Source organism: Collinsella sp. i06-0019-1H4, assembly GCF_042849575.1.
Taxonomy (GTDB): Bacteria; Actinomycetota; Coriobacteriia; order Coriobacteriales; family Coriobacteriaceae; genus Collinsella.
Genome location: NZ_BAABYB010000001.1, coordinates 1,440,587 through 1,498,257 on the forward strand (window position 1 = coordinate 1,440,587; position 57,671 = coordinate 1,498,257).

The 57,671-nt window shown below is 59.4% G+C and carries 55 protein-coding genes, 2 tRNA genes and 1 pseudogene (2 of these 58 running past the window's edge); 15 read left to right on the forward strand and 43 right to left on the reverse strand.

The features are described 5' to 3' along the window. From ACGHEN_RS06310 to ACGHEN_RS06355, 10 genes and pseudogenes are all read right to left on the reverse strand, one after another. On the reverse strand, window positions 1–653 hold the 5' portion of the coding sequence (locus ACGHEN_RS06310; protein WP_271744488.1) for a DNA-processing protein DprA. Its footprint begins 280 nt before the window's first position; the window shows 653 of its 933 coding nt (coding positions 1–653); its start codon is at window positions 651–653; its stop codon lies beyond the left edge, outside the window. Then, a complete protein-coding gene (locus ACGHEN_RS06315; RefSeq protein WP_390398172.1) occupies window positions 653–2,176 on the reverse strand; it encodes a YifB family Mg chelatase-like AAA ATPase in 1,524 nt (507 codons plus the stop codon). The genes ACGHEN_RS06310 and ACGHEN_RS06315 overlap by 1 nt, the downstream gene beginning before the upstream one ends. Then, window positions 2,176–2,661, reverse strand: coding sequence for a YraN family protein (locus ACGHEN_RS06320; protein WP_035138570.1), 486 nt, complete (start codon window positions 2,659–2,661; stop codon window positions 2,176–2,178). Before ACGHEN_RS06320 ends, ACGHEN_RS06315 begins: the two co-directional genes overlap by 1 nt. 189 nt (window positions 2,662–2,850) lie before the next feature. Next, complete coding sequence (locus tag ACGHEN_RS06325) at window positions 2,851–3,639, reverse strand: ribonuclease HII (RefSeq protein ID WP_117639929.1); 789 nt, start codon at window positions 3,637–3,639, stop codon at window positions 2,851–2,853. A 93-nt stretch (window positions 3,640–3,732) separates the two neighbouring features. After that, window positions 3,733–4,074 (reverse strand): 50S ribosomal protein L19, encoded by a 342-nt coding sequence (rplS, locus tag ACGHEN_RS06330; protein ID WP_006236098.1) that lies wholly within the window; start codon window positions 4,072–4,074, stop codon window positions 3,733–3,735. Window positions 4,075–4,283: 209 nt separating this feature from the next. After that, window positions 4,284–7,034 carry a pyruvate, phosphate dikinase gene (ppdK, locus tag ACGHEN_RS06335; RefSeq protein WP_390398176.1) on the reverse strand — a complete coding sequence of 917 codons (2,751 nt, stop codon included), beginning with the start codon at window positions 7,032–7,034 and terminating at the stop codon, window positions 4,284–4,286. A 746-nt stretch (window positions 7,035–7,780) separates the two neighbouring features. Continuing rightward, complete coding sequence (locus ACGHEN_RS06340; protein ID WP_390398178.1) at window positions 7,781–8,116, reverse strand: hypothetical protein; 336 nt, start codon at window positions 8,114–8,116, stop codon at window positions 7,781–7,783. Between the two features lie 32 nt (window positions 8,117–8,148). Beyond that, window positions 8,149–8,364, reverse strand: a pseudogene (locus tag ACGHEN_RS06345) (hypothetical protein); the annotation flags it as partial. Window positions 8,365–8,468: 104 nt separating this feature from the next. Continuing rightward, window positions 8,469–10,073 (reverse strand): ATP-binding cassette domain-containing protein, encoded by a 1,605-nt coding sequence (locus ACGHEN_RS06350; protein WP_390398181.1) that lies wholly within the window; start codon window positions 10,071–10,073, stop codon window positions 8,469–8,471. Between the two features lie 96 nt (window positions 10,074–10,169). Further along, a complete protein-coding gene (locus ACGHEN_RS06355) occupies window positions 10,170–10,529 on the reverse strand; it encodes a hypothetical protein (RefSeq protein WP_390398183.1) in 360 nt (119 codons plus the stop codon). 171 nt (window positions 10,530–10,700) lie between these two features. Here ACGHEN_RS06355 and ACGHEN_RS06360 point away from each other — a divergent pair, with 171 nt between their 5' ends. Genes ACGHEN_RS06360 through ACGHEN_RS06370 form a run of 3 tightly spaced genes read left to right on the forward strand, consistent with a single transcriptional unit; the run spans window position 10,701 to window position 12,835 of the window. Beyond that, the gene (locus ACGHEN_RS06360; protein WP_390398185.1) at window positions 10,701–11,594 is read left to right on the forward strand and encodes a PqqD family protein; all 894 of its coding nucleotides are present in this window, start codon (window positions 10,701–10,703) and stop codon (window positions 11,592–11,594) included. Next, window positions 11,594–12,640, forward strand: coding sequence for a radical SAM/SPASM domain-containing protein (locus ACGHEN_RS06365; RefSeq protein ID WP_390398186.1), 1,047 nt, complete (start codon window positions 11,594–11,596; stop codon window positions 12,638–12,640). Before ACGHEN_RS06360 ends, ACGHEN_RS06365 begins: the two co-directional genes overlap by 1 nt. Before the next feature lie 12 nt (window positions 12,641–12,652). Then, on the forward strand, window positions 12,653–12,835 hold the full coding sequence (locus tag ACGHEN_RS06370; RefSeq protein WP_152078497.1) for a hypothetical protein: 183 nt from the start codon (window positions 12,653–12,655) through the stop codon (window positions 12,833–12,835). 580 nt (window positions 12,836–13,415) lie between these two features. Here the strand turns inward: ACGHEN_RS06370 and ACGHEN_RS06375 are convergent. Together ACGHEN_RS06375 and ACGHEN_RS06380 are read right to left on the reverse strand one after the other, a co-directional pair. Beyond that, window positions 13,416–13,748, reverse strand: coding sequence for a hypothetical protein (locus tag ACGHEN_RS06375; protein WP_390398189.1), 333 nt, complete (start codon window positions 13,746–13,748; stop codon window positions 13,416–13,418). 500 nt (window positions 13,749–14,248) lie between these two features. Beyond that, complete coding sequence (locus ACGHEN_RS06380; protein ID WP_390398191.1) at window positions 14,249–14,902, reverse strand: DUF1648 domain-containing protein; 654 nt, start codon at window positions 14,900–14,902, stop codon at window positions 14,249–14,251. Between the two features lie 310 nt (window positions 14,903–15,212). Between ACGHEN_RS06380 and ACGHEN_RS06385 the strand changes: the two genes are divergently transcribed. Genes ACGHEN_RS06385 through ACGHEN_RS06395 form a run of 3 tightly spaced genes read left to right on the forward strand, consistent with a single transcriptional unit; the run spans window position 15,213 to window position 18,008 of the window. Continuing rightward, window positions 15,213–15,797, forward strand: a complete 585-nt coding sequence (locus ACGHEN_RS06385) for a DUF5969 family protein (RefSeq protein ID WP_390398194.1) — start codon at window positions 15,213–15,215, stop codon at window positions 15,795–15,797. A gap of 41 nt (window positions 15,798–15,838) precedes the next feature. Next, window positions 15,839–16,873, forward strand: a complete 1,035-nt coding sequence (locus ACGHEN_RS06390) for a radical SAM protein (RefSeq protein WP_390399391.1) — start codon at window positions 15,839–15,841, stop codon at window positions 16,871–16,873. Next, window positions 16,866–18,008, forward strand: a complete 1,143-nt coding sequence (locus ACGHEN_RS06395) for a methyltransferase (RefSeq protein ID WP_390398195.1) — start codon at window positions 16,866–16,868, stop codon at window positions 18,006–18,008. The genes ACGHEN_RS06390 and ACGHEN_RS06395 overlap by 8 nt, the downstream gene beginning before the upstream one ends. 616 nt (window positions 18,009–18,624) lie before the next feature. Here ACGHEN_RS06395 and ACGHEN_RS06400 read toward each other — a convergent pair. The 8 genes from ACGHEN_RS06400 to rpsP are packed head-to-tail and all read right to left on the reverse strand — an operon-like array spanning window position 18,625 to window position 25,096. Beyond that, complete coding sequence (locus ACGHEN_RS06400) at window positions 18,625–19,500, reverse strand: pyruvate, water dikinase regulatory protein (RefSeq protein ID WP_390398197.1); 876 nt, start codon at window positions 19,498–19,500, stop codon at window positions 18,625–18,627. Between the two features lie 34 nt (window positions 19,501–19,534). Beyond that, complete coding sequence (gene glyS, locus ACGHEN_RS06405) at window positions 19,535–21,631, reverse strand: glycine--tRNA ligase subunit beta (protein WP_390398200.1); 2,097 nt, start codon at window positions 21,629–21,631, stop codon at window positions 19,535–19,537. A 3-nt stretch (window positions 21,632–21,634) separates the two neighbouring features. Further along, complete coding sequence (locus ACGHEN_RS06410) at window positions 21,635–22,546, reverse strand: glycine--tRNA ligase subunit alpha (RefSeq protein WP_117820562.1); 912 nt, start codon at window positions 22,544–22,546, stop codon at window positions 21,635–21,637. Between the two features lie 59 nt (window positions 22,547–22,605). Further along, a complete protein-coding gene (gene lepB / locus ACGHEN_RS06415; protein WP_390398203.1) occupies window positions 22,606–23,169 on the reverse strand; it encodes a signal peptidase I in 564 nt (187 codons plus the stop codon). Window positions 23,170–23,171: 2 nt separating this feature from the next. Continuing rightward, window positions 23,172–23,930, reverse strand: a complete 759-nt coding sequence (trmD, locus tag ACGHEN_RS06420; protein ID WP_390398205.1) for a tRNA (guanosine(37)-N1)-methyltransferase TrmD — start codon at window positions 23,928–23,930, stop codon at window positions 23,172–23,174. Window positions 23,931–23,940: 10 nt separating this feature from the next. Then, window positions 23,941–24,462, reverse strand: coding sequence for a ribosome maturation factor RimM (rimM, locus tag ACGHEN_RS06425; RefSeq protein WP_390398208.1), 522 nt, complete (start codon window positions 24,460–24,462; stop codon window positions 23,941–23,943). A gap of 4 nt (window positions 24,463–24,466) precedes the next feature. Continuing rightward, on the reverse strand, window positions 24,467–24,712 hold the full coding sequence (locus ACGHEN_RS06430; protein WP_171021534.1) for a KH domain-containing protein: 246 nt from the start codon (window positions 24,710–24,712) through the stop codon (window positions 24,467–24,469). 42 nt (window positions 24,713–24,754) lie between these two features. Then, window positions 24,755–25,096 (reverse strand): 30S ribosomal protein S16, encoded by a 342-nt coding sequence (gene rpsP, locus ACGHEN_RS06435; protein ID WP_022094749.1) that lies wholly within the window; start codon window positions 25,094–25,096, stop codon window positions 24,755–24,757. A gap of 201 nt (window positions 25,097–25,297) precedes the next feature. Between rpsP and dinB the strand changes: the two genes are divergently transcribed. Next, window positions 25,298–26,551, forward strand: coding sequence for a DNA polymerase IV (dinB, locus tag ACGHEN_RS06440; protein ID WP_390398211.1), 1,254 nt, complete (start codon window positions 25,298–25,300; stop codon window positions 26,549–26,551). Between the two features lie 72 nt (window positions 26,552–26,623). On the opposite strand, the gene ACGHEN_RS06445 is transcribed toward dinB, so the two are convergent. From ACGHEN_RS06445 to ACGHEN_RS06540, 20 genes are all read right to left on the reverse strand, one after another. Further along, entirely contained in the window at window positions 26,624–27,364 is a 741-nt protein-coding gene (locus tag ACGHEN_RS06445) for a transposase (protein WP_040359946.1), read from the reverse strand. Between the two features lie 137 nt (window positions 27,365–27,501). Next, window positions 27,502–27,957, reverse strand: a complete 456-nt coding sequence (gene rsfS, locus ACGHEN_RS06450) for a ribosome silencing factor (protein ID WP_006236081.1) — start codon at window positions 27,955–27,957, stop codon at window positions 27,502–27,504. 27 nt (window positions 27,958–27,984) lie between these two features. Further along, window positions 27,985–28,518 carry a bis(5'-nucleosyl)-tetraphosphatase (symmetrical) YqeK gene (yqeK, locus tag ACGHEN_RS06455; RefSeq protein ID WP_390399394.1) on the reverse strand — a complete coding sequence of 178 codons (534 nt, stop codon included), beginning with the start codon at window positions 28,516–28,518 and terminating at the stop codon, window positions 27,985–27,987. 87 nt (window positions 28,519–28,605) lie between these two features. Next, window positions 28,606–29,283 (reverse strand): nicotinate-nucleotide adenylyltransferase, encoded by a 678-nt coding sequence (gene nadD, locus ACGHEN_RS06460; protein ID WP_089573445.1) that lies wholly within the window; start codon window positions 29,281–29,283, stop codon window positions 28,606–28,608. Between the two features lie 3 nt (window positions 29,284–29,286). Further along, the gene (gene obgE / locus ACGHEN_RS06465) at window positions 29,287–30,753 is read right to left on the reverse strand and encodes a GTPase ObgE (RefSeq protein ID WP_390398214.1); all 1,467 of its coding nucleotides are present in this window, start codon (window positions 30,751–30,753) and stop codon (window positions 29,287–29,289) included. An 85-nt stretch (window positions 30,754–30,838) separates the two neighbouring features. Continuing rightward, window positions 30,839–31,096 (reverse strand): 50S ribosomal protein L27, encoded by a 258-nt coding sequence (gene rpmA, locus ACGHEN_RS06470; protein WP_006236075.1) that lies wholly within the window; start codon window positions 31,094–31,096, stop codon window positions 30,839–30,841. 33 nt (window positions 31,097–31,129) lie between these two features. After that, window positions 31,130–31,504, reverse strand: coding sequence for a 50S ribosomal protein L21 (gene rplU / locus ACGHEN_RS06475; RefSeq protein ID WP_035138585.1), 375 nt, complete (start codon window positions 31,502–31,504; stop codon window positions 31,130–31,132). 67 nt (window positions 31,505–31,571) lie between these two features. Beyond that, window positions 31,572–32,384 (reverse strand): TIGR03936 family radical SAM-associated protein, encoded by an 813-nt coding sequence (locus tag ACGHEN_RS06480; RefSeq protein ID WP_055285117.1) that lies wholly within the window; start codon window positions 32,382–32,384, stop codon window positions 31,572–31,574. Then, window positions 32,381–34,258: a TIGR03960 family B12-binding radical SAM protein gene (locus tag ACGHEN_RS06485; RefSeq protein WP_390398217.1), complete on the reverse strand. Its 1,878-nt coding sequence runs from the start codon at window positions 34,256–34,258 to the stop codon at window positions 32,381–32,383. The genes ACGHEN_RS06480 and ACGHEN_RS06485 overlap by 4 nt, the downstream gene beginning before the upstream one ends. Window positions 34,259–34,268: 10 nt before the next feature. Beyond that, window positions 34,269–35,198: a YcjF family protein gene (locus tag ACGHEN_RS06490; protein WP_390398218.1), complete on the reverse strand. Its 930-nt coding sequence runs from the start codon at window positions 35,196–35,198 to the stop codon at window positions 34,269–34,271. An 18-nt stretch (window positions 35,199–35,216) separates the two neighbouring features. After that, window positions 35,217–36,443 carry an FtsW/RodA/SpoVE family cell cycle protein gene (locus tag ACGHEN_RS06495; protein WP_006236069.1) on the reverse strand — a complete coding sequence of 409 codons (1,227 nt, stop codon included), beginning with the start codon at window positions 36,441–36,443 and terminating at the stop codon, window positions 35,217–35,219. Window positions 36,444–36,452: 9 nt separating this feature from the next. Next, window positions 36,453–38,522 carry a penicillin-binding protein 2 gene (mrdA, locus tag ACGHEN_RS06500; protein WP_390398221.1) on the reverse strand — a complete coding sequence of 690 codons (2,070 nt, stop codon included), beginning with the start codon at window positions 38,520–38,522 and terminating at the stop codon, window positions 36,453–36,455. A 13-nt stretch (window positions 38,523–38,535) separates the two neighbouring features. After that, window positions 38,536–39,102, reverse strand: coding sequence for a rod shape-determining protein MreD (locus ACGHEN_RS06505; RefSeq protein WP_022094761.1), 567 nt, complete (start codon window positions 39,100–39,102; stop codon window positions 38,536–38,538). An 11-nt stretch (window positions 39,103–39,113) separates the two neighbouring features. Then, window positions 39,114–40,055 carry a rod shape-determining protein MreC gene (mreC, locus tag ACGHEN_RS06510; RefSeq protein WP_161144678.1) on the reverse strand — a complete coding sequence of 314 codons (942 nt, stop codon included), beginning with the start codon at window positions 40,053–40,055 and terminating at the stop codon, window positions 39,114–39,116. A gap of 78 nt (window positions 40,056–40,133) precedes the next feature. Further along, window positions 40,134–41,165, reverse strand: coding sequence for a rod shape-determining protein (locus ACGHEN_RS06515; RefSeq protein WP_006236061.1), 1,032 nt, complete (start codon window positions 41,163–41,165; stop codon window positions 40,134–40,136). A 127-nt stretch (window positions 41,166–41,292) separates the two neighbouring features. After that, complete coding sequence (locus ACGHEN_RS06520) at window positions 41,293–42,597, reverse strand: tetratricopeptide repeat protein (protein WP_390398226.1); 1,305 nt, start codon at window positions 42,595–42,597, stop codon at window positions 41,293–41,295. Between the two features lie 11 nt (window positions 42,598–42,608). Next, complete coding sequence (locus ACGHEN_RS06525) at window positions 42,609–43,151, reverse strand: peptidylprolyl isomerase (protein WP_006236059.1); 543 nt, start codon at window positions 43,149–43,151, stop codon at window positions 42,609–42,611. Between the two features lie 107 nt (window positions 43,152–43,258). After that, window positions 43,259–44,401: a zinc ribbon domain-containing protein gene (locus ACGHEN_RS06530; protein ID WP_390398228.1), complete on the reverse strand. Its 1,143-nt coding sequence runs from the start codon at window positions 44,399–44,401 to the stop codon at window positions 43,259–43,261. Between the two features lie 103 nt (window positions 44,402–44,504). Further along, a complete protein-coding gene (locus tag ACGHEN_RS06535) occupies window positions 44,505–47,228 on the reverse strand; it encodes an HAD-IC family P-type ATPase (protein ID WP_390398230.1) in 2,724 nt (907 codons plus the stop codon). Between the two features lie 76 nt (window positions 47,229–47,304). Further along, window positions 47,305–47,381, reverse strand: a tRNA-Arg gene (locus ACGHEN_RS06540). A 202-nt stretch (window positions 47,382–47,583) separates the two neighbouring features. Here ACGHEN_RS06540 and aroF point away from each other — a divergent pair. The 8 genes from aroF to aroQ all read left to right on the forward strand — a co-directional run bounded on the left by aroF (window position 47,584) and on the right by aroQ (window position 56,111). After that, the gene (aroF, locus tag ACGHEN_RS06545) at window positions 47,584–48,606 is read left to right on the forward strand and encodes a 3-deoxy-7-phosphoheptulonate synthase (RefSeq protein ID WP_022094767.1); all 1,023 of its coding nucleotides are present in this window, start codon (window positions 47,584–47,586) and stop codon (window positions 48,604–48,606) included. Window positions 48,607–48,609: 3 nt separating this feature from the next. Further along, window positions 48,610–49,524, forward strand: coding sequence for a prephenate dehydrogenase (locus ACGHEN_RS06550; RefSeq protein WP_390398232.1), 915 nt, complete (start codon window positions 48,610–48,612; stop codon window positions 49,522–49,524). A 36-nt stretch (window positions 49,525–49,560) separates the two neighbouring features. Beyond that, window positions 49,561–50,667: a 3-dehydroquinate synthase gene (aroB, locus tag ACGHEN_RS06555; protein WP_390398234.1), complete on the forward strand. Its 1,107-nt coding sequence runs from the start codon at window positions 49,561–49,563 to the stop codon at window positions 50,665–50,667. Beyond that, window positions 50,661–51,980: a 3-phosphoshikimate 1-carboxyvinyltransferase gene (aroA, locus tag ACGHEN_RS06560; protein WP_390398235.1), complete on the forward strand. Its 1,320-nt coding sequence runs from the start codon at window positions 50,661–50,663 to the stop codon at window positions 51,978–51,980. The genes aroB and aroA overlap by 7 nt, the downstream gene beginning before the upstream one ends. Window position 51,981: 1 nt before the next feature. Further along, on the forward strand, window positions 51,982–53,079 hold the full coding sequence (gene aroC / locus ACGHEN_RS06565; protein WP_390398237.1) for a chorismate synthase: 1,098 nt from the start codon (window positions 51,982–51,984) through the stop codon (window positions 53,077–53,079). A gap of 136 nt (window positions 53,080–53,215) precedes the next feature. After that, entirely contained in the window at window positions 53,216–54,361 is a 1,146-nt protein-coding gene (gene pheA, locus ACGHEN_RS06570; protein ID WP_390398239.1) for a prephenate dehydratase, read from the forward strand. Continuing rightward, entirely contained in the window at window positions 54,362–55,612 is a 1,251-nt protein-coding gene (locus ACGHEN_RS06575; protein WP_138374971.1) for a shikimate kinase, read from the forward strand. Window positions 55,613–55,676: 64 nt separating this feature from the next. Beyond that, window positions 55,677–56,111: a type II 3-dehydroquinate dehydratase gene (gene aroQ / locus ACGHEN_RS06580; protein ID WP_390398241.1), complete on the forward strand. Its 435-nt coding sequence runs from the start codon at window positions 55,677–55,679 to the stop codon at window positions 56,109–56,111. A gap of 66 nt (window positions 56,112–56,177) precedes the next feature. Here the strand turns inward: aroQ and ACGHEN_RS06585 are convergent, their stop codons facing one another. The 3 genes from ACGHEN_RS06585 to ACGHEN_RS06595 form a co-directional block, all read right to left on the reverse strand. After that, window positions 56,178–57,164: an acyltransferase family protein gene (locus ACGHEN_RS06585; RefSeq protein WP_390398244.1), complete on the reverse strand. Its 987-nt coding sequence runs from the start codon at window positions 57,162–57,164 to the stop codon at window positions 56,178–56,180. A 71-nt stretch (window positions 57,165–57,235) separates the two neighbouring features. Then, window positions 57,236–57,312 (reverse strand) — tRNA-Arg (locus ACGHEN_RS06590). A gap of 52 nt (window positions 57,313–57,364) precedes the next feature. After that, window positions 57,365–57,671, reverse strand: the end of a protein-coding gene (locus tag ACGHEN_RS06595) for an ABC transporter ATP-binding protein (RefSeq protein WP_118289078.1). It continues 461 nt past the right edge of the window; 307 of the gene's 768 nt are visible here — the last part of the coding sequence; the start codon falls outside the window, past its right edge; its stop codon occupies window positions 57,365–57,367.

Below are 57,671 nucleotides of genomic sequence, written 5' to 3' on the forward strand. Positions count from 1 at the left end.
CGTGAAATAGCCATCTCGATAGATTCCTCGTCGATGATGCAGCAGGCACCGTTCGCAATGAGGTAATTCGTGCCACGCGACTCGGGCGATAGGATCGACCCTGGCACGGCAAGAAGTTCTCGCCCCAAATCCATAGCAGCCTCGGCTGTAGAAAACGTCCCGGAAGGCATACCCGCCTCGGATACAAAGAGGGCTTGCGACAGGGCCGCGATTACGCGATTGCGGCGCGGAAAGGCAAACTTGCGCGGACCCATGCCCCACGGAGAGATCGACACGACCGCGCCACCCGTATCGAGCGTGCGCGTAATAAGCCCCGCGCTCGAACGCGGGTAGACCACGTCGGCGCCCGTCCCCAGCACCACGACGTGTTTGCCGCCGGCATTGACCGCAGCCCAACCCGAGGCCTGGTCACAACCGACCGCGCCGCCCGAAACTACCGTCACGCCCGCCTCGACCGCAACCTTTGCCGCAAGCTCTGCCACGGCAAGACCATACGGAGAGGCCTTGCGCGCGCCGATGATGGAGAGCGCGGGCGTCGAAAGCACCTCGGGGTTGCCGCGCACATAGAGCGTCTGGGGTACATCAGAAAGCTCCAAAACGGTCTCGGGATACAACGCATCACCTGGATGCAGCTCGTAGGTCCCCTCGGCCATCATTGGTCCCTCCTTCCCTGGTACATCGCTGCCTCGAGCACGTGGTCCTGCGTCACCTGCTCGCTCTCGGCGACGTCGGCGATTGTACGCGCGATACGCACCAGTCGCACGATGCCGCGACCCGTGAGATGTGTGCGCTTCGACAGGCCGAGCACACACTTCTCCGCCGCATCATCGAGCTTAAAGGTCGAAACGACGCCGTCAATGGACCGTGTCTCGTCATCCTCGGCCTCGGCATCCGCATCGTCCATACGGGATTCGCGCCAGGCGCGAAAAGCGCGACCGCGCACAACGTAGTCACGTAACTCGGCAGACGACATACCCTCCGCACCCTCGATAATCACTTGGGGGTCGGGACGGGTCACATCGATCATCATGTCGATACGGTCGGCCAAAGGACCGCGCAGTTTAGACCGATAGCGCTCGACCATCGCCGCCGAGCAGCGACACGGTACCTCGCGATCGCCCAAAAAACCGCAGGGGCAGGGATTGCTCGCAGCCAGCAGCTGAAAGCGCGACGGGAAGGTAAAGGCCCCGTCGACGCGCACGATCCTCACATAGCCGCGTTCGATGGGCTGACGCAGCGTCTGCAGCACACCCGTGGGAAACTCGGTAAGCTCGTCCAAAAATAGCACGCCGCCATGAGCAAGGCTGATCTCACCCGGGTGCACCGGGCGCCCACCGCCGATAAGACCTGCGGTCGAAATACTGTGATGGGGGCTGCGGAAGGGCCGGTGCCCCGCCAACAAGCCATCAATGTTCTCACCCAAAACCGAATGGATGCACAGCGCCTCCTGTTGATCCTCAACGGAAAGCTCGGGCAGGATGCCGGTCATACGACGCGCGAGCATCGTCTTGCCCGATCCCGGGGACCCGATCATAAGCAAACCGAGTTCTCCTGCCGCCGCAAGCGCCATGCCGCGTTTGGCAACCTCCTGCCCTAGCACGTCGGCATAGTCGAGCTCGGGCTCAAAGGTCGCCTCGAGCACTTCAGAATCCAAGTAGTGCCGCGCGGCATCGCCCATGCCATGGGCAAGCTGAGACAAATGATCGATAAATCCGCAATCCACGCCCGCAAGCGGAACATGCTGATCGGACCTGCCGGCGATAAAGGACAGCCCCATATCACGTGCCAATAGCTGAAACGCCACCTCGCCCTTGACGGGAAGCACCGTACCGTCCAAGCCGAGCTCGCCGGCGATAAGGCAGCGATCGAGGTTGTCACGGGGAATCTGCCCATCGGCCGCCAGAACCGCGATGGCGATGGGCAGATCAAAGCCGCTACCGGTCTTGCGAATATCGCCGGGCGCTAGGTTGACCGTAATGCCCGAGCGTGGGATCTCGAACCCGGCGGAGCGCATCGCGCAGCGAATACGACCGCGTGACTCCATCACCTCCATACTCGGAATGCCGAGCATTTGGATGCCCGGAACACCACCGGCAAGCGAGACCTCGACCGTGACGTGAATCGCCTCGACGCCACGGATGCAGGCCGCGTGAACGGCAAACGTCTCGAACGCCATCACGACACCTGCCAATCGAACGCGTTGTACTGATGCTCGATCTCGGCGATATGCCCGCCACGAATGGTGACGCCCACGGCATCGAAGCGAATCGCCTTGAGCGGATAATGCTCCATGAGATAGCAACTTGCGATGCGGCGGTAGCGGCGTTGCTTTTGGGCGTCCACGGCCTCCTCGGGAAAGACCCGCGTGCTGCAATCCAGTGCGACGCGTCTGGTCTTGACCTCGGCCATCACCACGACATCGTCGAGCTCATCGAGCAGCACCAGATCGGCCTCGCCCTCGGTGCAACGATAACCCTGCTCCAGCAAGGTGTAGCCGCGCTCGTTAAAGTAGTCGATGGTGATCAGCTCGCCCAGCATGCCCAGCTCGCGGGGACTGAGTCCCTTGATAAACTCGGGCGTCATCGCCCCGCAGTCGAGCTCGCCGTTTTCCCAACGCTCCTTGAGCTGCTGCGTCTTGCTCTTTTTGCTTGCGGCACTCATGGGGTCTCCTTTCCCGCACACTGCATTGCCCCGATGATGAGGGCACCTTTCATGCGGGTAAGTACCGGAAGCAAACCAAAAGCTGACCAAATGCCGTCAAAAAACGGGCCGTACGCAGCAATGCTGTTGCATACGGCCCGCTGCCAGCAGGTTTATAAAACCCCTGAGGTCCCTGTCTCCACAATTGACCTAGAAAAGGCGCTCAGTCTGCAGAAAGTTTCCGCAAAAGCTCACGCGGTGCAGTGGACAAAGTCCATGTTTGCGAATGGCCTCGATGTGCTCGGGGCTTGCGTAGCCTTTCGATTCGGCCAAATGGTACTCGGGATACTCGGCATCGTACTCGACCATCATCTCATCACGCGTGACCTTGGCCATGATGGACGCCGCGGCGATACAGGCGATCTTGGCATCGCCCTTCACCACGTCGCGCTCGTTGGGAACGGCGCCCAAGGGGTTACCGTCCATAAGCACGCAATCGGGCTCGAGCCCCGTATCGGCCACGGCGCCCGCGACAGCGGCTCGAATGGCGCGGGCCATGCCCATCTCATCGATATCCTTAGGCGCGATATGGCAAAAACCAATTGCCGTCGCCACCTCGGCAATCTTCACTGAGAGCAACTCGCGGCGCGCCGGCGTGAGCTTTTTGGAATCGTTGATGCCCCAGACGCGCGGCTCCATAGGAAGGCAGACGGCGCATACCGTCAAAGGACCGGCCACCGATCCGCGACCCACCTCGTCGACACCAACGACTACCCCATCGCCGCCAAGCTCATGCATAAGCTCGTACATGTCATTGACGCGCTCGCGCTCGGCAAGTTCCTTGGCATGGCGCTTAAGAGCACGCTCGCAAGCCTTGATCACCTGCTGGCGCGGGTCCTCGCGATAATGCTCCACGAGGGCGGGGATCTCCTCAAACGTAGCGCTCGCCAACTCACCGGCAACCTGCGATGCCGAAACCGAGCTCGTCATATTGGCCATACCAGGCCCTCCTTGCATGCAAATCAGATAAAAAGAAGGGCCACCCGAAGGTGACCCTTGTGTCCAAACGAGTGGACAGACGCTGCGATCTTCTTAGCGCTTCTCGGGGATGCGAGCAGCCTTGCCCACCTTGTCGCGGAGGTAGTACAGCTTGGCGCGACGGACGCGACCATGACGAACGACCTCGAGCTTGGCGATCTTGGGGCTGTGAAGCGGGAAGGTACGCTCAACACCGACACCGAAGGACATCTTGCGGACGGTGAAGGTCTCGCGGGCACCGGCGCCGGCCATGCGGATGACGTCGCCCTGGAAGACCTGAATGCGCTCGCGGTCGCCTTCCTTAATGCGGTAGTGAACCTTGACGTTGTCGGCGACGCGAACCTGAGGAATGTCCTCGCGGATCTGCTGACGCTCGATTGCGCGGATGTAATCCATGTGCAATTCCTTACTCTTCTAGAGGTGCCGTACCACCTTGGCCGGCACGTAGTTGAACAAACGTATTCGAGTATACACGCGCGGGTTTCTGCTGCAAGAACATTTTTTCACGCAGACAAAAAGACAAAACCCGCACATGATAACCGCCCGTCTCACGAATGAGACGGGCGGCATGAAGGGGGCTACGCTAGGCGTCTAAACCCAAAACGTTAGGCGGAACGCTTGGCCTCGAGCTTGGCCTGAGCGGCAGCCAGGCGCGCGAGGGGCACGCGATAGGGCGAGCAGGACACGTAGTCCACGTCGGCCACGTTAAACAGGCCCTTGATGGACTTGGGGTCGCCGCCGTGCTCGCCGCACACGCCAAAGTGCATGTCGGGATTGGTGGCGCGGCCCTTCTCGACGGCCAAGCGCACGAGCTCCAGCACCGCCGCGTCGATGGTCTCGAAGGGGTTGTCTTTCAGGATCTTTTTATGCATGTACAGCGGGATGAACTTGGCCTCGGCGTCATCGCGCGAGAAGCCAAAGGTCGTCTGGGTGAGGTCGTTGGTGCCAAAGCAGAAGAAGTCGGCATGATGGGCGATCTCGTCAGCGACCATGCAGGCACGCGGCAGCTCGAGCATCGTGCCCACGGGAATATTGAGCTCGACGCCTTCCTCGGCGGAAACCTCGGCGATCACGCGCTCGATAACCTCGCGGGTCTGGACATGCTCGGCCGTGATGGAAACGAGCGGAACCATGATCTCGGGGCGCGGGTCGACACCCTCCTTGACAAGGCGGGCAGCGGCCGTGGCGACGGCGCGAACCTGCATGAGCGGCAGATCGCCAAAGACGACGGACAGGCGCACGCCGCGCAAGCCCAGCATGGGGTTGGACTCGACCATGCCGTCAATGCGACGCAGGCGGGCGCGCAGGGCAGTGAGCTCCTCCTCGGGAGCGCCGGCGGCCTCCTTCTTGGTGATGGCGACCTCGAGCTCGCGAGGATTATCCAGGAACTCATGAAGCGGCGGATCGAGCAGGCGGACGACCACATCGCGACCGGACATGGTCTTGAACATCGCCAGGAAGTCCTCGGTCTGAACCTTGAGCAGGTCGGCCAGGGCCTGCTGCTTCACGGCCTCATCGTCAGACAGGATAAAGCTCTGGATGATGTTCTTGCGATCGCCCAGGAACATGTGCTCGGTGCGGCACAGACCGATGGCCTCGGCGCCAAACTCGAGCGCGAGCTCGGCATCCTCGGGGTTGTCGGCATTAACGCGCACGTGGTTGGCGTGGCCACCGGTCTCGTCCAAACGGATCTCATCGGCCCAAGACAGGATGGTGTCCAGGTCGCCGGTGAGCTCTGCAGAGACCAGGTCGACCGCGCCGTCGACGACGATACCCTGGGTGCCGTCGATGGAGATGACATCGCCCTCGCGCAGCACGCGGTCGCTGCCCTCGATGCGCACGACCTTCTCTGCCGCGTCAATGTGGAAGCGCTCAACGCCGCAAACGCAGGGCGTACCCATGCCGCGGGCGATAACGGCGGCATGGCTCGTCTTGCCACCGTGGCTGGTCAGGATGCCCTCGGCGGCGACCATGCCCTTCAGGTCGTCGGGGTTGGTCTCCCAGCGGACCAGAATGACCTTGTGGCCCTCGTTGGCGCGCGCGACGGCGTCATCACTCGAGAACACGACCTCGCCCACGGCGGCACCAGGGCTGGCGTTAAGGCCGCTGGCCAGGGCCTCGTACTTCTTGGAGGCGTCGAACTGCGGGTGCAGGAGCTGGTCGAGCTGCGCGGGATCGATGCGGCTCACAGCCTCCTCGCGGGTGACGAGGCCCTCCTCGACCATCTCGATGGCGATGCGCAGGGCGGCGGTGGCGGTGCGCTTGCCCACGCGGGTCTGGAGCATCCAGAGCTTGCCCTGCTCGATGGTAAACTCGATATCGCACATATCGCGGTAATGATCCTCGAGCGTCAGGAACACGCGCTCGAGCTCCTCGCCTGCGGACTCGAGGCCCGAGGTGGTCTTGAGGTCGGCGATGGGCTCGGTGTTTCGGATGCCGGCGACAACGTCCTCGCCCTGGGCGTTCACCAGAAAGTCCCCGTAGAACTCCTTGGTGCCGTCAGCCGGGTTGCGCGTAAAGGCGACGCCGGTCGCAGAGGTCTCCCCCTTGTTGCCAAAGGCCATGGCCTGGACGTTGACGGCGGTGCCGAGCTCGTCGGAAATGCCATGCTGCTTGCGGTAGATGCAGGCACGCTCGTTCATCCAGCTGCCAAAGACGGCCTGGATAGCAAGGCGCAGCTGGAGCTCCGGATCGTGCGGGAAGACGGGCTTGCCGTCGGCGACCTCAAGCTCGGGGTACAGGGCGGCCTCGACGTTGTCGGAGAAGATGCCCTTGAAAGTCTCGACGAGCTCCTGCAGGTCCTCGGCCGAAAGCTCGGAATCGACGCTGACGCCGGCGACCAGACGCGCCTGGGTCAGGGCGTTCTCGAACAGATCGGCATCGACGCCCATGACGACGTTGGAAAACATCTGGATAAAGCGACGGTAGCTGTCCCAGGCAAAGCGCGGGTTCTGCGTCTGCGCGATGAGGCCCTGAACGGAATCGTCGTTGAGGCCCAGGTTGAGGACCGTGTCCATCATGCCGGGCATGGAGAACGGAGCGCCCGAGCGAACCGATACGAGCAGCGGGTCAGAGGCGTCGCCGAGCTTCTTACCGCAGCGAGCCTCGAGGTCTGCCTCGGCGGCAACGATCTCATCGAGTGCGCCTTCGGGCCAGACGTTGCCGGCACCGGAGTACTCGACACAGGTCTGGCAGGTAATGGTAAAGCCACCGGGAACCGGCAGGCCAATGCGGCTCATCTCGGCAAGGTTAGCGCCTTTGCCGCCAAGCACGAAGTTCATCGACTTGTCGCCCTCAGTGACACAAGTGCCCTGGGCATCGGTTCCAAAACGGTAAACCCTCTTGCAATCGCTCACGATACTTCCCCTTCCATGCGCTCTCGCGCACGACCGTGGTAACGAATCAACCCGCCGGATGCGGGCCGTGAGGGAACTATACGGCGGGATTTGAACGGGCCTGAGCAGAGAATACGCGGTTTGGTAAACGTGCTAAAACTGGCGGTAAACGGTAGGTAAAGGTGGTTACCTTATGAAGATACCAGCGCAACGTAATTGCAGGTCAAATGTGGTAGAAACAGCTAAAACGCTTTAGCAAAAAGCTGTAATTATTGGAATGGAATCTCCTAAACTACGCAATAGCCAAGAAAGACAAAATCTATCAGAAGTATTTGTCCCAGGGATTTTGGTCAGAGTAGCTAATTTGGGACGGGGCTATTTTAGCTACCCCGGCAGATAGCGCGAATGCTTTGGCGGAGTAACGGCCGGGGTAGCAAAAAAAGCCCCATTGCAGTTTGAGTCGTCCGAAAGGGCGGCTCCTTACTAGTTCTGGTAATACGATTGAGCCGTACCGATGGTCGCTGGCCGACCGCGACCGCGATGCGGCCTCCACCCGAGACCCCCATCTCGACACATAGCCCGTCATCCGACGAAAGCGCGCAGGTCGTCCTGTATAGGCGCATGGTGTCCCCCTCCGCCGCAAGAGGGAAACGAAAAAGCCCCTCTTTGCCACTACGGACAAAAGGGGCCTCCCAGGGGAAACGTGTTACAAAGCCTTCTTTGCAGGACGATGAAGATCAGAAACCCAACGTCGTACGCGTAGGGACTTACCCAACACCCACGCCATTTCGATCTTCTGGGCCTTCAACGCCACGTCCCGATAAGCATCCGGGCATCGGAATGACCTCGTCGCAAGCCGCAAGCATCTCTTTGTCATGAGTGACAACAATTACAATATGGTCTCTCTTAACCTCATGAAGCAATTTAATTAGCGCGCTCCGGCTCTTCGCATCAAGCGCTGAAGTTGACTCAAGAAACAACATGACGTCCGGCGATTTCAACATCTGCCGCACAATTGCGATGTTCTGCTTCTCCCCGCCGGACACCCCTCCTTTCTTGCTGCCAAGCATCGCTGCCGCCCCGTTCTCCGCAGCGGCAATCATTTTGTCTAACCCCAATATGGCAAGCATCCGATTCAGTTTGTCGGCCTCGAAATCATCAGAAAGCAGCGTAAGATTATCGAGGATCGTCCCCCCCCAACAATAGGGGGCTCTTGCTCCGTAATGCCAACTCGGCACCGCCGCAATGCGTATCGGTCGATGCGACGCTGTGATACCCCGTTGTAGAGGACGGCCCCTTCCGTGTTATCTGGATATAGACCCAATATCACTGACAGCAGCGAGCTCTTCCCCGAGCCATTTCTTCTTGCTTACTGTTTTTCTTATATTGTAACGATTTTCGATAAGAGGAAAGATTACTCCATGACGCGCAAGCCCGAACTCTAAGCGTTTCCCATCAGCATTGCCCATTTTTCGGATCGAAATCCAAATCCAGCTTCCTATCGCATGCTGAAATCAAATCCTGATCATGGCTTACAACAAGAATTAGCTGATCGAAGGGATTTCGATGAATATACCCCGTGAACTCCCGACGGCTTTCTTCATCTAAATCGTTCGTTGGTTCATCGAACACAAGCACTTCCGGCTGCCTGCGAAGTGCTGCGAATATCCTTAGCTTTCGATACTCTCCACCAGAAAGGTCTCTACAATTCTTGCCTTTTAACGATTCGACGGTTCGATAGAAACTCGGCACAAGCTCTCGGAGGTTTTCGTTCGATCCCCGAATCGACGTCCTCTCAAGGTAATTCTCCACCGTTTCGTTCGGAATAAAGAGCTTTTGCGGGCACACCGCAAACAGGTCCCGTCGGATCGTCTCCATATCGAGCTCTTCATATGGCACCGACCCCAAAGCCCGATGTCCCCCAGCAGAATATAGTCCAAGGAGCACCTTCAGAAACGTGCTTTTTCCGCATCCGTTCGGCCCGGTAATGGCATAGGTTTTTCCTTCCTCCACCTCCACGGAGAGGTCGCGGTATAAGTAGGGCTTTCCCGCGTATCGGTACGCGATGTTGGACAAAGATATGCTCTCCACGTGCCCAACCGTGAGGGTGCCGCGGTCCTCGGCGTCCTCCGTCAGAGCCCCCAATCGGTCGAACGAGGCCCTTGCGTCCTGATACGATTTGAAATAATTCAAAAAATACTTGAAGCATCCGAACGCCATCGAGTAATACGAGTTCACCATTGTGAACTCGCCTAAGCTCATTCTTCCGCTCAATATTTCCATCCCGGAGATCACGAGCAGTGCCCCCCGAAACACAGACGAGATCAGGCCGTCGCTTGATGTGGCCAGATTCGAGACCCTACTTGCTTTCATGTAAATCGGGTAGTACCCCTCGAATACCCCTTTGAGCGTCCGAGCGCTCTGGTTATATGCGCCATCGCACTTAATGTCAAACAACTGCGACAGCTCGCCGCTCACGGACGCGAAAAGCTTACTCAAACCCTCCTTGTTCGCAAGCGAGCTGTTGTACAACGGCTTTTTCAACGCCCTGAATAAAATGAAGTACGCAACAAGCGAACATGCACTTAACACCAGGAACACCGGATTAATCGAAAACAGGATGATGCATATCAACACAACCAGAACGACGTTAAGCCCGATCGTCAGGAAGTTGTTCACGACAAACGATGACACCGCATTCGAATCCGCATACACCCTCTGCGTTGTATAGGATGGATCCGCCTGCTCCCCCTTTTCCAGGGGCCCCCGTTCAAACGACTCACACGTGGTCCCCATCAGTCTCGTCGTCATCTCCAAGATGACGCGCGATACGTTCACACCCATCGCATACGACATGAAGGAGGCCGATATCCCTATGCCCGCAACAAAGGCCGCAAACCACACGACGCGAGATGGATCCCTATTCGTCACGAGAAAGTCTACAAACCCACCGTTTAAGGCGGGCATGACGCACGAGAGAGCAAAATTCACCAGCATGAGAATCACGAAAAGCCGTGACCCTTTACACCGAAACAACTCGTGAACCGTCTTCTTAAACATGCCAGCTCCCATCAAGCGGCCTTTTATCCAAAACTGAATTTGTTCGCCGCTTAATCGCTCCCATATATCCCTTGTTGTTAATCCTTGCTCAAGACATTATCTCGGGTTGCGGTGCCCAGGATTCCATTTCACCTTTATATACATACGAATAAGCCCCCTATTTGCATAGGCAAGCGCGGCGATTATAACGGCAGCCACCATCAGACCGAGAATAGCCCTTTTGTCCGGAAAAAGGGACGAGAGAAAAAGGCATATTGCGGAGAAAACTATAGACGCCCCCACCGCTCGGTTTGCGCCTAGAGACTCGGCCGTCCGCTTTGCCTCCTCTAAACGCTCTCCCGATAGCAATGACATTCCGGCAAGCAATCCCGTGAGCTTGCCTCGATATATCATTATTCCGAACACCAGCAGCAGGCATGACCCCACCATTGAAACCACAACGTCCGACATCGCCATCACTCCAGTCCACTCCTTCAATACCAGCCCTATCGACAAACATCAAAACTTTTTTTTAACCTAATATTGTATATCGATATAAATATATTCTTTTATATATCGTTTCGATTTGTGATATTTTATCGAATGAGTTGCTATTCGAGGAAGATAGGCCACAACCAAAGGAGATCAATGGAATCCGTGAATGTTTGGAGCGCGCAAATCTCATCATTGCCTGGAGTCATCCCTATCCCCCTCGACCCAAGCTACCTTCGCAGTGAACCAAATAACCGCCTGAGCGTCCTAAGCTCAGATGGGAAACAAATCTATACGATCCTCAACAGGGTCGCTAAAGAGATTCTTGACTTATGCGACGGCACCTGCGATTTGCCCAAAATTCTCCGTCTGTTCCAAGAAAAATACCCAGATCAACCGCGCGAGACGCTAGCGCATGACCTGGCCCAAACCCTGCATAGCCTGACCGTAAACTGTCTTATCGTTTGGAAGAAAGAAGGGAGATATATGAACGACCCTTTCGGCTCCGATTACCTAACATCGGTGGATCCCGACGAGCTGCTTATTCTCGCGGACGCGAGCAGGTTTGCTGAAATCGAAGAGGCGGCTGCAAAATCCCTCTCTGCAAAACAGTCCAAAAATGGCAATAGGATCTATTTCTCTGAGTTCGACGTTGAGCCCGAATTGGAGAACTTTCTGGTTCTTCGCCAAAGGCTCTTTTCCTTTACCCATGATTATTTTCTACTCACGAGCCAGTCCGGAGAAATTAATGGATTGATAATATGCGAGCCGGCCACTAATCCCGCCGGCCGCAGCGTCATCATCAAATTTATCTCATGCAGCTCCACGCTGCTTGCCGGTGTGCTCGACCGCCTTGCGGAATACTACGGATCTTCCGCTCCCAAAGCCTACCGCGCGCTCAGAATTGACGCGCCTGATTCCACCCCAATCGCCGAACAACTTGACCATTCCGACCAGCGCCTTGGCTTTTCCTTAGTCGGCACCCTGCCCAATGAGCTCGACTCGGGCGACGTCAAGCTGTTTGTTCGCCCGCTCGATAAGAAGCAATAATGAGCATGCCGGCAATAATCGGAGCGCCCCACAGCGTTGCGCTCGACATTACAAACAAATGCAACCTTCGTTGTCTACACTGCTTCAACAACAGTGGAGAAAACGATGTCGTCGCGAACGAATTATCCGACAACGAAGTCCTCGAACTCGTCGACTCGATTTGTCAAATGCACCCCTTTAGCTTCTGCTTCTGCGGAGGCGAGACCCTCCTGCGCAAGGATCTTGTCATCGAATCCTTGCGGCGGCTCAGCGCATCTAGCGTCAAATGCAACCTCGTGTCAAACGGTCTGCTTGCAAACTCAAATACTTTGCATGAGCTCGAACGCGCCGGTTTAAACGGCATACAGTTTAGCCTCGATGGCCTACGCGATTCTCACGAACATATGCGAGGACTCTCGGGATTATACGACCGGGTGCTCGACGCCATCGATATCACGCTGAACGAAACCTCACTGCACCTTTCAATTGCCTTTTGTCCGACATCGTTCAATGTCGACGATTTCAAACCAGTTTGCACGATGCTTCGAGACAAGCTGAAATCGTCGGGTAGAACTGACCGAATTGACCTTAGAGTTCAGCCGCTCATGCTCCTCGGTAGAGCCCGAAGAAACCGCACGATTCGCCCTTCGAATAATCAATACCGTCGGCTAGTCAACACGATCAATGACCTTCGATACGATCCGGACTATCGAGGCTACTTCATGCTTGAGTGGGGCGACCCCATCGACCACTTGGTCAGATTCCCTCAACTGCAAATGCAATTTGACCAAGTGGCCATCCACGCCAATGGCGATATCGTCGCATCCCCCTATATACCTCTCATCATCGGAAACGTTCGCAAACACAGCCTTCAGGAATACTACGATGCCGGAATGGCAACCGTTTGGGATAAGCCCGTTGTTACCGCGTTGGCCAATCGTATGCACTCGATTGACGAGATGGAAGAGATCTCATCGTTGATTGCAGACATCAATATGGACGGCGACCTCTATATCGACCTGATCGACGATGATCTAGGCGACCTGAGCGTCCTGTCACAATTCTAAGGAGATGTTCCCATGTATGAGACCCCAGAAGTAGAGAAGATGGATTCCAAAACCGGCCCCGTTCCCGTTGTGGTCAACTTTGCAGCCGTCGTGGATAACGTAGTCGCAGCCGTCTATGATGCCGTCGTTGCGGCCTACGCATTCTGGTACTCGGCAGACAACGACGGCACCGGGACGAGTACAGCACAGAACTAGTCGCCGGCTCATCGAGCAATCGCCTCGCCTATCACTGCATGCGATTGACTGCGCAGCCCCAGCCAACGTCCAAAGCGCCTTGAAGAGCTGCTTGTAACATTCGTTCATTCAACAGCGAGATCTCTTCACCATTCTCGGCCGGCCCGACAGATCGACACATCAGTCGGGCCGGCCAGACTTATACAACGCGGCGACTCCGCTCACGCCACCCCCCCCCGAAACTCACGCTGTCATCACACGGGCAATCAACACTGAATCCTGTTATGCAACATGGGCAAACGGCCACGTGCGCGATTAAAACGAATTCACTTAACAGACTTCAAGAATGCTTTAGCACCGCAGGATGGCCATACGCGGAGCGCGGCACGCATAAGCCAAAAGCGGCATTAAAAGCCATCCCCTTCCCTGCTGAATGCGCGTCCTAGCCCATCAACCGGTCGGACCATCGCGAAGATGATCCGTGCTTCCATACTGCAATGCGATATCAAGCATCACGAATAGTCCCCGCCCAACGGGGTTCTCCCCTCCGCAGGCGTTTCGGAACCCGCCCCCATCCCAAATTCCCACGCAGCGGCCGCGTTCACCGCCGCCGCGGGGGCCCTAGCTCCCCCGCGGCGCGGCAGACCCTCGGCTGCCCCTCGTAAAGGATGCAGAAGACACTGTCGAGGTCCGACGGTTCGACCAGGCTGTACCGGCAGTCCGCGTACAGTGCGCAGCCCCTCCCGCGCGGGTCGCCGTCCGAGTCCTCATCCGGCTCATGATGGCGCACCTCGACCCAAAGGCCCTCCAACACATCGTCGAACCCGAAATCGAGCTCCGCCTGGACGCTCTCGCCGAACGCATCGCCCAGGGCGAGCTCCGGCACCTTCGTCACACGGCCGTCCAGCCACTCAATCTCTGTCATCGCGCGCACGGTGCAAGCCCCTTCCGACACGGGATTGTCAGCTCAACCCGACCCTTACCCATACGGACGAACATAACTCGCCAGGGGAAGCCCCTGAAGGCCGTGCGCCACAACATGAGGCCGAATCCGCCCCCGGCTGGACAGGCCAACAACAAAGGAGCACACGGAACCGGCGCGGCGTTACAACCGTCCCGGCAAGCGTGTCACTTGGCCAAGTCATGATGCCGACAAACCCGGAAATGCTCCAACGGAGCGCCGAACGAGCGTAACAATATAAAGCCGTGCAACACGCGTTGGACGACCAGAACAACCCAAACAAAGGCCTGCCGGTCCCACCTTCAAGCCCAATAGCAAAATGTGCATCAGCGGATTTGCAGCGATACAAGTCTCAACCTTCACCATCACACCGCAGCGCGCCTAGTCCCACTCATCCTACTGCAAATGTCCCAGAACGAGAAAACGACCAGTTTAACATGCCACCCTTTATATCCGCACGCGCGTAATTCAACTCATAAGGACCGGCTATCCCTTACCTGTGACACAATCTCAAACGCACAGAACAGAATCATCAGTCCAATCATCGCATAAGAGGCAGCCGAACCTTCAAGCACTATTCCACAAAGAACAATCTCCGCGCCGCCAATAAGAACTGTTATCAGGCGCTCTGCCTTTTTGCTCCCGCCGCTCGCATAAAAAGGCGGCAAGGCGCACAAGATCACATATAGCCCGGGAAGGGAATACAGGATCGATAGTCCAAGCCCCCCATCAACCGCAGTGTTTTGCGTAAGAATCAACTGAACCCAAACGGCAATTATCACTGAGCAGGTTGTCGATAAAAGAAGGCTAGAAATATAGCACGCAACAAAGTCCCGTCGCATTCGAACAGAGAAAGCCGCGAACTCTCTTCGCCGCGTGGAAACAATAAGGTACACAGAAATTGCAATAGAGCCAATCAGAGAAAACAGCGGAACAACCAGCAATTCAAGCTTATTACCCCATCGATCAGCCACGCCCCCACTCCAATGAGCGGGAATTGTATCAGGGAGGACTGACCAAGCCGCCCATAGAATCAGAAATGGAAGAATAGAGAGGATGAAAGATGATAACACTGCGGTAATTTTTTTTGAGGCTCTCATCGATTCCGCATCTCCTTGCGCGCTCACATTCCACTCCGCCTTAAATCAAGTATAAATAAAAAGTTGAATGCAAATTTGTTTTGATTAGTATGGAAACTATATCCATTTAGTTCTAATTTGTTCGTAGTATCAAATCGATACCGACACTAGCATGACGTAGTCTTTCAAGACAGCTATTCAACATTGGAGGTCACCGCTATGGACAATGTGAACCACCTAAACGAACTCTCAATACAGTCCCAGCTTAGCACCCTTGAAAAACTGGTCGCGGACGCGGAACAATCTACCGACGCAAGACGCGATTTCGAAGCTCAGCCTCGTGCCGTATTCCAGAAATATGGAATTACAGACCTCCAAATCAAAGCGGGAAATCGAAAAGTCTCTGTACGAACTGGTGGAGTCAACCGAAAAGGAGGCGCGTGTCCCCGTTGCACGCGCAGTATATCGTCGTATCCAGCTTGCATATTATGACGAGGACACCGAAGCTGATCCGCAAACGATACCTCTCGTAAACGTTGTACTTAATGCAAACGCAGTAACGAACGCAAACATCATTCTGAACGCAAACGCAATGGCAAACGCAAACGCGAATGCTCAAAACAACGCCAACCTTAAGTACGACGTCAACACAATGGGCTATGGATCAGCTATTTTTATGAACAAACCTGATGTTGTTGAACTATCGGAATCGTACAAACAAACTTCTGTTTTCAGGAAATTTGATCAAGAGGGCTTGAGTGCGGCGAGGCAAGCAGCCGTGCTTAAAACAGCAATCAAGAATTCCAGCTCCAATACCATCAACCCCGAAGGGGCTTCCAATGGGGTCGCCCGCGGGTCTTATCGCTCCGTCGAATTCGAAGTTACTTACTCCGAGAACGAAGGCACCTTGGTAATCACCGACGCCCGTTTGCTCGCGGCATGATTTCCGAAAGCTCGCAGCACGTGCTGTTCCGCAGACCTCGAATGCTGACATTTATAACAACATATAGATGTGGCGCTGTGTGTGATCATTGTCTGATGAGCTGCACTCCGAACAACAGTGACAGGCTTACTCTTCCCCAAATGCAGCAATTCATCGATAGCTTCGCCGAAGTATGCGTCGGAAGTGGTGTTGTTGTGTTTACGGGCGGAGAATGCACCCTTCTTGGCGATGACCTTCTCGAGGCCATCGCATATGCGAATTCTTTAGGACTCTTTACTCGAATTGTAACGAATGCGTGGTGGGCGAAAAGCGAAAGAGACGCAGAAACGCTCCTCAACGAATTGAAGTCATGTGGCCTTGACGAAATCAATATCAGCTGCGACGACTTTCATGCGGAATATATACCCCTCGAGAATGTGCGCAACCTTTGGAACTCAGCAAAAACAATGGGCTTTCAAACTCTCGGCATTGCGGTCTGCAGAGATAACAACAGTACAATCAGCCCGGCATACCTGTGCAAGTACCTTAATGAAGACATTCCACTCCTGCATCAGTTCGACGATAATACCCAGACTCCCCGCGCGCCAGCCCGCTTCATCACGGATTCAGGCATCACGCGAATTGGGCGCGCACGAAATCTCAGTCTCAACCAAAATGCGCGACCGCAGGCACGTCTCTTAGCGTCACACTGTTCCGACTGCGGCCAAGACTTCGTTATTTCCCCAAACTGCCATCTTTCACCCTGCTGCGGAATAAATGCAGAGGGAACTTGGCTTTTCGATCTTGGCAAAATCAATCTGACGGATGACATTAATGAACTGCAGCTGCTCCTACTTAATTACATACAATACATAGGACCAGGAGGACTGCTGAAGCACTTGCGCACGAGCGGAGGCCTTTCTTCATTTGGGCGCTCAAGCTACCTCTCTCAATGCGAGATTTGCGAAGACATCGCCCTCTCGAAAGAGGCACAGACCTGTCTTGCAAAGCTGGCTCCTAAACTGGCAGCCGACTTGATTGTCGAGACTAAATTCGAGACTACCTTTATCGGAAATGGGTCTGATATACATGATTGAAGTGCTACCCTCTTTAAATTCGCTCTCGAGTAATCCACTCCGTAGATTGGACACTCTTGGAGTAACAGATTTTTTAGACACACTTGACATATCTATAGATCCTTTTAAATGCGCGCATCGCATCTGGGATCAACTTGACAGGGAGCATCAAGAGCTCGTCTCCTTCCTGATGCTAGGTGGAGAGATTGATCTCGATTCAGAAGTGGCAAAAAGAAGACTGCTGAAAGGCACTGTCGAAACCATAGCCTCACTCGGGCTGCTAAGCGAGCACAGTGGCAATGCCTCCCTTTCCGGTTTATCTCTAATCCGATATCATGGCATCTGGCTTTTTGCCGATGCGCCATCACCCTCGCCTTTACTATATTTTGGCTCTGATTCAATTGGGCTCGCTCGTCGGCTAAGCCCATCCCCCGGAAAGAATGCCTTAGACCTCTGCTCTGGACCAGGCATCCAGGCACTCATACTGGCAAAATCTGGAATGCAAGTCACAGCGATAGATATCAATCCAATCGCCTCAGAAATCTGCCAACTAAACGCACTGGTCAATGGTATTAGCGAAGATTTAACTATTCTAACCGGAAGTCTCTACAACGCACTAAACAATATCGAAAGCTCTTGCAGCTATGAGCTCATTACGGTGAATCCTCCTTTGCTGCCAATCCCAGAAGACGTACCGTACCCCTTCGTTGGCGATGGCGGTCCAGATGGCCTCATCATCACAAGCAAGGTTATTCGAGGTGCAGGAGATAAACTCACTGATAGCGGATATCTCTCTGCAATTGGAATGATTGGCCTTGGAACCAACAATCAATCAGCATTTGAACGAATACAGAACGATTTGTTGCAAGCTGGCCTCAATGGTGTCTTGACAATAATCTCGAGCTTTAACCTCGGACCCCAATCTGGCTGGATCGACGGTATCGCATGCACATCTGTTGCACATGCTCCAGGAAAATATTCCAGCAAAGAGGAGGCTGTAAAAGAGATATCGCGCGCATACAAAAAAATCCACTACGACCGCGTCTGCACCTATCACTTGAAGGCGTGGAGGGAGAGACAGCCCTTTCAAAATCCTATCCTAACGATTCAAGACTGCTCCGCAGATGGCAACCCACTTGGCCCCTGGATCCTCTAAAGCATCCGTCATACGAAAGCAGGTCAATAGGCTGCGCGCCACTCTCTGATGACGCGCAGCCTATCTCATTTCCCCCGCGCTTTACCGAGCCCGACTCACACCTCATAGTTGGCACCGGTTTTCAAAATGCAAGATTCCGCATACAAAATCACTTCTTCTGTCTAGGTGGCAGACCTACGATTTTTGTAGTATAAAGTTCCTCTCAATGCCTTCAATCTATTTCGAGATTGAGAAGAACTTGCATCGGGTTTCATAGAAGCGATATAGATGATACGTTTTGTCCTATCTATATTCCGACATACATCAGGATGCCTCGTCTTTATCGTCATTTCAATAGTCGGCTTGGCCCTTTCCCACATTGCCCCCTTTTTGAACGGTAAATTAATTGACTTCCCGCACGTGGACCTCGTGGACAGGCCCCCTTGTGTAGCTGCACCCGAGGCGCCTCCCCGTCGCCCTCCAGCGCCGGGGTTCCCCTCCATCACGAAGAGGTAATCCCCGTCCGGCCTCGCCGTCTCTGCAACGCCGAGCCTCCCGAGCGACTCGAGGAGGGCGGGCTCGTCCCATGAGAGTTGACAATACTATAGAGACACGTCCCAAATTAACTGCTCAGTAGTTACTGCTGCTGGGCGCGGCGGGCGGCTCGGCGGGCCCTTGCTTCCTGGATCTCATCGAGGTGAGCGATGATCTCGGAGGCGCTCTCCTCGATCGCCTTGCCGTCGGTACGCACTACAAAGCAGCCCAGGCGCTTCATAAGGGCGCGACCCTCCTCGAGCTCGCTTCGCACGCTCTCGGGCTCGGCATAGGAACCGGCGACGGCGCGGGCGTAGTCATCGCCCAGGCGGCTATCGCGAATTTCGGAAATCACATCGACGGTCGAAATCAGGCCGAACAGACGCATCGGATCGACCTCGTAAATCGACTTGGGCGGCTCCACACCGTGCGCCAGCGGAACGTTGGCGACCTTGTAGCCCTGATAGGCCAGATACATCGACAGCGGCGTCTTAGACGTGCGCGATATGCCCAGCAGCACGATATCGGCGCCAGACAGATCGTCGCAGCCGCGCCCGTCATCGTGCTCGACAAAGTACTCCATGGCCTCGATTCGATGGAAATACCGGTCGTCTGTCTTATGGATTACACCGGCCACACCTTTGGGCGCAACACCAATAAGCGACGACAGCACCGCAAGCGTCGGTCCGATCAAATCGACCGAGCGAATATGCAGCATGCCCAAGTAGTCGAGCACGCGGGTACGAAGCGCCGGGTCGACGATGGTGTGAAACACGGCGATATCGCGATGATCAGCATCGACGCGCGGACCGACAAACGACTTGACCTGCTCCACTGAGTTCACCTTGGGCAGACGCAAAACACAAAAAGCCCCTTCATCAAATTGCCCGGACGCCGCAAGCACCACCTCGCAAGCGGTATCTCCGAGCGAGTCGGAGATAACGATAACGGTGGGACGAGCGGCGACCGGGCAATCCATGCGGGGCTCCTTTTGCGCTTACGCGCAGGCTAGCTTACTTTTTACGGGCAAGCTCACCGATGTTGGCAATGCCGGAGAAAACGGCCTCAAAGCGGTTGAGCAGCTTAAGGCGATTATCGCGGAGCTGCTCGTCCTTGTCCATGACCATAACCTCGTCGAAGAAACGGTCGATGGGCGCGCGCAGGGCTGCCAGAGCGGCAAACGCGGCCGGGTAATCCTCGGCGGCGAGAGCGGCGTCGACGGCGGTCTGAGCGGCCTCGGAGGCGTCGGCAAGCGCAAGCTCGACCTCGCCCATCAGGCTGCGGTCATACTCCGCGCCCAGCTCGGGCTTGGAGATATGCGCGGCGCGGGCATAGGCGGTCGCCAGGTTGTCGAAGGTCTCGGCGTCGTTCTTGCGGGCCTCGTCGAGGGCGGCGCAGCGGGCGAAGAAGACGGACGGGGCAATGATGTGCACCGCGGAGACGGCGGCAACGGTATCGGCCGGGATCTTCTCGTCGCGGGCCATGCTCACCAGGCGGCCGTGGAAGAAGTCGCAAACCTGCTGGGCGACCTCGGCGGCGTCAAACGCAATGCCCTGCTCGGTATAGAGCTCGAGCGCAAAGTCGATGAGCGAAGTGGGGTCGATCGGCAGACGGTCGCGCAGGATGTTGATGATGCCGATGGCGGCACGACGCAGCGCATACGGGTCGGAAGAGCCGGTCGGGGGCTCGCCGATGGCAAAGATACCGGCGATGGTATCGAGCTTATCGGCGCAGGCCACGATGCAGCCAGCGGTGCCCTCGGGCAGCTCGTCGCCGGCAAAGCGAGGACGATAGTGATCGCGGATAGCGTGGGCGACCTCGTCGTTCTCCCCCATCGCGGTGGCGTAGTAACCGCCCATCACGCCCTGCTGGCTCGTGAACTCGACGACGGCGTTGGACACCAAGTCGGCCTTGCACAGGTGCGCGGCGCGGCCGGCGTCGGCAGCCAGGTGGGCACCCAGGTGGGCCTCACGGGCAATAGCGAGCGCGAGCTGCTCAATGCGCTCGGACTTGGCGAGCACGCTGCCGAGCTTCTCCTGGAAGGCAACCTTGGCCAGACGCTCACGGAACTCGTCGAGGGAGATCTTCAGGTCCTCCTCGTAGAAGAACTTGGCGTCGTCCAGACGGGCGCGCACGACGCGCTCGTTGCCGTCGATCACGCGCTCGGCGTTCTCGGGCTTGCTGTTGGAGACGATCACGAACTCACGCGTCAGCTTGCCCTCGCAGTCATAGATCGGGAAGTAGCGCTGGTTGGTGAGCATGGACTCGCAGATAATCTCGTGCGGAACCTTGAGGAACTCCTCATCGAAGGTACCGACAAGGACCGTCGGCCACTCGCAGAGGTTGATGACCTCCTCGAAGACCTTCTTGGGCGTATCGACGTGGCAGCCGGGACGGGCGGCCTCGACCTCGGCGATACCGGCGAGGATGGCTTCACGGCGGCGCTCGGCGGAGAGCACACCGGCGTTCTCGAGCACCTGCTCGTAGACGGCGGGGCTGGCGACCACATGGTCACCGGGACCCAGGACGCGATGGCCGCGCGTGGTATTGCCGCTCGTCACGTCGGCAAACGACACGGGCACGACGTCCTCGCCCAGAAGGCAGCAGATCCAGCGGACCGGACGAACAAAGGTCGCATGCTCGTGACCCCAGCGCTGAGAGCGGTAGTTGGGCCACTGCAGGCCAGCGATAGTCTTCTCGCACAGGGCCGTCAGGATCGGGGTGGCCGGGGCGGAAGGGATGTTCTTCTCGGCAAAGACGTACTCACGGCCGTCGGTGTCCTCGCGACGGACCAGATCCTCGGCAGCCACACCGCACTTGCGGGCGAAGCCCTGGGCGGCCTTGGTGGCGTTACCGTCGGCATCGAAGGCGATGTTGGCCGCGGGGCCGCGCTTGACCTCGTGAACCTCGTCGGTCGCGGTGGCGACGTCGGCAACGAGCGCGGCCAGACGACGCGGGCTCGAGATCACGCGGACCTCGCCGTGGGCCAAGCCGGCCTCGTCGAGACCCTTGGCGATCATGGTGCCAAGCTGCTTGACGGCATTGTTCAGCGGTGCGGAGGGCATTTCCTCCGTACCGATCTCAAACAGGAAATCCTTAGCGTCTGCCATGGCTTACGCCACCTCGCCTTCCTGGTCGGCATTCTCGTTGATTCCGGCGACCTCGGCCATGTAGGCCTCGCAGCACGCCTTGGCGACGGCGCGGACGCGCAGGATGTAGTTTGCGCGCTCAACCGCGGAGAGCGCACCGCGGGCATCGAGCAGGTTGAAGGCGTGGCTGCACTTCATGACGCAGTCATATGCCGGCAGCGGAAGCTTGCGCTCCAGGCAGGAGTGGCACTCGGCCTCGTAGTCATCAAACTTCTGACGCATCATCTCGACGTTGGCGACCTCAAAGTTATAAGCGCTGAACTCGCGCTCGTTCTCCAGGAACACGTCGCCGTAGGTCATGGGCGTGCCGTCGGGCAGGTAGCTCCACACCAGGTCGTAGACCGAGTTGACGCCCTGGGCGTACATGGCGATGCGCTCCAGGCCATAGGTGATCTCGACAGGCACGGGGTCGACCTCGATGCCGCCCACCTGCTGGAAGTACGTAAACTGCGTGACCTCCATGCCATTGAGCCAGACCTCCCAGCCAAGGCCCCAGGCGCCGAGCGTCGGGCTCTCCCAGTCGTCCTCAACAAAGCGGACGTCATGGTCATTGGGGTCCAGGCCAATGGCGGCCAGCGAACCCAGGTAGAGCTCCTGAGCGTTGACCGGCGAGGGCTTGATGAGCACCTGGAACTGATAGTAGTGCTGCATGCGGTTGGGGTTCTCGCCGTAGCGGCCGTCGGCGGGACGGCGGCAGGGCTGCGCATAGCAGGTGCGCCACTCGGCGGGACCGAGCGAGCGCAGCGTGGTCGCGGTATGGAAGGTACCGGCACCGACCTCGGAGTCATAGGGCTGCATAATTACGCAGCCCTGCTCGCCCCAGTACTGCTGGAGGCGCAGGATGATGTCTTGGAAGGAAAGCGATGAAGCGTTCATGCCTCTTATATCCCCTCGTCGAAACGATTACACGGTTAGGTACTGTACTATAGCGGTTTTTAATCGATAGCGCCGATACGGTTGAGCGGCCAGTAGCGCACAAGCGCCACGGCAATCAAGTCGGAGCGGTCGACCGGGCCAAAGTAGCGGGAGTCAGCAGAGTTCTCGCGGTTGTCGCCCATCACCCACACACAGTCGTCAGGGACGGTGTAGGGATAGCTCACCTGAGCGCCGGGGGCTTGGACCGAAAGCGGCCAGCTCATGCCAGTCGTATAGTCCTCGTCGAGCGCCTGGCCATCGACGACGACCTTGCCGTCCTGCAGGTCGACCGTCTGGCCGGCCGTGGCAATAACGCGCTTTACCAGCACGTCATGCTCGGACGTGGCATCGGGGTTGTGGAACACCACGATATCGCCTTGCTTGACGGGCTGTCCGAGTTCGAGCGTCACCTTCTGCGCCAGAATCTGGTCTCCGATCTCGATCGTGGACTCCATGGAACCGGTAGGCACCACAAAGGGTTCGACCACAAACGAGCGAATCAAGAAGGTGGCGACCAGCGCGATTGCGACAACCACGACCCACTCAAACGCACCCTTTAGCACGGAATGCTGCGATGGAACCATTCTCACTCCTCGCTCTGCGAAAACGAAGCGTCCAGGATCTCCTGCGCGTACGCGCGCTCATTGGGCGTAAGACGTGCCGTCTCGATAAGATCGGGACGCCAGCGACAGGTACGCTCGATGGCGTTTTTGCGACGCCAGGCATCGACCTTGGCGTGGTCGCCGCTTACGAGCACCGGCGGCACGCCCTCGCCATTGAACTCGGCGGGGCGGGTGTACTGCGCGTACTCGAGCAGGCCACCGTCCTCAGCGGTCGAGAAGGACTCGTCCACGTTGCTCATCTCGTCGCCCAAGGCTCCGGGAATGAGCCGTACGACGGCATCGGCTACGACCATAGCGGGCAGCTCGCCGCCCGTGAGCACGTAGTCGCCGATCGATAGACGCTCATCGGCATACGCATATGCGCGCTCATCGACGCCCTCGTAACGGCTGCACACAAACAGCAAGCGCTCGCTTTTGAGCAGGCGCTCGGCCACATGCTGCGTAAAGGGCTCGCCGCAGGGGGTGAAGAACACCACGGTGGGCTTGGGACCCTCGGAGCTGATGGCCTCGATGGCCTCGGCGATGGGCTCGACCTTCATGAGCATGCCCTGCCCGCCGCCATACGGCTCGTCATCAACGGTACGATGGCGGTCGTGCGTCCAGTCACGCAGGTTATAGGCCTTAAAATCAAAAAGGCCGGCCTTGCGGGCGCGACCCAAGATCGATGTGGACATGACGGGCTCAAACATCTCGGGAAAGACCGAAAGGGTCTCGATCAGCATGTTTTCCTCCCTACTTGTCCATATTGATCAAACCGTCCATAACGCGGACGGAAATTGTCCCCTGATCGGGAAGATCGAGCACAACCTGCTCGATCACGGGAATCAGCACCTCGCCGTACCGATCGCCCTCGACAACCCAAACATCGTTGGCGGGCGTCGACATGATCTCGACGATCGTGCCGAGCGAGCCAAAGCGCTCGTCGACCACCTCGCGACCCATCAGGTCGGTATAGGCGGCGTCGAGCGAATCGAGCTCAAAATCGTCACGGTCTGCCAGCACGTAGCATCCGGTGATGCCCTCGGCGGCCGTCAAGTCGTCAATGCCCTCAAACGAGACCAGATCGCCATCGCCCGTATCGTTGACGGATACGACCGTGCAAAAACGGTCGCGCTTGAGCGCCGGCGGCGTCAAGGCGACGCGCATACCCGGCGTCAATACAGAAGGAAGCCCCCGCAGCGGCTGCGCGAGGACCTCCCCCTTCCTTCCGTGCGGCTTGACCACACGGGCGATGTTTTTGTACTGGGACCTCAAGGTCCTAGCCCAGAACCTCTACCTCGACTGCAGTGTCGAGGCGAGCGGCCAGTGCACGGGCGAGCGTGCGAATGGCCTTGATGGTACGGCCACGACGGCCGATGACCTTAGCGACGTCATCCTCGGCAACCGAAACCTCAATCGTGGAGGCGTCGTCACCGTCGATGACCTCAAGGCTCACGGAATCCGGGTCGTCGACGATCTGAACAACGAGATATTCGACGAGATCGGCGATGCGATCTGAGAGCATTGCCTCACCCTCGAGCTGTGCAGCGTCAACCTCAGGCACGATTTACTCCTCGGCGCCCTCAGCGGCCTCAGCGGCAGCCTTAGCGGCCTCGGCCTCTTTGGCGAGCTGCTTCTTGGACTTCTTGACGACGGTCTCGGTCTTCTCGCCCTCGTTGGCGGCCTTGACCAGAGCAGCGACAGCGTCGGTGAGCTGAGCGCCCTTGGACTGCCAGTCGGCGATCTTCTCGAGATCGAGGTTGATGGTCTTGGGGGCGGTCATCGGGTTGTAGCGGCCGACCTCCTCGATGATACGACCGTCACGCGGGGCGCGGGAATCGGCGACGACGACACGGTAGTACGGACGCTTCTTAGCGCCGTGACGAGCAAGGCGAATCTTGACTGCCAAAGGAAACTCCTCCAACCAAGCAGCTTTAGGCTGCAACTACAAACAAACAGTTGAACATAATACGCCATCGACGCGGGCAGGTGAAGTCCGTGAGACCAACTTCTTCGGTATAGTCGAAGGCAAATCCATATCTTAGACAAGAATTCTCGATTTGCAAGCACATACACGCACCCCACATGAGCTGCGCGGTATACTCATGCCATGAAAAGACGCGAACATACATACGGTTATGAAGATGCTGCGGGCGTCACGCCGCCTCCCTGGACGGGTCCGGCGGTGGGCCTCATGGATCTCGATGCGTTTTTTGCGAGCGTGGAGATGCTCGATCATCCCGAGTGGCGCGGCAAGCCGCTCATCGTGGGCGGAGACGCCGATTCGCGCGGCGTCGTGTCCACGTGTTCGTATGAAGCACGTCGCTTTGGCGTGCACTCCGCCATGCCCTCGGCCGAGGCACGGCGCCTCTGTCCGCAGGCCATTTGGACGCATGGGCATTTCGATCGCTACCACGAGGTCAGCGCACAGGTCATGGCGATTCTCGCCGACGAGACCCCGCGCGTAGAGCGCGTATCCATCGACGAGGCCTTTATCGATATCACGCCAGGTCGCTTTGCACCCGAGGACCCGTTGCTGATTGCGCGGCGTATAAGCGACCGCGTGGCGGCGCTGGGGGTAACCTGCTCCATTGGCGTGGGCTGCAACAAGACGGTCGCAAAGATCGCAAGCGAGCGGGATAAGCCGTTTGGGCTGACCATCGTGCGCCCCGGAACCGAGCAGCGCTTTTTGGCCGCGCTGCCGGTATCTGCCATGAGCGGCATCGGGCGCACTGCCGAGGAGCGGCTGCGCCGCATGCGCATCTACACGCTCGGCGAGCTATCACGTGCACCGGAATCCACCTTGGCCTCTATTTTTGGCGTCAACGGCGAACGCATGCGCCAGCGTGCGCTGGGACTCGAGGTTTCCGAAGTTACGAGCTTGGACGAAGGTCGCGAGGTCAAGTCGGTCAGCAATGAACGCACCTTTGCGAAAGATTTGACTGAGCGTGGGGACATCGAAGCGGCGATTGCGCTGTTGGGAGAGTCAGTGGGACGCCGCCTGCGCCGTCAGGGACTAACGGGCGCCACGGTGACGCTCAAACTCAAGTATTCGTATGGAAGCGGTCGCTCGGCACAGCGCCGGCTGCCGCATCCGACCGACGATGAGAACATCTTCGTGGCGGTGGCGCTCGAGCTGCTCGATAACATCTGGCAGGAAGGCATGCATGTGCGCCTGGCGGGCATCGGCATGAGCGACTTTGACCATCAGGGCGGCATCCAGACCGACCTGTTCTGCGAGATCGACGACCGCGGAGCCCAATCCAGCGACCGTCGCGACCTCTCAGTCGCTATCGACGCCGTCCGAGACAAGTTCGGCGACACCGCTCTATCCTTCGGCCGCCAATCCCGCTTCAACGATTAGTCCCTAAGGCAAAAAAGCCGGGCAGCTGCGAATGATTATTCTAGGACGGGGATTTTTTAATCATTTGGAGCGTCATTTCGCCCTTTGAATGATATTGGTCCCAATTCCCGTCAGACGCGAAATCTGGTCAATCGTAAACCCCCGATGCCTCAACACTGCCAGAAGACGATTTCGCTCTGATTTCGGCAAAGTTTTAAGCTGATAAGGCTCATGCGGAGCCAAAAGAGCCCGGGCAACTTCCAGCGCATCCATATCGGAGATATGCTTACCTTCGGGCATAAAATAGGGATTAGGCTTGCCGTCGGTACTCGAAAGATAAAACGCTTCCGTACCCCCAAACAGATTGAGAATACCTTCACAATCACAAATTTCGGGATGAGAGAAATACTCATGGAAGCTGCTCCAGCGATACAGAGGAGCAGAAGAAATACCTGCTTTTGCAGGATTATCGTGTATGTATCGGACGCAACGAAGCAGCTGTTTGTCGTCAGAAATGATCACACTCTTGAATCGTTCCTGGAACACCGGTCCGCGGCGGCCGGTTTTTTGATTGAAGTGTTTCGCATATGCCGTATCAATCGCATGCATAGCAACGCTCATCTGATTATCGAGATCATCAAATAGCAGGTGAACATGATTGTCCATGAGGCACCAGGCAAGAAGACGAATATGAGCGGACGTAAATCGTCTGTTCAATAGATTGAGAAAATAAAGGCGATCGTCATCGTCTTCGAAGATCAGCTGGCCAGCACAGCCCTTGAGCATGACGTGATAATGGCCAAGTTCGGACAACGCACGGGCAACACGAGTCATCGAAACCCTCCCTTCCAAGGATGCAGTAGTCACAGCATACAAAAGGAAAGGAAGAAAAGGGCCGAACCGCCCAACAAAGGTGAGCGGTTCGGCAAACGGTAGCAATGATTATTTTATCCCCGTCCCAGAAAAATCATTTAGAGGAGGTCGAGGGGAAGCTGGGGGGCGTCTCCCCAGAGCTTTTCGAGACGGTAGAAGTCGCGCGCCTCGGGAGTGAAGACGTGGACGACAACCGAACCATAGTCCATGAGCATCCAGGTCTTCTGCTCGCGACCCTCGATGGAGAACGGGTGCTCGCCGCAAGCCTCGGCGACCTTCTCCTCGATCTCGTCGACGATAGAATCGACCTGGCGGTTGTTGGTACCGGTGGCAAGCACAAAGTAGTCGCATACGTCGGAAAGCTCGGTCAGGTCGAGCACCTGAACGTCCTCGCCCTTCTTGTCGTAGGCGGCCTGCGCGGCGGCGCGGGCGACATCCTCGGCGGCGACACCGCTCGCAGACAGCGAGGCGGCAGTGCGGTCGGACGTGGCGACGAAGCTCTTGTGCTCCACACCTTCAAGAATCTGCTCGTCGGTCATGGTCTCGTCGGCCATGGAATACCTCTTTCTAGACAGCCCGAGCTAGCGCAGCTGGGCGTAATGGTTGTAAATCGAAATAGCCGTGGGATAAAGATAGCGCCCGGACTGAATCACATAGACCAAACCCTGCGCAAAACAGGAGAAGAACAACTCGTCGAGCGTCGACTCCCCCACCATCTTGCGCAGCGCATGTGCATAGTCGCCGTGGCGGTTGGGCTCGATGGCATCGGCCACAAAGACCACCATATCGAGCGGCGTCATGTCGCAGGCACCCACGGTGTGACGGTCGACAGCCTGGAAAACGGCCGGCGACAGCTCGGGAAAAAGCTGCGGAAGCTCATAGGCGGCAACAGGGCCATGCAAAAGCGGCGTCGCGGCGGAAGGAGAGCCGGCAATCTTAATGCCGTAATGCAGAGCGCGCGTGACCAGCTCGTCGTCGGAGAGCACTTTGTCCCAGTCATGGATCAGACCGGCGGCAGCGGCATCAAAGCGGTCGACGCCGTAGACCTCGGCCAGATGAAGTGCGGTCTCGGCAACACCCAGCGAATGCACATAGCGCTTGCGCTTATACTTCATGCGAACATCGAGCAGCTCTTGAATGCGCTTGAGCAGCGCGCGCTCATCGCCCTCAAACTGATCCTCTACCGACAACGTAGACCCCCATCACTCAAAATCTTCTTGGCCCAAATCGGCATATAGCCTGCGTTTGCGAATGTAGCCGAGCACGGACTCGCTCGTAAGATAGCGCACGCTCATACCGCGGGCAACACGCTTGCGAATGTTCGTCGAGCTGATCGCCAGCGCCGGAATCTGAATATAGCGCACGTCGAACGGCAGCCCCGACTCTTTGATTCGGGCACGCGCCGTATCGATATCAAAGCCCGGTCGCGTCGCCGCAATAAAGGTAGCAAGCTCAGCAATTCGTTCGGCATCATGCCAGGTCACAATATCGATAATCGCGTCGGCGCCCGTAATAAAGTAGAGCTTTACCTGCGGCGGGTAAAAGTCGCGAAGGGCATGAAGCGTATCAGCCGTATAGGTTACGCCCGGGCGGTCGATCTCGAACCGGCTCGCCAAAAAGGCCGGGTTCGCGGCGGTGGCGAGGACCGTCATGGCATAACGGTCCTCGGCAGGCGTCACCGGCTTGTCAAGCTTAAAGGCAGGCGTGCCCGCCGGCATAAAGAGCACGGCATCCAAGTCGAGGGACTCACGCGCCTGCTCAGCGGTCACCAGGTGCCCGTAATGGATGGGATCAAAGGTGCCACCCATAATGCCGAGCCTAAACTCCTGCCCGTCCTCTAGAGGAAGCTCGGGCAGACCGATTCCACCGCGCAGCGACATGGCTTACTCGCCCTCCGAGGTCTCGGCATCGTCCTCGGCATCCGCCGCATCGACAACCTCGACGCCCTCATCCACAGCATCGGCCACGTCAATGGCCTCGACGGCAACGTCCTCGCCAGCGTCCTCGAGCTCTTCGTACTCCGAGAAGTCCTCGGCGCCCTCAAAGTCAAAGGCGCGCTGGCAAATGCGGACCTCGTCGCCCGCACGGCAACCGGCCTTCTCGAGCGCGTCGTCAACACCCATACGCGCAAACTTATGCTGCAGGTAAATGACGGCTTCCTCGTTTTCCCAGTCGGTCTGGATGACCATGCGCTCGATGGCACGACCGACCACGCGGAAGGCACCGGGCTCTTCCTGGACAATGCGGAAACGCTTCTCGCGCTGCAGGCGGCGACGCTCCCACTCCTCGTCGCGCAGATCGACCGGCTCATCAGAGACCGCCAGCTCGGCGCGAAGCTTAGCCACCTGCTCGCCCACGGCAAGCATCAGCGTGTTGAGGCCGGCGCCCGTAACAGCAGACACGGCAAAGAACATATGGCCATCGTCGAGCGCCGCACGCTTAAGGTCGGCAATCTTGTCGGCCGTGCCCGGCGCATCGCACTTGTTGGCAACGACGATCTGCGGACGCTCCGAAAGCTCGGCGCCATACTGCTCGAGCTCGCGGTTGATGATGCGATAGTCCTCAACCGGATCGCGATCCTCAAAACCGCCCGTCATGTCGACGACATGCATGATCAGGGCCGTACGCTCAATGTGGCGCAGGAACTGGTGACCCAAGCCCTTGCCCTCGCTCGCGCCCTCGATGAGACCGGGGACGTCGGCAACGACGTAAGAATATTCGCCGGCACGCACCATGCCGAGGTTCGGCACGAGCGTGGTAAACGGGTAGTCAGCAATCTTGGGGCGGGCGGCACTCATGCGCGCAATGAGCGATGACTTACCCACCGAGGGAAAGCCCACAAGCGCGGCATCGGCCATAAGCTTCATCTCGAGCTCGATCCAGTGTTCCTCGGCAGGCTCGCCGAGCTGGGCAAAGGCCGGAGCGCGACGCACCGACGTCACAAAGTGCGTGTTGCCCAGACCGCCGGCACCGCCGGGCGCCACGACGACGCGCTCGCCGTCGTGCACCAGGTCGGCAATCTCGAACATCGGGGTCTGCGTCTCGGGATCGAGCTCGCGCACCACGGTACCCATAGGGACCTTGAGAATCAGGTCCTCGCCGCTCTTACCGTTACGACGGGCACCCTGCCCGTGTGTGCCGCGCTCGGCGCGGAAGTGATGCTTAAAGCGGTAATCGATCAGCGAAGACAGCTGAGCATCGGCCTGGATGACGACATTGCCGCCACGACCGCCGTCGCCGCCATCGGGGCCGCCCTTGGGGACAAATGCCTCGCGCCTAAACGACATGCATCCGGCTCCGCCGTCGCCGCCGCACACGTTAATGCGGCTGATATCGGTGAACTGTGACAACAGAATCGCCTCCTACAAAAAAGAGGGAGACCCTTGAATCCTAAAACTCAAGTGCCTCCCACATATGTGCTCTATGAAGGGTGAATTACGCGTTCGCGAGCGGGCGTACGCTGACCCTGTGCTTGATACCCTTGTGGAACTCAACGGTACCGTCGACCAGCGCGAACAGCGTGTCGTCCTTACCACGGCCAACGTTCTCACCCGGGTGGATGTGCGTGCCGTGCTGACGGACGAGAATCGTGCCCGTGGTTACCGTCTGGCCGGCATAGCGCTTCGTGCCAAGGCGCTGACCGCGGGAGTCACGGCCATTACGGGAGGAACCGAGTCCTTTTTTGTGTGCCATTGTGTATACCTACTCTTTCGTTACGAGTGTAATCTACTCGGCGACGGGAGCCTCGGCAACAGCCTCAGCCTCTGCCTTGACAGCCTTCTTGGCGCGGGAGGTAGCCTGAACCTTCACGATCTTCAGCTTGGTGAGCTGCTGACGGTGACCCTTCAGACGACGATAGCGCTTGCGCTTGTGGAACTTGAAGACCAGCTGCTTCTCGCCCTTGAACTGCTCAACGATCTGAGCGGTAACCTTGGCCTTGGCCAGCTTGTCGGGATCGGTGACGATCTTCTTACCATCGTTGAGGAAGATAACCGGCAGGGTGACCTTGTCGCCCTCATTGCCCTCGATCTTCTCGACGGTGATGACATCGTCGGTGGCGACCTTGTACTGCTTGCCGCCCGTGTTAACGATTGCGTACATGTTTACTTGCCCTTCATGCATCAGTTAGTGCAACAGCCGAATATAGTAGCAGGCGAAAATACCCCCGTCAACGAGTATGTGGAGCAAATCCACAAGTTCGCACAGGTATGGGGCTGACGAGTCGGCCCTCGTCGTCCTCGCATGCTTGATTCTGACGCTCGACATCGTAGGAGCAGATGGTCACGAGGTCTTGCATACCGGTGGAAACAATAGGTGCATCCACGCCCGGGGTCAAGCCCTGCAACAAAACATCAGCAGCAGAAAGCAAAATTTCCGGACGCATGGAGCCCTCGTTGTCGGCATGGGTGTCGAGCATGAGCACCAAATGGTCCGGGCGCTCCCCCGCCGTGAGCTCATAGCCCACGAGCGTGTGATCCAAATCCAAGCGCTTGCTCTTTTTGCCGCGCGCGTAGTCGATGCCGTGGCCCGCGCGCAGCGTGTCGATCGCACGGCGCACCTCGTCGGCGCTTACGGGCGCCTCGGGATCCAAGTGCAGGTCGATGCGATACGACAGGCGCGTGAGCTGCGCCGTCAACGCCGGCGTGCGCACGTCGATGTACGCCGCCTCGATGGGCGCCAGATCGGCCGGAGACGCCGCAGCCAGGCGCCCAAACGCCTCGTCGAGCGCCACGAACTCGGTCATAAACAGGTCATACCACTCGCAGGTCGACGACGTACCCACCGGCAGCGCCGAAGAGAAGCCCACGCGCATGTGCGGAGAGAAGCCCTGCGTGACGGCATAGGGAAGTCCCGCACGGCGCACGATGCGCTCAATGGTATGGATTACTTCGAGATGGCCCAGGTACTTAAGGCGATCGCGCTTGCCATAGCGAACACGAAGCCTAAAGAGCGAGGGGTTGTCGGTCAGGCGCTCACTCATGCGCGATCACCCATCAATACATTCTTGGCGTGGAGCGTGGGGCAGATCCCGCAGCCGGTGCACGACGTGCGGGTGCAGTCGGGAGTCGTGACACCCTCGAGCGAGCGACGGTACTCGCGCTCGAGGAAGCCGCGCGTGCAGCCGGGACTCACATGCTCCCACGGCAGGCGCCAATCCAACTCGTAGGGCAGGTGCACGAGCTCATTGAGGTCGATGCCGTTTTTGGCAGCAGCCTCCTTCCAGTTCTCGAGCGAGAAATGCTCTACCCAAGCGTCAAAGCGAGAGCCCGCGCGCCAAGCATCGATGATGACGGGCGTCATGTCACGACCGGCGCGGGACAGCGCGGCCTCGATGAGCGAGGTCTCGGCATCGTGGTAATGCACGCGGACGGCACGGTTGCGAACGCTCGTGACAAGCAGCTTCTGGCGACGCTTGACGTCGTCGTAGTCGAGCTGCGGGCACCACTGGAACGGCGTGGCAGCCTTGGGGATAAAGACCGAAACCGAGATGGACACCGAGATCGAGCCGCGACGAGCCTTGGGCACCACGGAACGACCGAGCTCCAGCACGTGATCGGCCAGATTGGCGATGGCCACGATATCCTCGTCGCGCTCGCCGGGAAGACCCATCATAAAGTAGAGCTTCATGCGGTTCCAGCCGGCCTCGAAGGCCGCCTTGGCCGCACGGTCCAGATCCTCCTCGGTCACGTTCTTGTTAATGATGTCGCGCATGCGCTGGCTGCCGGCCTCGGGCGCGAACGTCAGGCCGCCCTTCTTTTCGCCGGCGACCGACTCGGCCATATCCACGCCAAACGAATCCAGGCGCTGCGACGGAATAGACACGCGAATACCCGTATCCTCCAGGCGACGGTTGAGCCTGCCGAGCACGTCGCGAATGCAGGAGTGGTCGGTCGTGGAGAGCGAGGTCAGCGACACCTCGTCATAGCCGGTCTTTTCCAGACCCTGAATCACCGACGAGACGATCTGGTCGGCCGAGCGCTCGCGCACCGGGCGATACGTCATGCCGGCCTGGCAAAAACGACAGCCGCGGGCGCAGCCGCGAAGAATCTCGATAGACAGGCGGTCGTGGACCAGCTGCGCATAGGGTACGCACGACTGCGACAGCGGATTCGTGGCGCCGAAATCCTCGACGACGCGCTTGTAGACCACAGTCGGCGCATCCTTGCCCTCACGCGGCACGGTGTAGCCATGCGGCGAGCAGGGCTCGTCGTGACGAACCTCATAGAGCGACGGCACGTAGTTGCCGGCAATGGATGCAAGCTGCTCGACAATCTGCGCGCGCGGGACCCCTTCGTCACGCAGGCGGCGATGCAGCTGGCAGGTCTCGAGCAGCGATTCCTCGCCCTCACCGATGAGGATGGCATCGAAGAAGGCCGCGTACGGCTCGGGGTTGTACACCGAGGGGCCGCCGGCGATGATGATGGGGTCGCCTTCACCTCGGTCGGCCGCCAACAGCGGAATGCCAGCGAGGTCGAGAGCCTCGAGGAAGTTCGTCACCGCCATCTCGTGCGGCACATGCAGACCGACGATATCGAACGAAGCGACCGGCGCGGCACCCTCGAGCGAGAGCAGCGGAATACCCGCCTCGCGCATGGCGTCACCCATATCGGGCCACGGCACATAGCCACGCTCACAGGAGATGCCCTCGGCCTGGTTAAGGATGTTGTAGAGGATGGCGATACCCTGGTTGGGCAGACCAACCTCGTACACATCCGGGTAGATCAGGCAGCAACGGTAGTCGGCATCGGCCTTGGAAAGCGTGCCCCACTCGTGATCGATATAGCGGCTCGGCTTCTCGACCTTGGCGAGCAGCGGCTCAATTAAATGAAAACAGTCTTGGTATGCAACGCGCAACGGAAAACCCCTAAGCAGCGAGATCGGATGCGTCTTGGTAGGACGCCATAGGACGGGTAGCGCCCGCGACCGTGGTCACCAGATCGCGAACGCGGGAGAACGTGGCAGTGACCGCCTCGTTGGCACGGCCGTAGTCGACATCGCGCTCGTAGAGCGAAACAAGCGCACGGCCCATGCCGTAGGTGCCCGCGGCAGCAGTGAGCGCCTTGACGGCAAACCCAATATGCGGCGTCTGCTTGACGAGCGCGCGGGTGACAGCGCGGATCACAAGACCGCCGGCAAGCACGCCCGCGACCTCGTAGCCGCGCTCAGGCTTAATGCCGCGTCCAAAGACGGCAGCGAGCTCAAAGAGCATGCCCACCTGCGCCAGCGCCATAACGGGATAATCGGCGCCCGGCAAAAACACCAGCGCACCGGTCGCCATATTGGTGAGCGCGCACGAGGTGATGATACGATTGGCGGCCGCGATGCGCATGAAGGCAAAGTTCGCCGCAAAAGCCGTTTCCTTGTCGGTGCGATCGAGAATCCAGCGGGCAAGCGTCTCGAGCAGATACGTCTTATCGGTTGCCGCTACCACGCCAAGCATGGGCGTGGACTCCTCGATAAACGGCACCTCCACAGCAGACTCGGCAAGCACGCACACGGGCGCGCCGGCGATCACGAGCTCCTGCACGGCACTCTCCAAGCGGTCGGAACCACACGAGAGCACCAGTACCACATCGGTATCGGTCTTTGGAGCAATTCGCTCCTCCCCCAGACGCTCGACGCGCACAATGCCCGAGGTCGTCTGCGGCACAAAGGCGTCGCGCACCGTCTCGGCCAGAAAACGCGAGGCGGATGAATCCAGATAGACCGAGACGCGCACCGGCGTATCGGAATCCTTCTTAACGGACGCGCCCATCTTAAAAGCGCGGGTCAGCTTATCTACGGGAATTTTCATAGCAAACCCCTCCAGCGGTTACGCGGCGCCCGAACGATGCCGCCATATGGATTGTACGATACCCACCGTCAGCAGCTGGATCATCATCGAAGACGAACCGAAGCTAATAAACGGTAGCGGAATACCGGTAATCGGCATCATGCCGATGCACATGCCGATGTTTTCGAAGGTCTGGAACGCCCACATGCCAACGATGCCCACACACGAAAGACGCAAAAACAGCGACTCGCACTTAAAGGCGACGCGAATCGTCGAAAAGATCAGCAGCACGTAGAGGCACAGGAGCAAAAAGGAACCGCAAAAGCCAAAGGTCTCGGACAGAAAGGCGAAGACGAAGTCGGTGTGGAACTCAGGCAGAAAGCCGCCGGCCGACTGCGTCGCATGGCCCAAACCCTTACCAAAGAAGCCGCCCGAGCCAACGGCGATAAGCGACTGCTGAAGGTTGTAGGCATCGTCCGAATCGGCATTATCGGGGTCGATAAAGACCGTCAGACGGTTCATCTGATACTGCTTGATGAGCACATCGTGGCCGAGCAACGAATCAAAGACCGAATCGAGCGCCAGGACGAGGGCCACCAAGCCCACGAGCAGGGCCAGGGTCGACAGCACCCATTCGCGGCGTGCACCGCTCATACAAATGACGATGGCGCCCGAAACAAGCACGACCAGGCCCGAGCCCAGGTCGCCCATGGCAACGACGGCCAAAAACGGAATGGACAGCATGCCGCAGAGCTTGACGTAGTCGCGAACGGTATCGATGCGACCGTTATACTGCGAGCCAAGCGTAGCAATAAAGAAGATGGTGATGAGCTTGGCAAGCTCAACCGGCTGGAATGTCAAGCCGATACCGGGAATCTTGATCCAGCCCGTCATGCCCAGACCGCCCGTATAGGACAGACCCGGAATCTTGGGCGAGAGGATCACGATCAGGTCGATGACGAGCAACGCCGTCGAGAAATTGGAAATACCGCGCAGGTCGGAGCGCCAGACCAGCACCGCCAGCACCGTGCCGATGCCAATTCCCAGCAGATGGCGTGAGAACGAAGCATCGGCCTTAAACTGCGAAGCCGACCAGATAATGATGGCACCGTAGGCGACGAGCGCCACGGTAGCCACGAGCACACCGATATGCACCTTTTGGCGAAACGTGCCGCGCGAGGCCGAGAGTTGCTTGTTGACACGGTCCAGGCTGCTGCGAGAGCCGGTCTTGGTTGAACGGAACAGATCCGCCGGAGAAAAATCCATCGCAACCTCCTATCGAACCGAAGAATCGCCCGAGGCCGAAGAGGTATCGGGCTCGTCATAAATCACACCGAGCACGTCGCGCACGACATGCATCGCGGTATCTGAGCCGCCGCCGCCCTGCTCCAGGACAGTAGCGATGACATACTTGGGATCATCGGCCGGTGCATAGGCGCAGAACCACGCGTATTCGTCCTCGCCGCTTTTCTCACCCGTGCCCGACTTGCCGTATACCTGCGGCGTCAGGGTACCAAAGTGAGCCGCCAGGGACGTCGATGCCGTATAAATCACGTCGTGCATGCCGTTGCGAACAAGAGTCAAATCCGAATCGCTGTTGATCTTGGCCTCCAGACGCTTCTTCTTGCCCTTGCCGTTGTACTTATAGGCATCGCCGTCGCCATCGCGCGACACGGCCGACAAAAACACGTGAGGCACGTACTGCTTGCCGCCGTTGGCAAGACCCATATAGGCGCACGCCATCTGCAGGGGCGTCACCAGGATGTCGCCCTGCCCGATGGCAATGTTGGTCATGTCGCCGGCATTCCACTTGCGGTCCTCGGCAGATGCGTCGGTGAAGTACGACTCTTTCCACTCGGCATCGGGAATACGACCCGCGCCCTCACTCGGCAGATCGATACCGCAGGTCTTGCCTAGACCCCAGCGACGAAAGACCTCCTGCAGGCCCTCAGAATGTTTCTCGTCATAAAAGAACGCCTTGCCCATGTCGTAGAAGACGGGGTCGCACGAGTTGGCGATACCCGACTGCAGCGTCATGGTGCCGTGGCCGGAATGCAGCCAGCAGTACTTGCCCCACGACTTGCCCAGACCCGTCCAATAGCCCGTGCAGTTGGTCGTCTGCCCCGACGTGTAGGTTCCAAACTCAAGACCGGCCAGTGCCGAGAGCGGCTTGATGGTCGAAGCCGACATGTACTGTCCGCTAATGGCGCGGTTGAGCAGCGGGTGCGAACCTTTGTCATCATTGAGCTCGGTCCACACGTCATTTGAGACGCCGCCGATAAAGACGGACGGATCGAACTTGGGCTCGCTCGCCATGCCCAGAATCTCGCCATTGTTGGGATCGAGACACACCACAGCGCCGTTGCCGGCATTGCTGTAGCCAGTGGTCTTGGCAAGCTCGATAGCGCTCGCCAGTGCCGTCTCACAGGCCTGTTGGATCTTAAGGTCGAGCGTGAGCTTAATGTCGGAGCCGGCCTTCGCGGGCACGGCGCCGGCCTGACCGGTCACATTGCCCGAGGCATCGACCTTGACGGTCTGCTCGCCACGAATACCCTGCAGCAGGTTTTCGTAGTAGCTCTCAACGCCCGCCTGGCCCACGATATCGCCCGACTGGTACGTGATCTTGCCAGCAGAAGCATCATCATCGCCAGAGGTTTTCTTATTCTGAGCCTCGAGCTGCTCGGAGGTAATGGTGCCGGTATAGCCCAAGATATGGCATGCCGTCTCGCCATATGGATACTGGCGCTCGGTACGCTCGGCAATCTTGACGCCCGGGAACTCGCCGGCATGCTCCTGAATATAGGCAACCGTGGAGCGACGGACGTCCGTCGCGATAGTATGCAGGCTCTGAGCGCCCTCTGTATTGTCCTGGATATTGCGAAGGACCGCGACGTAAGGCATTCCAAGCACGTTGGCAAGATGGCGAACCAGAACCTCATCCTCGGCAAGGTCGCGGTAGGCCACGACAGCAAGTGAGGGACGGTTCTGGACAAGCGCCACGCCATTGCGGTCGAGGATGCGGCCGCGCACAGCGGGTGTGGTAACGGTGCGAGTCTGATTACTATTGGCCTGCTTCTCGTAATAGTCCGACGAGACCATCTGCATGCCCCACAGCTTGACGGCAAGTGCCGCAAACATCGCGCCCACACCCGTGGTGAGGATGGAAAAGCGGCCCTTAAAGGCGGTCGCCGCGGTATTGCCCTCGCCCTCGGTGGCGCGCGGGGCCGTTCCATGCTGTGTATCGTAGGTAAAACGGGAATCGCCACGACGCATGATGACCAGCGCGACCACGATGGCCACAACCAGCACGATACCGGCGATAATAACCGTCATCTGGGAAGACATCTACGGGCCTCCCCTATTTGAGCTTGCGGGTCTTGGGCTTAAAGCGCATACCCGTCTGGCGTCCGCCACGTGCGGAGAATCCATAGCCGGACTGCGGCACGACGCCGGACATCAAAAACGGAATGGCAACCAGACCCGTCAGGATCGAGGACGGCAGCGCATGGCCGAAGATCGCCACGACAAAGCTCGTCTCCAAACCCATAAACAGCAAGATGATGCTGTAGATCACATTAATGACGAGCGCAAAGGCGCCCACGGTGACGCCGCGCGCACTCGGGGTACCGCCCGTCTGACCGACGGCGCTGTGCACCAGGGCAAAAGAACCCACGGTCAGCAGGAGCGACATAACGCCCACCGGCACGGCAGCGGACAGGTCATAAAACAAGCCGCTGCAAAAACCGCACACGACGGCACGGGTCGGGTCGCCCGAGAACACGCTTAGGCACACCAGGATAATCATGAAGTTGACGCGACCTCCCGCAATGGAGATCTGCGGTGCCAGGCCCGCCTGCAGCAGCACACACACAATGGCGGCGATTACAAACGTGCGGGAGCTCATCCCCTGCTCGTGTAGATCCATGGACATGCCCCCTATTCGCTCGAGCCAGAATCGGTCGTCTCGGACGTGTCGGAACTGTCATCCGAGCTCTCGTCCTTCGTCTTGGTCGCAGCATCGCGCGACGTTCCCTGCGGCGTGCTGTTGGCCGTGCTCACGTCCTCATCCGAGGCCGACTGTTCGTCGGTCAGCGAGGTGATGACCAGCACTTCCTCGTTGTTCTCGGCCGTGGTCTGAGCGCGCACCACAATGGTGTAGTACACGTCGTTTGCCGACTTCTCAACCGACGAGACGGTGCCGAGCGGTAGACCCTTGGGGAATACACCGCCAATGCCCGAGGTCACGATGATGTCGCCAACCTTAACATCGGAGTCGACGCTCACGTACTCAAGACGCAGCGTGCCGTCAGCCTGACCCTGCAGCATGCCCTGGGCGCGCGTGTCCTGTACCATGGCGGACACACCCGAGTTCTCGTCGCCAATAAGGCGCACGGTAGAGGTCTTGGCCGATACCTCGATAATCTGACCGATAACACCGGCAGAACTCGTCACGGGCATGTTGATGGTAAGGCCGTCGGCAGAGCCCTTGTCGATGGTTACGGTCGAGGTCCAGGCATCGCCCGAGGCACCAACGATACGAGCAGCGGTCGATTTGAGGTTGTAGGTCGACTGCAGGCCGACCAGCCCCTCCAGACGCTCGGCGGTCTTTTGAGACTCGGAGAGCTCGGCAACCTTAGAGGTCAGTTCCTCGTTTTGCTTCTTAAGCTCGTCGAGCGTGTCCTGCGACGCCGTAAGGTTAGAGAACACGTTGCCGATGGCATTGAAGGGAGCCGCCACAGCCGAACCCACAAAGCGCACCGGCGAGGTAATCGTCGTTACGCCCGAACGCACGGCATGAATCGGCCCAGCCTCGCCCTCACGAATATAAAACGTGAGCAGCAACACCGAAATCAGGCTGAAAACAATCAACGGGCGCATACCCGTTGATTGTCGCTTGGTATTCAGATTTGTGGAGAAACCCGAAGATCGTGCCAAATGGAATCCACCTTTTGGAAATTAAGCATTGGTCTGGACGAAGCCGCCATCAAACGCATTGGCCTCGAGCACGCGGGCACAGCCGTTAACAACGTTATCGAGCGCCGTGGGGCTGACGTTGACCGAAACGCCGGTCTCATCGCGCAGGCGCACGTCGAGACCGCGCAGCAGCGCGCCGCCACCGGTCAGCAAAATGCCGTAGTACATAAGGTCCGAGGCAAGATCGGGAGGCGTAGCGTCGAGCGCGTCCTTGACGGCCTTGGCCATCTCGTCGAGCGGCTTGTTGAGTGCGCGACGAATCTCCTCGCTCTCGATGCGCACGGTCTTGGGCAGACCGGTGATCACGTCGCGGCCGTTGACCTCGACGTCGAGCTCGTCCTTGAGCGGCACGGCGGAGCCGACCTTGATCTTGATGTCCTCTGCCGTACGCTCACCGATGGCCAAGTTGTAGGCATCGCGAACGTGCGTGAGGATGGCCTGATCGAACTCGTCGCCGGCAATACGGATGGACTGCGAGACGACGATGCCGCCCATAGCGATAACGGCAACCTCGGTGGTACCGCCACCGATGTCGATGACCATGGAGCCGGTAGGCTCCTCGACGGGCAGGTCGGCGCCGATAGCGGCGGCCATAGGCTCTTCGATCAGATAGGCCTGGCGAGCGCCGGCCTGGATCGTGGCCTCAAAGACGGCACGCTTCTCGACCGACGTGACACCGGAGGGAACGCAGACGACAACGCGCGGACGCGGGGTCCACGGATAGCGCTTCTCGGACGCCTTGTCGATAAAGTAGCGAAGCATAGCCTCTGTAACATCGAAGTCGGCGATGACGCCGTCCTTCAGGGGACGAACGGCCACGATGTTGCCGGGCGTACGGCCGAGCATGCGCTTTGCCTCGATACCGACCGCCAGGATGCGCTCGTCGTTCTTGTCGATGGCGACTACAGAGGGCTCGCGAATGACGATGCCCTTGCCGCGCACGGAGACAAGCGTATTGGCGGTGCCGAGGTCGATGGCAAGATCGCCCGCATAGCTACCGAAAAACATATCCATCAAAGAAAACAACGCAACTCCTGATGTGTTGGATGATTGCTGGAAAACTACTAGCTCATCATACTAGCGCAAGCCCGGCACCTCACTTGCGGTGAAGCGCCGGGCAAAGCTAAATCCCATAAGGTCACTACTGGTTGTCAGCAGCCGAGAAATCCATATCGAGCGAGGAAACGGCCCAGCCGATATGGTTGTCGGAGCGCACGAATTTGACGGTGTACTCCTGCTCGCCGCCCTTGGACAACGAAGCCTTAACCTTGGCGGTCGTCTCGGTCATGGACTGATCCATGCCCTCGACGGACACGGTGGCACCCTGCGGAATCGAGGAGATGATCATCGACTTGGCGTCCTCGGACAGGCTCGAGGCCAGGCAAGACTCGGCCTTTGCGGTGTCACCGTCGCCGGCAGCCTGGAACAGATCGGTAACGACAGAATCCTGAGACGGGAAGCCAAAGCCGCGCGTGTAGGCAAAGCCCAGACCGCCCGCGGCGATCAAGATGAGCAGAAGCAGCACGATGAAGACTTTGAGGCCCGTGTGGCGATGGCGACGACGGACCTTGGCCTGCTTACGATCCTGACGGTCCTGCTGGACCATCTCGGACTCGGACAGCGTAAAGAAGCCGGTGTCCGAGGGATCGGGCATAAACTGGCCGGTCGCGCCCGTAGGATCGAGCGGATCAACGGCAGGAGCGTCCATCGCGGGCGCCGGAGCCGTGGCCATAGCCGTCTGGGCAGACAGCGCGGCAAGCGAATCGTGCACGCGGGCAAGCTCATCGGCCTGCTCGGAGGTGAGCTGGTAGATGCCATCGGCAGTAGCGGCGTTAAAGGCGTCGAGTGCGTCGGAGGGGCGGCCGGCGGCAGAAAGCGCCTGACCCATGCCGGCGTTGAGCGCACGCGTGTCGTCGCGGGGACCGGCAAAGTCGATAGCCGTGCGGTAGGTCTCCACGGCATCCGCCGGACGGCCGAGCTTAATGAAGCAACGACCGAGCTCGCCGAGTGCGGCGGCAGGAGCCGGATTGGCGCCGTCGATGGCAGCCTGACGGAAGGCAGTACCCGCGTTGGCATAGTCGCCCGACTGGAACAGCGCGTTACCCAGGCCCAGATAGGCCTTGAACGGCGTGGCATAGGAAGCATCCTGCGTAGCAGCAGAGAACGCCTGGGCGGCCGTCGTGTAGTCGCCCACGGCGGCGAGCGCCTTGCCGCGGTTGGTGAGCAGTGCGCCGCGCTTGCCGTAGGTGCCGTCGTTGAGGGCGGCGGCATAGGCCTCGGCGGCCTCGGCATACATGCCCAGGTGCATCAAGGCGTTACCACGAAGGTGATCGGCCTCGCCCATAATCTCATCGGGAGTTTTTGCCGCCCCAAGCATCTGGGCTGCAGCGGAAAAATCACCCGCGCGGTAAGCGGCGCGGCCCTGTTGGATCAGCTGGCTATTCAAGGAAGTCCCCTTTACTCGTGAACGATCTCGACATGGACGATCTCGTCGCCGGCACGCAGCTGCGAAATCACATCGAGACCCTCGACCGTGGTACCAAAGACGGTGTAACCGGAATCGAGGTTATGCTGGGCGCCCAGGCAGAAGTAGAACTGCGAACCCGCGGAATCGGGGTCCATGGAGCGTGCCATGGCAAGGGCACCATCGACATGGCTGTTGCGCGGATTGGTGGCAAACTCGCCCTTAATGCAGTAGCCGGGGCCACCGGTACCGGGCATGCCGTCGGGGCCCTCAAGACCGGCAGCGACGTCGGCGCCGGACATATCGCGGGTATTGGGGTCGCCGCCCTGAATGACAAAGCCGGGCACATAGCGATGGAACTTAAGGCCATCATAGAAGCCCATCGTGGAAAGCTCGCAGAAGTTCGCGACATGAATGGGAGCGCCCTCGCCGTCAAACTTGACCTTGATGGTACCCTTCGACGTCTCGATAACGGCGCACTCGTCGCCGGCAAGCTGATACTCGGGCGTGTAGAGCTCTTTCTTAAAACCAAACATGTGGTTCCTTCCTCGTGCGTTTAAAGCATATTTGTACGAATTGTAGCAATAAGCATGCGCTTACATCAATTGCGCACGTAGGTTATGCCGACTATGGCGAACTAATTTTAGGAACGCTGCTGCGGCTTCCAGGAGCCCACGTTGGCGTCGTACTGATTCAGCGCGCTGTTGCCACTCTGCGCGATGGGCGCCAGGATCTCGCTTTGGTGGGAACTCATCGACTCGCCATCGGGAATGGCCAGCGAGATGTCCCAGCTCTGACAGATCACGTCGACACGCTCGAACATCCACTCGGCAAGCTGCTTTAAGTGGGCGATGTCGTCCGCATAGACCGTATCGTCCTGATACTTAAGGTTGTTGAGCTCATCTTGCGTCTTTTTGATCTGGTCGCGCAGGGCGTAGGCACTCTGCGACAGCTCCTGACGGGTGGACAGTGGCGTTCGAAGATAGCCATTGTTAAAAGAATCGATGACCTCGCCGATCTGGTCCTCGTCACCGTAGGACACGATGGTCTGATACAGACCGTCGAGCCTGGTATAGAGCTGATCATCGGTGAGCACGGTTTCTTCCTGGACCACCTCGGCAGAATCGTCCTGCTTGGTATCGTCCTCAGTCGCCTCGCCCTTTTGGCGCGTAGGGAAGGTCGTCTGCGCGGCCTGGCCAAACTGGTCATAGAAGCCAGGCATGACACCCATGGGATCGGCCGTCACGAACCAATAGGCACCGCCGCAAAGGACGGCAAGGACCGCGATGACGATGAGCGGCTTGGGGATATGACGCTTGTGCTTGTGATAGGCGTCCTCGTCGGGGTGCACCTTGCGCTTGGGTTTTTGAGCATCGTCATGCAGGGAAACGGGCGTGGGAATATCGACCTTGGGGATACCGAAATCCTTATCAAAAGCCGGCAGCACGCAAGTCTCGTTAGGATCGGCGGCGTCCGAGAGCACCGCAGCGGCAGAGGCCGGCGCATGAGGCACCTCGGTATCGATCTGCTCTTGCGTTAGGCGCGGAAAGCCCGCCGTGCGGCCCGCTGCTAGGTCGGATGCGGCCGCGTCCTCAGAGAGGATTCCCGGAGCGGGGCGTCCGCATTTGGGGCACGTACGATCATGCGGAGAAAGACGGGCACCGCAGCCCTCACAGAACACGAACTCGGTGTGTTCGGGACCATCGCCCGGACCCACATAGGCGTTGCAGTAGGGGCAGAACGAGGCGCCGTCCTCGATAGTCTTAAGGCAATGCGGGCAGATCACGGCATCCTCTTTTCGAAACAATTCAAACAATCGAGGTTAGAGCATAACATCGCCACGGCCCCACAGGAACAAGGCACCAATTCAACATCGCCAGGGCGCGTAGCTACTTCTTCTTTTTGCTTGGCATCGAGACTTTGATGCCTTGGGCGGACTTGGTCACGCGAGAGCGCTTGGCTCCGGTACTCTTCTTTTTCTTGGGCTGGGCTTGGGCCACGCCCTCGAGTGCGCGGGCCTCGGCCTCGCGAGCGGTGCGATCTTCGCGACGCTGCGCCATGTCGGCGGCAACGCGCTTGGCAAAACGTTCGGCCGTCGAGCCCGTCGAGCTCACCTTGCCGCCACCGCGACCCAGGCGGACGCGCACACCGCGGCCAAAACCAGTTGCGGCATGACGACGACGCGGCTTGAGCGAATCCATCATCGTGGCGAGCTTAAAAAACACCGAGCAGGTAAAGACTACAATGACAGCCAAGATAACCATCTGGCCCATCGACAGGTTGGCAATGGACAGCAGCTCTGGGAATCCGATAACGCCCACCAGGATGCCGGCGACTACAAACACAAAGAGCACCACACGTAAGGGCGTGAGAGGTTGCGAGATGCGCCAGATCAGGCTGACGCTCGCCGCGCACGACGTAAACAAGCACATCGTAGACAGCGTGAGCTGGCTAAAGCCAAACACGCGCGCCACAAAGATATCGAGCGCCGCAGCCAAAATGACCGCAATCGACGCCGGCAGTGCACGCTTGAGTACGTTGGTCAAAAACGCACCCTTCACGCGAGCATTGTTGGGCTCCAGCCCCAACACAAAGCCCGGCGCGCCGATGCAGAAGAAGTTGATGAGCGTCATCTGGATGGGCTCGAAGGGGTACGGCGGCAGCGCGATGCACAGCGCCGCCAGGCCCATCGAGAACAGTGTCTTGGTCAGGAACAGCGAGGCCGAACGCTGCAGGTTGTTGATGGAGCGACGCCCCTCGGCCACCACGGCGGGCATCGAGGCAAAGTCGTTGTCGACAAGTACGATCTCGGCCACGTTACGCGCGGCATCGGAGCCAGCCGCCATGGCCACGGAGCAGTCGGCCTCCTTAAGTGCCAGCACGTCGTTAACGCCGTCGCCCGTCATGGCCACGGTGTGCTCGCGGCGCTTGAGCGCCTGCACGAGCTCGCGCTTCTGCTGCGGGGTCACACGACCAAAGACATGGTAGCGGTCCACTGCGGCATCGAGCTTGGCCGGCGTATCGAGCGTCATGGCGTCCACATAGGCGTCCGCCCCCGGCACGCCCACCACGCGCGCGATCGACGACACCGTACGCGGGTCGTCGCCACTGATCACGTTGAGGGTCACGCCCTGCTCGTTAAAGTAGCCGATGGTCTCGGCCGCCGAGGTACGAATCTCGTCGCGGATGGTCACAAATCCCACGGGCTCGGCCTCGCCCACCATATCCCCATCGGGCGTAAAGCCGTCCACGCGCGCCACCACGAGCACGCGGCAGGTATCGGCAAGCTCGGCGACACGGTTCTCGACCTGGGCAAACGCACGATCAGAGAGCACAAATTGCGCGGCGCCCATTACGTAGGAGCCCTGCGCAAAAGAAGCGCCGCTCCATTTTTTAGACGACGAGAATGGAATGACCGACAGCGGCTCGGACACCTCGACCGGGCGATCGGCGTAATAGTTGAGCAGCGCCTGGCAGGTCTCGTTGGCATCGGCCGAAGTCGCACGTGCGACGTTAGCCAGCGCAAAATCGAGCACTGTGGTATCGACGGGAACAGCCGCCTCGTCCGAGTCCACGCCAAAGCCAACACCCTCAACCGGCAGCGGATACGTGCCCTCGACCTCCATACGTCCCGACGTGATGGTGCCCGTCTTGTCCAGGCACAGCACGTCGACGCGCGCGAGCGTCTCGATGCAGTAGAGCTGCTGCGCGAGTACCTTGCGGCGCGCCAGACGCACCGTGGCGATGGCGAGCACCGACGAGGTCAGCAGCACCAGGCCTTGCGGGATCATGCCCAGCAGGGCGCCCACCGTGGACAGCAGCACCGACGAAGGCACATGACCAGCCAACAGCTCGGAGAAGCACCACGAAAGCGCGCTGTCGCCCGGGGTTCCCGCTGCATCCCACAGCTCGCTCACACTCGAGGCAAACAACGCCAAACCGAGCGGGATCATGATGATGCTCGCAAAGCGCACGATGGCGTTCAGCACGTTCATGATCTCGGAATTGACCTTTTTGACGTACTTGGCCTCGTTATTAATTTTGGCCACGTAGTTGTCGGCGCCGACATGGATCACGCGGGCGCGCAGCAGGCCCGAGTCGATAAAGCTGCCGCTCATGAGCTCGGAACCGGGCTGTTTCTTGATAAGGTCGCTCTCGCCCGTCAGCAGACTCTCGTTCACGAGCGCCTCGCCCGAAACCACCACGGCGTCGGCGGGAATCTGGTCGCCGCGCCCCAGGCGGATGATGTCGTCGAGCACGATCTGGTCCAAGTCGAGCTCCACCTCGACGCCGTCGCGCACCGCGATGGCCTTCTTGGAGGTCAGTAGCGTGAGCTTATCGACCATCTTCTTGGAACGCATGGACTGGATGACGCCAATGGCGGTATTGAGGAACACCACGAACAGGAACGTCAGATTCTTAAACGAACCGGTCAAAATGACCAGGAACGCCAAAATCACGTTGATCAAATTGAACAGCGTGCAGAGGTTCTCGATGATGAGCTCTTTGACCGACTTGGTCTTGAGCTCCATGTTGCGGTTGATCTTACCGGCGGCGATGCGCTCCTCGACCTCGGCGGTTGAGAGTCCGCGCTCGATATCCGTTGCTGCCATACCACGTCCCATCACGTCGCGTCGGTATAAGAAAAACCGCCCGGACCATGCGAGGTTCGGACGGTCTTACGTTCGATGGTGCCCCATGTTGGATTCGAACCAACGGCCTTCTGCTCCGGAGGCAGACGCTCTAATCCCCTGAGCTAATAGGGCCAACGTTTGGCATTATACCCAAGTGCACCACGGGCTATCAAAATAAAAGAAAAAGCTTTGCAATTCCGAGGAAGACGAGGCGCAACGGCCCACTTTAGAAGGCAAAAGCGAGTCAGATAGTATAAACTCACATGCACCATATACACGGCTCGCGATGCGGGCCGTTTTTGCAAAAGTTATCCATCGAGGTGAGAGGCACACCATGATTGCAATTTTAAAGCAGAGCGCCAGCGACGAGGCCGTAAGCCATATCGTCAGCTGGATTGAGAAAAAGGGTCTGAAGACCGATGTCTCGCGCGGCGAGAACGAGACGATCATCGGCCTGGTGGGCGATACGACCAAGATCGACCCGTTCCTGCTCGAGTCCATGGATGTCGTCGAGCGCGTGCAGCGCGTCTCCGAGCCGTTCAAGCGCGCAAATCGCAAGTTCCACCCCGAGGACTCCGTCATCGACTGCGGCCACGGCGTCAAGATCGGCGGCGACCAGTTCCAAGTCATCGCCGGCCCCTGCTCCGTCGAGGGCGAGAACCTCATCCGCATCGCACGCCGCGTAAAGGCCGCCGGCGCCACGATGCTGCGCGGCGGTGCCTACAAGCCCCGCACCTCCCCCTACGCCTACCAGGGCATGGGTCCCGCCGGCCTGGACCTGCTATGCGAGGCATCCGCCGAGCTCGACATGCCGATCGTCACCGAGATCATGGACCCGCGCGACGTGCAGGTCTTCTTGGACAAGAAGATCGACGTCATGCAGATCGGCGCCCGCAACGCCCAGAACTTCCCCCTGCTCAAGGAGGTCGGCAAGACCCAGACCCCGATTCTGCTCAAGCGCGGCATGTCCGGCACGATCGACGAGCTGCTTATGGCAGCCGAGTACATCATGAGCGAGGGCAACGACAACGTCATCCTGTGCGAGCGCGGTATCCGCACCTTCGAGACCCGCACCCGCAATACCTTCGACCTCAACGCCGTGCCGGTGCTGCACCACCTGTCGCACCTGCCCGTCGTCGCCGACCCCAGCCACGCCACCGGCTACACCCGCTACGTTGAGCCCATGGCGCTCGCCGCGACCGCCTGCGGTGCCAACGGCCTGGAGATCGAGGTCCACGACGAGCCGAGCCGCGCCTGGTCCGACGGTGCCCAGGCCCTCACCCCCGATCAGTTCGACGACACCATGCGCCGCATCCGAGCCATCCGCGAGGTCGTCTGCCAAGAGACTATGGAGTAGCCCATGGGTACGGTGAGAAACGCGCGCGTTAACCAGGGCGGCCCCAAGTGCGCCGGCATCGTCGGCCTGGGCCTCATCGGCGGCAGCTTTGCCCGCGGCTATGCGCAGGCGGGCGTCCGCGTGCTGGCCTGGGACCCCGATGACGATGTCATGACAGCCGCCAGCATGGGCACCGTTGCCGGCGAGCTCAACGACAAGACACTCGGCGAATGCGACATCATCGTCCTTGCCTGCTATCCTAAAGGATGCATCGAGTGGCTCGAGGCGCACGCCCAGGCGCTCGCCGACGCCACCGACACCGACGCCATTATGGGTCCCGTGGTGATCGACACCGTGGGCGTCAAGGGCATTGTGTGCGAACGCGCCTTTGAGCTTGCCCGCGAGCACGGCTTTTACTTTGTGGGCGCGCACCCCATGGCGGGCACCCAGTTCTCGGGCTATGCACACTCCTGCGCCGACCTGTTCCAGGGCGCCCCGCTGGTGCTCGTACCGCCCGCGGTGGACGATGCGCTCAAGCTGGAGCTTTTGGGCCAGGTGCGCGAGATGGTGCGCCCCTTGGGCTTTGGCAAGTTCAGCGTGACGAACGCCGCCGAGCACGACCGCGTCATCGCCTTCACGAGCCAGCTTGCGCACGTGGTATCCAACGCCTACGTAAAGAGCCCGACCGCCCAGGTCCACCACGGCTTTTCGGCCGGTAGCTACCGCGATCTCACCCGCGTGGCGCACCTCAACCCGCAAATGTGGTCCGAGCTCATGATCGACGACGCCGACGCGCTCGCCTTCGAGATCGACCATCTGATCGAGTCGCTTGGCGCCTACAGCCGTGCGCTCAAGGACCGCGACCAGCGCTATCTGGAGAATCTCCTTGCCGAGGGCGACCGCATCAAGCGCGCACTCGACGACGAGTCCTCCCACTAGACCACCTATCACGCCAGGTCGAAAGGACCGAAACTTATGGCGATTACCATCGATATCGACACCGCACGCCCCTACCAGGTGCATGTTGGTACGTTTTTGCTGGAGCAGGCGGGACCGCTCGTGCGCGCCACTGCCGGCGGCACCAAGGCCGTCATCGTGACGGACACCAACGTGGGCCCGCTCTACCAGATGCCCGTTAAACAGAGCCTGGAGGCGTCAGGCTACGAGGTGAGCATCTGCACCTTCGAGGCAGGCGAGGCCCATAAGCGCGCCGAAACCTATGTTGCCATTTTGGAGTTTGTGGCCGAGCACGAGCTTTCGCGCTCCGACGTGATCGTGGCACTCGGGGGCGGCGTCGTGGGCGATGTGGCGGGCTTTGTGGCCGCGACCTACATGCGCGGCTGCAAGTTTGTGCAGATCCCGACGAGCCTGCTCGCCATGGTGGATTCGTCGGTGGGCGGCAAGACCGCCATCGACCTGGCTGCCGGCAAGAACTTGGCCGGCGCTTTTTGGCAACCGAGCGTGGTTATCGCCGACGTGGGGTGCCTGGCCACCCTCACGCCCGAGCAGTTCGCCGACGGCTGCGGCGAGGTCGTCAAGCACGCCGTGATCGCCGACCCGGAGCTTTTCGCCGAGCTGGAGAAGACCCCGCTCACGCTGGAGCTGCTCAACCGCGATGTGGCCCGCGTAGCGCTCATCATCGCCCGCAATATCGACATCAAGCGCGCTGTGGTCGTAGCCGACGAACGCGAAACCAACCAGCGCAAGCTCCTCAACTTTGGACACAGCGCCGGACACGCCGTCGAGGCCTGCGAGCACTTTGAGCTCGGACACGGCAACTGCGTGTCGATCGGCATGGGCATCATCACGCGCGCCGCGGCCCTGCACGGCGTCTGCGATGCTGCACTGCCCGGTCGTATTGAGAAGCTCTGCGCCCGCCATGGCCTCAAGACCCGCTGCGACCTCGATGCCGATGCCGTCTTTGCCGAGGCGCTCCACGACAAAAAGCGCTCGGGCGACACCATCGACCTGGTGATTCCGCACGGCATTGGCCGCTGCAGCATCGACCGCACGCCGCTTTCCACTTTCCACGAACTCATTGCCGAGGGCCTCGGCCAGAAGGGAGACGCATTCGCATGCTAGCCCGCATCACCCCGTCCCCGCTTAAGGGCACCGTTCCCGCCATCGCGTCCAAGTCGATGGCGCACCGTCTCATCATCTGCGCTGCGCTTGCCAACGGCGAGACGCACGTTACCTGCAACACCACCTGCGCCGACATCGAGGCCACGGTGCGCTGCCTTACGGCCCTGGGTGCTCGCATCGAGACCGTCGAGGACGGCTTCCAGGTCCACCCCACCATGAAGAGTGTTGAGTTTGGCCTGCTCAGGGCCCTTGCCGGTGGCACACTTGACTGCGGCGAAAGCGGCTCCACGCTCCGCTTTATGTTGCCCGTCGCCTGCGCGCTGGGCGCAGAAGCAACTTTTGTGGGTCAGGGACGCTTGGGCGCCCGCCCGCTGTCCCCGCTCTCGGACGAGATCATCGCCGCCGGCTGCGACCTACAGGGTCTGGGCGGTTTTCCGCTCAAGACCAGCGGACGCATGCGCCCGGGCACCTTTGTGCTGCCGGGTAACGTAAGCTCGCAGTACATCTCGGGTCTGCTGCTGGCAGCCCCGTTGCTCGCCCAGCCCTCCTGCGTGCAGGTGACCGGCCTCATTGAGAGCCGCCCCTACATCAACCTGACGATCCAGGCCATGAAGGCCTTCGGCGTCGAGGTCAACGTCGAGCGTATTCCCGCCAGGGACGGTCAGCCCGAGGTCACAAACTTCCGCGTGAGCAGTGGCTCGTATCGCACGCCCGGCAACGTGGCCGTCGAGGGCGACTGGTCCAACGCTGCCTTTTGGCTGTGCGCCGGCGCCATCGGCTCCGACCCCATCACCGTGGAGGGTGTGTCGCTGAGCTCCGCACAGGGCGACCGCAACGTGCTTGCTGCGCTTTCGCGCTTTGGCGCCCGCATCGTGCGCTCCACCAACGCCGCCACCGTGCAGTCCGACAAGCTCGCCGGCTTTGAGATGAGTGCCCACGACATTCCCGACCTCGTGCCCGTCATCTCGGCCGTGGCATCGCTGGCGCAAGGCCGCACGTTCATCCGCGATTGTGCCCGCCTGCGCATCAAGGAATCCGACCGCCTGGCCACCACCACCCGCGAGCTCACCGCGCTGGGCGCGCAGGTGCGTATTGCCGGCGACGACCTCATCATCAAGGGCGTCGATGCCTTCACCGGCGGTGAGGTCGATTCGCACAACGACCACCGCATCGCCATGATGGCCGCCATCGCCGCGAGCCGCGCCACCGGCGAGGTCGTGATCCACGGCGCCGAGGCCGTCAACAAGTCCTATCCCGATTTCTTCGACCACTACCGCCTGTTGGGCGGCAAGGTCACACTCGAGGAGGAATAGCATGTCCTCGACCTTTGGCAACGTATTGCACTTAAGCATCTTCGGCCAGTCGCACTCCCCCGCTATCGGCTGCTCGCTCGATGGCATCCCGGCGGGCATCGCCGTGGACCAGGAGAAGCTGCAGGCCTTCCTCAACCGTCGCGCCCCTGGTCGCGACGAGACCGCGACCAAACGCCGCGAGGCCGACGCCGCCCACATCATCGCCGGTGTTGTCGATGGACACACCACTGGCGCACCCATCGCCGCGATTATCGAGAACACCAACACGCGCTCCAAGGATTACTCCGAGCTGCGCCGCAAGCCCCGTCCCGGACATGCGGACTTCCCTGCGCGCGTGAAGTATCACAACATGCACGATGTCGCTGGTGGCGGGCATTTTTCCGGCCGCCTAACGGCACCCTTGTGCATCGCCGGCGGGATCGCGCTGCAGGCGCTCGAGGCCCGCGGCATTCAGGTCATGGCGCACGTCGCGCAGATCGGCGGCATCTCCGACCTGCCCATGGACGATATGGTCTATCGCGAGGCCGACCGCAAGGCGATCCTTTCGAACGACCTGCCTTGCATTGACGCCGCCGCAGCCGGCCGCATGCGCGAGGAGATCCTGGCCGCGCGCGACGAACTCGACAGCATCGGCGGCATCGTGGAGTGCGGCATTTACGGGCTTCCCACGGGCATCGGTGACCCCATGTTCGACGGCATCGAGAATCGCATCGCGCAAATCGCGTTTGGCATTCCCGCCGTAAAGGGCGTGGAGTTTGGCATGGGCTTTGCCGTGGCCGCCATGCGCGGCAGCGAGAACAACGACCCGTATCGCATCGACGCCGAGACCGGCGGGATTGCGGTCGAGTCCAACAATGCCGGCGGCATCCTGGGCGGCATCTCCACCGGCGCGCCCGTCATGTGGCGCATGGCCGTAAAGCCGACGCCCTCCATTGGCCGCGAGCAGCAGACGGTGGACATGGACGCTATGGAAAATGCCGAGCTCTCGGTGCACGGCCGTCACGACCCCTGCATCGTCCCGCGCGCCGTCCCCGTTGCCGAAGCAGCCGCTGCCCTCGCGATTTGGGACGCCCTCCTCGAGGACGCCGCCCAGCTCTAAAAATCTCTGGGGGCCAACTCCGGCCCCCACGCCCACCCAGTGATTTTTCTGGGACGGGGATTAAAAAATCATTGTGTACCTAATGATTTTTTAATCCCCGTCCCAGAAAAATCACCGACACGTGAAAGGGGTCCCTATGGACCTTGCTGACATCCGCCAGACCATCGATGGCATCGACACCACGCTCCTCAACAGCTTTGTCGAGCGTATGGACATTGCCACCGAGGTCGCCAAATCAAAGATCGAGATGGGCAAGGCCGTCTTCGACCCCGCCCGTGAGCGCTCCAAGCTCAACAACCTCGCCAGCCGCGCGCCCGAACGCTACGAGGCACAGACCATCGCCCTGTTCCGTCTCCTCATGAGCATGAGCAAGGCCGAGCAGCAGCGCTACATCAACGAGCTCAAGGGCATCACCATCTCGCAAAAGGCCCACGCCACGGCTGCAGCCTCCGACACGCCCTTCCCTCAAACCGCCACCGTCGCTTGCCAGGGCGTTGAGGGCGCTTACAGTCAAATCGCCGCGTGCAAGCTCTTCGACGTGCCCGATATTGCGTTCTTTGAGACCTTTGAGGGCGTCATGCGAGCCGTGCGCGACGGGTTCTGCGAGTTTGGCGTGCTACCCATCGAAAACTCAACTGCCGGATCGGTCAACGCCGTCTACGACCTGCTCGCCCAGTTCGATTTCCACATCGTGCGCTCGCTGCGCCTCAAGATCGACCACAATCTGCTCGTCAAACCCGGCACCAAACTCACCGACGTGCGCGAGGTTTACAGCCACGGCCAAGCCATTGCCCAGTGTGCGGGCTTTATCGAGTCCCACGACCTGCACGCCACCAAGTACCCCAACACCGCCATGTCGGCCGAGATGGTCGCCAGCTCCGGGCGCACCGATGTTGCCGCCATCGCATCGCGCAGCTGCGCGACACTCTATGGCCTGGAGGTGCTGGAGTCCAACATCCAGGACTCGGGCAACAACTACACACGCTTTGTCGTCATCAGCCGCGAGCCGCGCGTCTACCCCGGCGCCAACCGCACCTCGCTCATGATCACCACGGCCAACGAGCCGGGCGCGCTCTATCGCGTACTCGAGCGCTTCTATGCGCTCAACATCAACCTCATCAAACTCGAGAGCCGCCCCATCCCCGGCCACGACTTTGAGTTTATGTTCTACTTTGATCTGGACTGCCCCTTTGGCAGCAAGGCCCTCGACGACCTGCTCGATTCCATCGACGACGTGTGCGAGAGCTTCACCTACTTTGGCAGCTACACGGAGGTGCTCTAGATGACCGATACCGCCGCAACCCGCCCCTACGGCGTGCTGGGCCGCGTGCTGGGCCACAGCTACACCCCGACCATCTACAAGGAGCTGGCGGGGCTTGAGTACGTGCGTTTTGAGCGCGAGCCCGAGGATCTTGAGGCTTTTATGACGGGCGACGAATGGGAGGGCACCAACGTGACCATCCCCTACAAGCGCGCCGTCATGGAATACCTGGACGAGCTGAGCCCGCTCGCCGAGCGCATGGGCAACGTCAACACCATCACGCGCCTGCCCGACGGCCGCCTGCACGGCGATAATACTGACTACTTCGGTTTCCAGTGCCTGGTCGAGGAGTTGGGCGTTGAGGTTGCCGGCAAGAAGGCCCTCGTGCTCGGTGCCACCGGCGGCGCCGGCACCACGGCAAGTATGGTGCTGGGAGACATGGGCGCCATCGTCGTACCCGTGGGTCGCACGAGCGAGGTCAACTACGACAATATCGCGCAGCAGTCCGACGCCTCCCTACTCGTCAACTGCACGCCCGCCGGCATGTTCCCCCATTGCCCCGACGCGCCTTGCACGCTCGAAGGCCTCGATGCGCTCGAGGGCGTCATCGACATTGTCTACAACCCCGCCCGCACGGGCCTGATGCTCGAGGCCGAGCGCCGCGGCATCCCCTGCATCGGCGGCCTGCTTATGCTTGTTGCCCAGGCGGCACAAGCTGTCGAGCGCTATACCGGCAAAGCCACCCCGCGCGAGAGGATCCTGGACGTAACGGAGCGCCTGTCACGCCGCGAACAGAACATCGCGCTGATCGGCATGCCGGGCTCGGGCAAGACCCGCGTGGGCGAGCAGATCGCCCAGCTCACGGGCCGCGAGCACATCGATCTCGATCGCGCCCTCGAGGAGCGCCTGGGCATGCCCTGCGCCGACTTTATCATCAAGTGCGGCGAGGCGGCCTTCCGCGAGCAGGAGACGGCAGCGCTGGCCGACATCTCCAAGCGCAGCGGCTTGGTGCTCTCCACCGGCGGCGGCGTGGTTACGCGCGACGAGAACTACCCTCTGCTGCACCAAAACAGCCAAATCGTGATGCTCAACCGCAAGCTCGACGAGCTCGCCCACAAGGGCCGCCCCATCACCGCGCGCGACGGCATCGACAAGCTGGCCGAGCAGCGTATGCCGCGCTACCGCGCCTGGGCCGACTACATCATCGACTCACGCGACTGCGCCGCCAACACCGCCCATGCCCTCCTCGACACCCTCCCACCCGCTCTCTAACCAAAACCACCACAAAGGGGGCAGGCACCTTTGTGGTGGTTTTTCAACTGCAAAGGAAGCAACCATGAAAGCACTCGTCATTAACGGCCCCAACCTCAACATGCTCGGCATTCGCGAGCCAGGCATCTACGGCAGCGACAACTACGATCGCTTAGTGCAGATCTGCCAGGAAGCGGGTGCCGCACAGGGCTTCGACGAGGTCGAGGTCTTCCAGTCTAACCACGAGGGCAGCATCGTCGACAAGATCCAGGAGGCTTACGGAAAGGTCGACGGCATCGTCATCAACCCGGCCGCCTACACGCACACAAGCGTGGCCATCCTGGACGCGCTCAAAGCCGTCGCCATCCCGGCTGTGGAGGTCCACATTAGCGCAGTCGAGACCCGCGAAGACTTCCGCCAGGTGAGCTACGCCCGCCTAGCATGCTTTGCCACCATCACCGGCGAAGGCCTGCAGGGGTATGCGCACGCTCTGGAGCTGCTGAGGGAGCGTCTCAAATAGTAAGGCTGCAACACTGCAGATAATTAGAAACAGTGGGGAGGACCAAGTTGGTCCTCCCCACTGTCGTTACGCCTTCTTAATCACGTACGCCAATCCAATATCGCAGGCACAGCGCACAATCGATGCGAAGAGCCACGATGCCGGCAGTGTCATAAGCAGAGGCATGGTCTGCCAAGGGATAAACCAATCAACCGCATGGATTGCGAAGATGGCAAGGCTAGCCTGCCCACAAAACACGAGTCCTCGCCCAAAAGCCCCCAAAATCGGCATGGCCTTCATCTTTTCAATCGCCATAGAAACCCAGCACACGCAGTAACTGCCAGCGAGAGCGGCAATCGTGGCAATGACAAAGCCATCCACGCGGCGGCTCGAGAGCTCAAGTCCGCTCAAAGCCGCGAAAGTAAGCCAAACAACATCGAAGCCAATAAACAGCAGTGGCTTGTCCACGCTCGGCTCCAGCCCCCTATGACGAACCGTATAGCCAGCCCACATCAACAGGACGATATAGCAGCTCAGATCCAGATCGAGCGGCAGGTAAACACCCAAAAGGCGAGACACGCTCAGCCCGCAGAAGGCAATTACGGCACAGGCGGCGCCCTGGTAAACAACTCCAACCTCGCGTCCATCAAACAACAGCATCAGAGCATTAAACAGCAACCGTGACGTAAACAGCGCCGCCAGAAACCATGCCATGCCGACGGCGGCAACGCCAAGCCCAGGCACATCAACGCCAGAGGCAAACACAATCGTCTCAAGTCCCGCAACCAGCGTACCGCCCGTCAAAGGAGCGCCGCTCATCAAAAACGTCGGTACCTGCCACGCCAACGCAAGAACCAGATATGGCACTAGAAGACGCGGCACCGATCCGCTCAGCAGCTCACGCCACGGCTTAGGCCTGAATGTGTACCCGGCAAGAAAAAAGAACACCGGCATATGAAAAGAGAAAATTGCATGTCGCAAAGGAGAAGGATTTGGAACAGTGTGCCCCACAATGACCAGAATAATTGCAATGCCCTTAGCAATATCAATCCAATCGAGCCTTTTACTGCTCATAGCACGCCCTTCAAAACTGCAGCAACAAGAAAAAAGCCCAGACCACCAAGCGGTCTGGGCTTAATAAACGATGGTGCTCCATGGCGGATTCGAACCGTCGACCTTGGGATTAGAAGTCCCCTGCTCTATCCAACTGAGCTAATGGAGCAAATGACCGCACGCCCAGCCAAGCAACTCAGCCAAGCGCAAGTAATTATAACCTAGTTGAACTGCTCGCGGTACGCCTTGCAGACCTCATCAACCGGGCCGTCCATGCGAAGGTCACCCTTCTCAATCCAAACGGCACGCTGGCAAATGCGCTCAACCTGGTCCATGGAATGCGAAACAAAAAGAACCGTCACGTCACCGCTCTGGATAAAGTGTTGAATTCGCGCCTCGCACTTTTGCTGGAAGAACACGTCACCGACGGACAGCGTCTCGTCAACGATCAGGATATCGGGCTCGGTGATCGTCGCGATTGCAAAGGCAATGCGTGCAACCATGCCCGAGGAGAAATTCTTTAACGGC

Excerpts from the sequence above, each read along its gene's own strand:
- ACGHEN_RS06315 (WP_390398172.1), bottom strand. The coding sequence starts at position 2,176 with ATGGCGTTCGAGACGTTTGCCGTTCACGCGGCCTGCATCCGTGGCGTC.
- ACGHEN_RS06320 (WP_035138570.1), bottom strand. The coding sequence starts at position 2,661 with ATGAGTGCCGCAAGCAAAAAGAGCAAGACGCAGCAGCTCAAGGAGCGT.
- ACGHEN_RS06325 (WP_117639929.1), bottom strand. The coding sequence starts at position 3,639 with ATGGCCAATATGACGAGCTCGGTTTCGGCATCGCAGGTTGCCGGTGAG.
- rplS (WP_006236098.1), bottom strand. The coding sequence starts at position 4,074 with ATGGATTACATCCGCGCAATCGAGCGTCAGCAGATCCGCGAGGACATT.
- ACGHEN_RS06340 (WP_390398178.1), bottom strand. The coding sequence starts at position 8,116 with ATGATTGCCGCTGCGGAGAACGGGGCGGCAGCGATGCTTGGCAGCAAG.
- ACGHEN_RS06350 (WP_390398181.1), bottom strand. The coding sequence starts at position 10,073 with ATGTTTAAGAAGACGGTTCACGAGTTGTTTCGGTGTAAAGGGTCACGG.
- ACGHEN_RS06355 (WP_390398183.1), bottom strand. The coding sequence starts at position 10,529 with ATGGCGATGTCGGACGTTGTGGTTTCAATGGTGGGGTCATGCCTGCTG.
- ACGHEN_RS06360 (WP_390398185.1), top strand. The coding sequence starts at position 10,701 with ATGGAATCCGTGAATGTTTGGAGCGCGCAAATCTCATCATTGCCTGGA.
- ACGHEN_RS06365 (WP_390398186.1), top strand. The coding sequence starts at position 11,594 with ATGAGCATGCCGGCAATAATCGGAGCGCCCCACAGCGTTGCGCTCGAC.
- ACGHEN_RS06370 (WP_152078497.1), top strand. The coding sequence starts at position 12,653 with ATGTATGAGACCCCAGAAGTAGAGAAGATGGATTCCAAAACCGGCCCC.
- ACGHEN_RS06385 (WP_390398194.1), top strand. The coding sequence starts at position 15,213 with ATGGAATTACAGACCTCCAAATCAAAGCGGGAAATCGAAAAGTCTCTG.
- ACGHEN_RS06390 (WP_390399391.1), top strand. The coding sequence starts at position 15,839 with ATGCTGACATTTATAACAACATATAGATGTGGCGCTGTGTGTGATCAT.
- ACGHEN_RS06395 (WP_390398195.1), top strand. The coding sequence starts at position 16,866 with ATGATTGAAGTGCTACCCTCTTTAAATTCGCTCTCGAGTAATCCACTC.
- ACGHEN_RS06400 (WP_390398197.1), bottom strand. The coding sequence starts at position 19,500 with ATGGATTGCCCGGTCGCCGCTCGTCCCACCGTTATCGTTATCTCCGAC.
- glyS (WP_390398200.1), bottom strand. The coding sequence starts at position 21,631 with ATGGCAGACGCTAAGGATTTCCTGTTTGAGATCGGTACGGAGGAAATG.
- ACGHEN_RS06410 (WP_117820562.1), bottom strand. The coding sequence starts at position 22,546 with ATGAACGCTTCATCGCTTTCCTTCCAAGACATCATCCTGCGCCTCCAG.
- lepB (WP_390398203.1), bottom strand. The coding sequence starts at position 23,169 with ATGGTTCCATCGCAGCATTCCGTGCTAAAGGGTGCGTTTGAGTGGGTC.
- trmD (WP_390398205.1), bottom strand. The coding sequence starts at position 23,930 with ATGCTGATCGAGACCCTTTCGGTCTTTCCCGAGATGTTTGAGCCCGTC.
- ACGHEN_RS06430 (WP_171021534.1), bottom strand. The coding sequence starts at position 24,712 with ATGCTCTCAGATCGCATCGCCGATCTCGTCGAATATCTCGTTGTTCAG.
- dinB (WP_390398211.1), top strand. The coding sequence starts at position 25,298 with ATGAAAAGACGCGAACATACATACGGTTATGAAGATGCTGCGGGCGTC.
- ACGHEN_RS06445 (WP_040359946.1), bottom strand. The coding sequence starts at position 27,364 with ATGACTCGTGTTGCCCGTGCGTTGTCCGAACTTGGCCATTATCACGTC.
- rsfS (WP_006236081.1), bottom strand. The coding sequence starts at position 27,957 with ATGGCCGACGAGACCATGACCGACGAGCAGATTCTTGAAGGTGTGGAG.
- yqeK (WP_390399394.1), bottom strand. The coding sequence starts at position 28,518 with ATGAAGTATAAGCGCAAGCGCTATGTGCATTCGCTGGGTGTTGCCGAG.
- nadD (WP_089573445.1), bottom strand. The coding sequence starts at position 29,283 with ATGTCGCTGCGCGGTGGAATCGGTCTGCCCGAGCTTCCTCTAGAGGAC.
- rpmA (WP_006236075.1), bottom strand. The coding sequence starts at position 31,096 with ATGGCACACAAAAAAGGACTCGGTTCCTCCCGTAATGGCCGTGACTCC.
- rplU (WP_035138585.1), bottom strand. The coding sequence starts at position 31,504 with ATGTACGCAATCGTTAACACGGGCGGCAAGCAGTACAAGGTCGCCACC.
- ACGHEN_RS06480 (WP_055285117.1), bottom strand. The coding sequence starts at position 32,384 with ATGAGTGAGCGCCTGACCGACAACCCCTCGCTCTTTAGGCTTCGTGTT.
- ACGHEN_RS06490 (WP_390398218.1), bottom strand. The coding sequence starts at position 35,198 with ATGAAAATTCCCGTAGATAAGCTGACCCGCGCTTTTAAGATGGGCGCG.
- ACGHEN_RS06495 (WP_006236069.1), bottom strand. The coding sequence starts at position 36,443 with ATGGATTTTTCTCCGGCGGATCTGTTCCGTTCAACCAAGACCGGCTCT.
- mrdA (WP_390398221.1), bottom strand. The coding sequence starts at position 38,522 with ATGTCTTCCCAGATGACGGTTATTATCGCCGGTATCGTGCTGGTTGTG.
- ACGHEN_RS06505 (WP_022094761.1), bottom strand. The coding sequence starts at position 39,102 with ATGGATCTACACGAGCAGGGGATGAGCTCCCGCACGTTTGTAATCGCC.
- mreC (WP_161144678.1), bottom strand. The coding sequence starts at position 40,055 with ATGCGCCCGTTGATTGTTTTCAGCCTGATTTCGGTGTTGCTGCTCACG.
- ACGHEN_RS06515 (WP_006236061.1), bottom strand. The coding sequence starts at position 41,165 with ATGGATATGTTTTTCGGTAGCTATGCGGGCGATCTTGCCATCGACCTC.
- ACGHEN_RS06525 (WP_006236059.1), bottom strand. The coding sequence starts at position 43,151 with ATGTTTGGTTTTAAGAAAGAGCTCTACACGCCCGAGTATCAGCTTGCC.
- ACGHEN_RS06535 (WP_390398230.1), bottom strand. The coding sequence starts at position 47,228 with ATGGCAGCAACGGATATCGAGCGCGGACTCTCAACCGCCGAGGTCGAG.
- aroF (WP_022094767.1), top strand. The coding sequence starts at position 47,584 with ATGATTGCAATTTTAAAGCAGAGCGCCAGCGACGAGGCCGTAAGCCAT.
- ACGHEN_RS06550 (WP_390398232.1), top strand. The coding sequence starts at position 48,610 with ATGGGTACGGTGAGAAACGCGCGCGTTAACCAGGGCGGCCCCAAGTGC.
- aroB (WP_390398234.1), top strand. The coding sequence starts at position 49,561 with ATGGCGATTACCATCGATATCGACACCGCACGCCCCTACCAGGTGCAT.
- aroA (WP_390398235.1), top strand. The coding sequence starts at position 50,661 with ATGCTAGCCCGCATCACCCCGTCCCCGCTTAAGGGCACCGTTCCCGCC.
- aroC (WP_390398237.1), top strand. The coding sequence starts at position 51,982 with ATGTCCTCGACCTTTGGCAACGTATTGCACTTAAGCATCTTCGGCCAG.
- pheA (WP_390398239.1), top strand. The coding sequence starts at position 53,216 with ATGGACCTTGCTGACATCCGCCAGACCATCGATGGCATCGACACCACG.
- ACGHEN_RS06575 (WP_138374971.1), top strand. The coding sequence starts at position 54,362 with ATGACCGATACCGCCGCAACCCGCCCCTACGGCGTGCTGGGCCGCGTG.
- aroQ (WP_390398241.1), top strand. The coding sequence starts at position 55,677 with ATGAAAGCACTCGTCATTAACGGCCCCAACCTCAACATGCTCGGCATT.
- ACGHEN_RS06585 (WP_390398244.1), bottom strand. The coding sequence starts at position 57,164 with ATGAGCAGTAAAAGGCTCGATTGGATTGATATTGCTAAGGGCATTGCA.